Source organism: Bacteroides sp. (genome assembly GCF_028690125.1).
Lineage (GTDB): Bacteria > Bacteroidota > Bacteroidia > Bacteroidales > Bacteroidaceae > Bacteroides.
The window spans coordinates 57672-111181 of sequence record NZ_JAQVBV010000016.1; the positions used below are offsets into that span (position 1 = coordinate 57672).

63 protein-coding genes and 3 tRNA genes (1 of these 66 only partly in view) are annotated in these 53510 nt (G+C 38.4%); 17 read left to right on the forward strand and 49 right to left on the reverse strand.

Features of this window, described 5'->3' with window-relative positions; all coding sequences use genetic code 11:
* The 3 genes in view from PHO71_RS11975 to PHO71_RS11985 are tightly spaced (at most 36 nt apart) and all read right to left on the reverse strand, a layout consistent with a single transcriptional unit that may run on beyond the window.
* A protein-coding gene (locus PHO71_RS11975; RefSeq protein WP_300203505.1) for an ABC transporter permease crosses the window boundary here: on the reverse strand, positions 1–480 show its 5' end (the start). The gene continues 1911 nt to the left of window position 1, outside the view; only the first 480 of its 2391 coding nucleotides appear in the window; the start codon lies at positions 478–480; the stop codon falls past the left edge of the window.
* A gap of 21 nt (positions 481–501) precedes the next feature.
* Positions 502–1752, reverse strand: a complete 1251-nt coding sequence (locus PHO71_RS11980) for an efflux RND transporter periplasmic adaptor subunit (protein WP_300203507.1) — start codon at positions 1750–1752, stop codon at positions 502–504.
* Positions 1753–1788: 36 nt separating this feature from the next.
* On the reverse strand, positions 1789–3264 hold the full coding sequence (locus PHO71_RS11985) for a TolC family protein (RefSeq protein ID WP_300203509.1): 1476 nt from the start codon (positions 3262–3264) through the stop codon (positions 1789–1791).
* 195 nt (positions 3265–3459) lie between these two features.
* Between PHO71_RS11985 and PHO71_RS11990 the strand changes: the two genes are divergently transcribed.
* Both PHO71_RS11990 and PHO71_RS11995 read left to right on the forward strand, forming a co-directional pair.
* Entirely contained in the window at positions 3460–4821 is a 1362-nt protein-coding gene (locus PHO71_RS11990) for a sigma-54 dependent transcriptional regulator (protein ID WP_300203511.1), read from the forward strand.
* On the forward strand, positions 4818–6098 hold the full coding sequence (locus tag PHO71_RS11995; protein ID WP_300203513.1) for an ATP-binding protein: 1281 nt from the start codon (positions 4818–4820) through the stop codon (positions 6096–6098). Before PHO71_RS11990 ends, PHO71_RS11995 begins: the two co-directional genes overlap by 4 nt.
* Before the next feature lie 338 nt (positions 6099–6436).
* Here the strand turns inward: PHO71_RS11995 and PHO71_RS12000 are convergent, their stop codons facing one another.
* Positions 6437–6631 (reverse strand): hypothetical protein, encoded by a 195-nt coding sequence (locus PHO71_RS12000; protein ID WP_300203515.1) that lies wholly within the window; start codon positions 6629–6631, stop codon positions 6437–6439.
* 145 nt (positions 6632–6776) lie between these two features.
* On the opposite strand from PHO71_RS12000, the gene PHO71_RS12005 reads away from it, so the two are divergent.
* From PHO71_RS12005 to PHO71_RS12015, 3 genes are all read left to right on the forward strand, one after another.
* The gene (locus PHO71_RS12005; RefSeq protein WP_300203517.1) at positions 6777–7514 is read left to right on the forward strand and encodes a bifunctional 2-polyprenyl-6-hydroxyphenol methylase/3-demethylubiquinol 3-O-methyltransferase UbiG; all 738 of its coding nucleotides are present in this window, start codon (positions 6777–6779) and stop codon (positions 7512–7514) included.
* A 127-nt stretch (positions 7515–7641) separates the two neighbouring features.
* Positions 7642–7716 (forward strand) — tRNA-Pro (locus PHO71_RS12010).
* Positions 7717–7751: 35 nt separating this feature from the next.
* Positions 7752–7826: transfer RNA gene (locus PHO71_RS12015), tRNA-Pro, on the forward strand.
* A gap of 156 nt (positions 7827–7982) precedes the next feature.
* Here the strand turns inward: PHO71_RS12015 and PHO71_RS12020 are convergent.
* Complete coding sequence (locus PHO71_RS12020) at positions 7983–8696, reverse strand: methyltransferase (RefSeq protein ID WP_300203519.1); 714 nt, start codon at positions 8694–8696, stop codon at positions 7983–7985.
* 202 nt (positions 8697–8898) lie between these two features.
* Between PHO71_RS12020 and lon the strand changes: the two genes are divergently transcribed.
* From lon to PHO71_RS12035, 3 genes are read left to right on the forward strand one after another with little or no spacing between them, the layout of a single operon-like run.
* Positions 8899–11358 carry an endopeptidase La gene (lon, locus tag PHO71_RS12025; RefSeq protein ID WP_300203521.1) on the forward strand — a complete coding sequence of 820 codons (2460 nt, stop codon included), beginning with the start codon at positions 8899–8901 and terminating at the stop codon, positions 11356–11358.
* Between the two features lie 2 nt (positions 11359–11360).
* Complete coding sequence (gene tgt, locus PHO71_RS12030; protein ID WP_300203523.1) at positions 11361–12491, forward strand: tRNA guanosine(34) transglycosylase Tgt; 1131 nt, start codon at positions 11361–11363, stop codon at positions 12489–12491.
* A gap of 3 nt (positions 12492–12494) precedes the next feature.
* A complete protein-coding gene (locus PHO71_RS12035) occupies positions 12495–13592 on the forward strand; it encodes an LptF/LptG family permease (protein ID WP_300203525.1) in 1098 nt (365 codons plus the stop codon).
* A 162-nt stretch (positions 13593–13754) separates the two neighbouring features.
* On the opposite strand, the gene PHO71_RS12040 is transcribed toward PHO71_RS12035, so the two are convergent.
* Positions 13755–14258, reverse strand: coding sequence for a thioredoxin-like domain-containing protein (locus PHO71_RS12040; RefSeq protein ID WP_300203527.1), 504 nt, complete (start codon positions 14256–14258; stop codon positions 13755–13757).
* 446 nt (positions 14259–14704) lie between these two features.
* Between PHO71_RS12040 and PHO71_RS12045 the strand changes: the two genes are divergently transcribed.
* Genes PHO71_RS12045 through PHO71_RS12055 form a run of 3 tightly spaced genes read left to right on the forward strand, consistent with a single transcriptional unit; the run spans position 14705 to position 17161 of the window.
* Positions 14705–15151, forward strand: a complete 447-nt coding sequence (locus PHO71_RS12045; RefSeq protein ID WP_300203529.1) for a LexA family transcriptional regulator — start codon at positions 14705–14707, stop codon at positions 15149–15151.
* Between the two features lie 59 nt (positions 15152–15210).
* Positions 15211–16461, forward strand: a complete 1251-nt coding sequence (locus PHO71_RS12050) for a Y-family DNA polymerase (RefSeq protein ID WP_300203531.1) — start codon at positions 15211–15213, stop codon at positions 16459–16461.
* Between the two features lies 1 nt (position 16462).
* Entirely contained in the window at positions 16463–17161 is a 699-nt protein-coding gene (locus tag PHO71_RS12055) for an SOS response-associated peptidase (protein ID WP_300203533.1), read from the forward strand.
* Between the two features lie 48 nt (positions 17162–17209).
* Here PHO71_RS12055 and PHO71_RS12060 read toward each other — a convergent pair whose 3' ends face one another.
* The 9 genes from PHO71_RS12060 to PHO71_RS12100 all read right to left on the reverse strand — a co-directional run bounded on the left by PHO71_RS12060 (position 17210) and on the right by PHO71_RS12100 (position 32497).
* A complete protein-coding gene (locus PHO71_RS12060) occupies positions 17210–17521 on the reverse strand; it encodes a hypothetical protein (protein WP_300203535.1) in 312 nt (103 codons plus the stop codon).
* Between the two features lie 239 nt (positions 17522–17760).
* A complete protein-coding gene (locus tag PHO71_RS12065) occupies positions 17761–18162 on the reverse strand; it encodes a hypothetical protein (RefSeq protein WP_300203537.1) in 402 nt (133 codons plus the stop codon).
* Positions 18159–18560 (reverse strand): D-Ala-D-Ala carboxypeptidase family metallohydrolase, encoded by a 402-nt coding sequence (locus tag PHO71_RS12070; RefSeq protein WP_300203539.1) that lies wholly within the window; start codon positions 18558–18560, stop codon positions 18159–18161. The genes PHO71_RS12065 and PHO71_RS12070 overlap by 4 nt, the downstream gene beginning before the upstream one ends.
* Complete coding sequence (locus PHO71_RS12075; protein WP_300199614.1) at positions 18557–19039, reverse strand: hypothetical protein; 483 nt, start codon at positions 19037–19039, stop codon at positions 18557–18559. Before PHO71_RS12075 ends, PHO71_RS12070 begins: the two co-directional genes overlap by 4 nt.
* Before the next feature lie 179 nt (positions 19040–19218).
* Complete coding sequence (locus PHO71_RS12080) at positions 19219–19512, reverse strand: hypothetical protein (protein WP_300203541.1); 294 nt, start codon at positions 19510–19512, stop codon at positions 19219–19221.
* 4 nt (positions 19513–19516) lie between these two features.
* On the reverse strand, positions 19517–19792 hold the full coding sequence (locus PHO71_RS12085) for a hypothetical protein (protein WP_300203543.1): 276 nt from the start codon (positions 19790–19792) through the stop codon (positions 19517–19519).
* A gap of 23 nt (positions 19793–19815) precedes the next feature.
* Entirely contained in the window at positions 19816–27333 is a 7518-nt protein-coding gene (locus PHO71_RS12090; protein WP_300203545.1) for a hypothetical protein, read from the reverse strand.
* Between the two features lie 82 nt (positions 27334–27415).
* Positions 27416–27835 carry a hypothetical protein gene (locus PHO71_RS12095; protein ID WP_300203547.1) on the reverse strand — a complete coding sequence of 140 codons (420 nt, stop codon included), beginning with the start codon at positions 27833–27835 and terminating at the stop codon, positions 27416–27418.
* Between the two features lie 3 nt (positions 27836–27838).
* Complete coding sequence (locus tag PHO71_RS12100; RefSeq protein ID WP_300203549.1) at positions 27839–32497, reverse strand: phage tail tape measure protein; 4659 nt, start codon at positions 32495–32497, stop codon at positions 27839–27841.
* A gap of 239 nt (positions 32498–32736) precedes the next feature.
* Between PHO71_RS12100 and PHO71_RS12105 the strand changes: the two genes are divergently transcribed.
* Positions 32737–33144: a hypothetical protein gene (locus PHO71_RS12105; RefSeq protein ID WP_300203551.1), complete on the forward strand. Its 408-nt coding sequence runs from the start codon at positions 32737–32739 to the stop codon at positions 33142–33144.
* 4 nt (positions 33145–33148) lie between these two features.
* On the opposite strand, the gene PHO71_RS12110 is transcribed toward PHO71_RS12105, so the two are convergent.
* The 4 genes from PHO71_RS12110 to PHO71_RS12125 form a co-directional block, all read right to left on the reverse strand.
* Entirely contained in the window at positions 33149–33781 is a 633-nt protein-coding gene (locus PHO71_RS12110; protein WP_300203553.1) for a hypothetical protein, read from the reverse strand.
* Between the two features lie 198 nt (positions 33782–33979).
* Positions 33980–34549, reverse strand: coding sequence for a hypothetical protein (locus PHO71_RS12115; RefSeq protein WP_300203555.1), 570 nt, complete (start codon positions 34547–34549; stop codon positions 33980–33982).
* Positions 34550–34901: 352 nt separating this feature from the next.
* Positions 34902–35300 (reverse strand): hypothetical protein, encoded by a 399-nt coding sequence (locus PHO71_RS12120; protein ID WP_300203557.1) that lies wholly within the window; start codon positions 35298–35300, stop codon positions 34902–34904.
* A gap of 31 nt (positions 35301–35331) precedes the next feature.
* On the reverse strand, positions 35332–35628 hold the full coding sequence (locus PHO71_RS12125) for a hypothetical protein (RefSeq protein WP_300203559.1): 297 nt from the start codon (positions 35626–35628) through the stop codon (positions 35332–35334).
* A 206-nt stretch (positions 35629–35834) separates the two neighbouring features.
* Here PHO71_RS12125 and PHO71_RS12130 point away from each other — a divergent pair, with 206 nt between their 5' ends.
* From PHO71_RS12130 to PHO71_RS12140, 3 genes are all read left to right on the forward strand, one after another.
* A complete protein-coding gene (locus PHO71_RS12130; RefSeq protein ID WP_300203561.1) occupies positions 35835–36095 on the forward strand; it encodes a helix-turn-helix transcriptional regulator in 261 nt (86 codons plus the stop codon).
* Positions 36096–36099: 4 nt separating this feature from the next.
* Positions 36100–36939, forward strand: coding sequence for an AbiJ-NTD4 domain-containing protein (locus tag PHO71_RS12135; protein ID WP_300203563.1), 840 nt, complete (start codon positions 36100–36102; stop codon positions 36937–36939).
* 69 nt (positions 36940–37008) lie between these two features.
* The gene (locus PHO71_RS12140; protein WP_300203565.1) at positions 37009–37620 is read left to right on the forward strand and encodes a hypothetical protein; all 612 of its coding nucleotides are present in this window, start codon (positions 37009–37011) and stop codon (positions 37618–37620) included.
* 16 nt (positions 37621–37636) lie between these two features.
* Here the strand turns inward: PHO71_RS12140 and PHO71_RS12145 are convergent, their stop codons facing one another.
* From PHO71_RS12145 to PHO71_RS12280, 28 genes are all read right to left on the reverse strand, one after another.
* The gene (locus PHO71_RS12145; protein WP_300203567.1) at positions 37637–37909 is read right to left on the reverse strand and encodes a hypothetical protein; all 273 of its coding nucleotides are present in this window, start codon (positions 37907–37909) and stop codon (positions 37637–37639) included.
* Entirely contained in the window at positions 37822–38208 is a 387-nt protein-coding gene (locus PHO71_RS12150) for a hypothetical protein (protein ID WP_300203570.1), read from the reverse strand. The genes PHO71_RS12145 and PHO71_RS12150 overlap by 88 nt, the downstream gene beginning before the upstream one ends.
* A gap of 72 nt (positions 38209–38280) precedes the next feature.
* Positions 38281–38820: a hypothetical protein gene (locus tag PHO71_RS12155; RefSeq protein WP_300203572.1), complete on the reverse strand. Its 540-nt coding sequence runs from the start codon at positions 38818–38820 to the stop codon at positions 38281–38283.
* A gap of 3 nt (positions 38821–38823) precedes the next feature.
* Positions 38824–39219 (reverse strand): hypothetical protein, encoded by a 396-nt coding sequence (locus PHO71_RS12160; RefSeq protein WP_300203574.1) that lies wholly within the window; start codon positions 39217–39219, stop codon positions 38824–38826.
* On the reverse strand, positions 39216–39512 hold the full coding sequence (locus PHO71_RS12165; protein ID WP_300203576.1) for a hypothetical protein: 297 nt from the start codon (positions 39510–39512) through the stop codon (positions 39216–39218). Before PHO71_RS12165 ends, PHO71_RS12160 begins: the two co-directional genes overlap by 4 nt.
* The gene (locus PHO71_RS12170) at positions 39509–39811 is read right to left on the reverse strand and encodes a hypothetical protein (protein WP_300203578.1); all 303 of its coding nucleotides are present in this window, start codon (positions 39809–39811) and stop codon (positions 39509–39511) included. The genes PHO71_RS12165 and PHO71_RS12170 overlap by 4 nt, the downstream gene beginning before the upstream one ends.
* A complete protein-coding gene (locus tag PHO71_RS12175) occupies positions 39811–40062 on the reverse strand; it encodes a hypothetical protein (protein ID WP_300203580.1) in 252 nt (83 codons plus the stop codon). The genes PHO71_RS12170 and PHO71_RS12175 overlap by 1 nt, the downstream gene beginning before the upstream one ends.
* On the reverse strand, positions 40053–40376 hold the full coding sequence (locus PHO71_RS12180) for a hypothetical protein (RefSeq protein WP_300203582.1): 324 nt from the start codon (positions 40374–40376) through the stop codon (positions 40053–40055). The genes PHO71_RS12175 and PHO71_RS12180 overlap by 10 nt, the downstream gene beginning before the upstream one ends.
* Positions 40373–40687, reverse strand: a complete 315-nt coding sequence (locus tag PHO71_RS12185) for a DUF6706 family protein (protein WP_300203584.1) — start codon at positions 40685–40687, stop codon at positions 40373–40375. The genes PHO71_RS12180 and PHO71_RS12185 overlap by 4 nt, the downstream gene beginning before the upstream one ends.
* Positions 40684–41763, reverse strand: a complete 1080-nt coding sequence (locus tag PHO71_RS12190) for a hypothetical protein (RefSeq protein WP_300203586.1) — start codon at positions 41761–41763, stop codon at positions 40684–40686. Before PHO71_RS12190 ends, PHO71_RS12185 begins: the two co-directional genes overlap by 4 nt.
* Before the next feature lie 17 nt (positions 41764–41780).
* Entirely contained in the window at positions 41781–42380 is a 600-nt protein-coding gene (locus PHO71_RS12195; protein ID WP_300203588.1) for a head fiber protein, read from the reverse strand.
* Positions 42381–42385: 5 nt separating this feature from the next.
* The gene (locus tag PHO71_RS12200) at positions 42386–43003 is read right to left on the reverse strand and encodes a hypothetical protein (RefSeq protein ID WP_300203590.1); all 618 of its coding nucleotides are present in this window, start codon (positions 43001–43003) and stop codon (positions 42386–42388) included.
* A gap of 280 nt (positions 43004–43283) precedes the next feature.
* The gene (locus tag PHO71_RS12205) at positions 43284–43973 is read right to left on the reverse strand and encodes a hypothetical protein (protein ID WP_300203592.1); all 690 of its coding nucleotides are present in this window, start codon (positions 43971–43973) and stop codon (positions 43284–43286) included.
* A 1-nt stretch (position 43974) separates the two neighbouring features.
* On the reverse strand, positions 43975–44340 hold the full coding sequence (locus PHO71_RS12210; protein WP_300203594.1) for a helix-turn-helix domain-containing protein: 366 nt from the start codon (positions 44338–44340) through the stop codon (positions 43975–43977).
* A 5-nt stretch (positions 44341–44345) separates the two neighbouring features.
* A complete protein-coding gene (locus tag PHO71_RS12215) occupies positions 44346–44639 on the reverse strand; it encodes a type II toxin-antitoxin system HigB family toxin (protein WP_300203596.1) in 294 nt (97 codons plus the stop codon).
* A 229-nt stretch (positions 44640–44868) separates the two neighbouring features.
* A complete protein-coding gene (locus PHO71_RS12220; protein ID WP_300203598.1) occupies positions 44869–46440 on the reverse strand; it encodes a phage portal protein in 1572 nt (523 codons plus the stop codon).
* Complete coding sequence (locus PHO71_RS12225) at positions 46383–47651, reverse strand: PBSX family phage terminase large subunit (protein WP_300203600.1); 1269 nt, start codon at positions 47649–47651, stop codon at positions 46383–46385. The genes PHO71_RS12220 and PHO71_RS12225 overlap by 58 nt, the downstream gene beginning before the upstream one ends.
* The gene (locus tag PHO71_RS12230; RefSeq protein WP_300203602.1) at positions 47648–48163 is read right to left on the reverse strand and encodes a hypothetical protein; all 516 of its coding nucleotides are present in this window, start codon (positions 48161–48163) and stop codon (positions 47648–47650) included. Before PHO71_RS12230 ends, PHO71_RS12225 begins: the two co-directional genes overlap by 4 nt.
* A complete protein-coding gene (locus PHO71_RS12235; protein ID WP_300203604.1) occupies positions 48163–48903 on the reverse strand; it encodes a ParB/RepB/Spo0J family partition protein in 741 nt (246 codons plus the stop codon). The genes PHO71_RS12230 and PHO71_RS12235 overlap by 1 nt, the downstream gene beginning before the upstream one ends.
* Positions 48890–49558 (reverse strand): phosphoadenosine phosphosulfate reductase family protein, encoded by a 669-nt coding sequence (locus PHO71_RS12240; RefSeq protein ID WP_300203606.1) that lies wholly within the window; start codon positions 49556–49558, stop codon positions 48890–48892. The genes PHO71_RS12235 and PHO71_RS12240 overlap by 14 nt, the downstream gene beginning before the upstream one ends.
* A gap of 2 nt (positions 49559–49560) precedes the next feature.
* Positions 49561–49689, reverse strand: coding sequence for a hypothetical protein (locus PHO71_RS12245; protein WP_300203608.1), 129 nt, complete (start codon positions 49687–49689; stop codon positions 49561–49563).
* 69 nt (positions 49690–49758) lie between these two features.
* Positions 49759–50148, reverse strand: a complete 390-nt coding sequence (locus PHO71_RS12250) for an ASCH domain-containing protein (RefSeq protein ID WP_300203610.1) — start codon at positions 50146–50148, stop codon at positions 49759–49761.
* Positions 50149–50179: 31 nt separating this feature from the next.
* Positions 50180–50253 (reverse strand) — tRNA-Val (locus tag PHO71_RS12255).
* Positions 50254–50324: 71 nt separating this feature from the next.
* Positions 50325–50531 carry a DUF3873 family protein gene (locus tag PHO71_RS12260; RefSeq protein ID WP_300203612.1) on the reverse strand — a complete coding sequence of 69 codons (207 nt, stop codon included), beginning with the start codon at positions 50529–50531 and terminating at the stop codon, positions 50325–50327.
* Positions 50528–50878, reverse strand: a complete 351-nt coding sequence (locus PHO71_RS12265; protein WP_300203614.1) for a hypothetical protein — start codon at positions 50876–50878, stop codon at positions 50528–50530. The genes PHO71_RS12260 and PHO71_RS12265 overlap by 4 nt, the downstream gene beginning before the upstream one ends.
* A gap of 36 nt (positions 50879–50914) precedes the next feature.
* Complete coding sequence (locus PHO71_RS12270; protein WP_300203616.1) at positions 50915–51115, reverse strand: hypothetical protein; 201 nt, start codon at positions 51113–51115, stop codon at positions 50915–50917.
* Positions 51116–51157: 42 nt separating this feature from the next.
* A complete protein-coding gene (locus PHO71_RS12275; RefSeq protein ID WP_300203618.1) occupies positions 51158–51382 on the reverse strand; it encodes a hypothetical protein in 225 nt (74 codons plus the stop codon).
* 42 nt (positions 51383–51424) lie between these two features.
* The gene (locus PHO71_RS12280) at positions 51425–51622 is read right to left on the reverse strand and encodes a hypothetical protein (RefSeq protein ID WP_300203620.1); all 198 of its coding nucleotides are present in this window, start codon (positions 51620–51622) and stop codon (positions 51425–51427) included.
* A gap of 147 nt (positions 51623–51769) precedes the next feature.
* Here PHO71_RS12280 and PHO71_RS12285 point away from each other — a divergent pair, with 147 nt between their 5' ends.
* Positions 51770–52000, forward strand: coding sequence for a hypothetical protein (locus tag PHO71_RS12285; protein WP_300203621.1), 231 nt, complete (start codon positions 51770–51772; stop codon positions 51998–52000).
* The gene (locus PHO71_RS12290) at positions 51997–52563 is read left to right on the forward strand and encodes a hypothetical protein (RefSeq protein WP_300203623.1); all 567 of its coding nucleotides are present in this window, start codon (positions 51997–51999) and stop codon (positions 52561–52563) included. Before PHO71_RS12285 ends, PHO71_RS12290 begins: the two co-directional genes overlap by 4 nt.
* A gap of 60 nt (positions 52564–52623) precedes the next feature.
* Here PHO71_RS12290 and PHO71_RS12295 read toward each other — a convergent pair whose 3' ends face one another.
* Together PHO71_RS12295 and PHO71_RS12300 are read right to left on the reverse strand one after the other, a co-directional pair.
* Positions 52624–53061 carry a hypothetical protein gene (locus tag PHO71_RS12295; protein WP_300203625.1) on the reverse strand — a complete coding sequence of 146 codons (438 nt, stop codon included), beginning with the start codon at positions 53059–53061 and terminating at the stop codon, positions 52624–52626.
* Between the two features lie 97 nt (positions 53062–53158).
* On the reverse strand, positions 53159–53338 hold the full coding sequence (locus PHO71_RS12300; protein WP_300203627.1) for a hypothetical protein: 180 nt from the start codon (positions 53336–53338) through the stop codon (positions 53159–53161).
* Positions 53339–53510 lie beyond the last annotated feature (172 nt).

Below are 53510 nucleotides of genomic sequence, written 5' to 3' on the forward strand. Positions count from 1 at the left end.
TGTAAAAGCTTTACGAGCGGCACTTTCTGTCAATATAACAGCGTTAGGAGTGTGAGACGCAATATTCCATGTACCTGCTATTATGGACGGAGTAAACAACCGATTGAAAGCTGAGTCTACTTCCATACATGCTAATTTATATGGTAAATACTTCTCATCATTAATATATATGTTGTAAGGACGTTCTCTGGAATAGGTGACTTGCGAATAAGCTTCCGCTTCATGTCCATGTTCCTTTATTAACTTTTCAGTCAATAAAGCGGAAGTCCCGGACAATACAGTTTCATTATTAACTAAAGTGATATCTACCAAACGCTCATAGTTGTCGAAACATTGGTCAGTACTCATCATATACCGACTACAATAGAAACAAATACTAAAGCATAGCAAACCTACCGCTAACCCTATGATAGATATAAGATTCTGCGTTTTATATTTCAGCAAATTGCGAAAAGCTACTATTAGATAGTGTTGTATCATAATATTGTACTGAAATCGTTGTTATTTAAGTATTAATTCTTCAGCATCGCCAAAGGTATCATATCCTGTTGTAATTACCCAATCTCCCGGCTGCAAACCTTCTGTAATTTCGTATTGCTGCGGATTCTGACGCCCGATAGATAAAGGAATACGAGTGGCTTTTGTCTTTGAAGCATTAACTTTATAAATCCATTGTCCACCTGTAGTCTGATAAAAATTACCTCTTGGAACGACAAGAGCTTGTTCAGGTTGTCCTAATTCTATCTGAACGCGGAAACTCTTGCCAACTCTTACATTATCCGGCATATCACCCATAAAAACCAGATCAACGTCAAACATACGCTCTTTCACTTCGGGAACTACTTTGGTTATCTTCAAGGGATATTTCTTTCCTTGATAATTGATGGTAGCCGGAAGCCCGGTAATAATTCTGTCGATATAATATTCACTTAAAGAAGTGTGTATCTTATATTGATCCAAAACTTTGATTTCTGCAATACTTTCACTCGAAGAAACTTGTTGCCCGGGAGTTACTTTCACAAAACTAAGCTGACCTTTAAGAGGAGCAGTCACTGCCAATTTATTAAGCCGTTCACGGGTACGCTCATATTTCTTCTGTTCCCGTTCCCGATCGTTTCGGATCAACTCTTTGCGAATCATTGTAACAGCAGAATCATGACGCAAGTTCTCTTGTTGCAATACCGCACTCTTCTGCTTGTAATTGTATTCATCCTCTGCTACCTGCAATTGTGCTTTACTCTTTACTCCCATTTGATACTCTTCCCGATCAAGAGCTATACTTTTTTTCAAACGTTCTAACTCGTAATTGTTCGTCAAAGCTTGCTGTTTCAGATTAAGGCTTTTTTGTTCCATTTCAATCTCTTGTTCCTGATAAGTAATCATTTGTTTCGCCCACTCATCATGCTGATCTTCAATGCTACGCAATAAATCCGGATTAGAAAGAACTAAAATTGTATCCCCCATCTGAAGTAAACTTCCCTCTTCACCAACAATACGCTCTACACTACCAGCTTCACGAGTATTGACTTTGATAGTTAGAATGGGTTGAACCAGGCCTTCTACATCTACATATTCCATAAACTTATCTTCTCTTACTTCCGATATCTGTATATTTTCTGTCTCAATACGGAGCTTTTTAGGACCTAAAGAGAGTATAACTACATAAATCAGAAATATGACAAATAAGACACTTGCTATCAAATAATACTTATAGCGAATGTACCACGGTTTCTTTTCCAATTTTATATCCATAATATGTTAATATTTTTACTATTTCTATTTTTAGTTTTATTTAATCAGAAGATTATAATCTTCAGTTAATTTGGTATTATGCTCAAAATCAAATAACGTCATACTACGAAGTGTATAATACAGACTCCAATAATTGTATAAAGTAGAGACATAATTACGGCGTGCATTATCTTTTTCTGAAATAGAAGCATTTAAATCTAGAATTGTAGATTTTCCCAACAAATAAAGTTTACGAGCTACTTCATTCCTTCGCTGTGCTGTCTCATCCGTTCTAGCTGCAATACGTACTCGTTGTATCTGTAAATTAAATTGTTTCACTAATTTCCGCACATTTAATTCAAAATCCGTCAAATTCTGTTCTACTTGGGTATAAACCAAATCACGATTAGAGCGTGCTACTCGTACTTGTCCCTTTCCTCTTCCCCAATCTAAAATAGGAAGTGAAATGTTGATACTTACGTGCTGCTGATCCAATAAGTTGCGGTAAGCTTCCGGTAATTGTTCAGCAGTCTGTGTCAGACCGAAACGAAGATAAATATCTGCTTTCAGACCTGCATTGGCACGAGCTTGTGCTACAGCACTTTCACTTTCCAACTTCCGACGGTTCATGGCATCAATATCAGGACTATTTTCGTAAGCTAATGCAAGTGCTTCATCAAGATTCACATTAAAATCAGGAACTTTGGCACTGATATTCACACTGATCTCTGTTTCTTCTTTAATTCCTAAATAAGAGCAAAGTTCTTGCATACAATTATCCATTTCTATACGAGCATTCATACGATTGGTTTCTTCAGTCAGCAGGTTCAGTTCCAATTGAAGCATTTCGTTTTCAGTTATAGTACCGATATTATAACGTCCTTGTGCATAGCGGTAAAGTGTATCGGCATTCGCATAATTAAAGTTTGCTATCTCAAGATTACTTTGTGCTGTAGCCAGAGAAAAGAATTTTGATGTAGCACGTGCAGCAACCAATTCCAATGTCTCCACATATGTTTTTTTCGCTTCTTGATAACGTATAGGTTCTATACGACGATTCCACTTCAAACTATTATATCCGAAAAGTGACTGTCTATATCCCAGCATAATCGGTGAAGTTTGCCAAGAATGTAAATGGTCGCTCATTATATCCATCCGCTGAGCAGACGTTTCCAAAAACAAAGACCCTCCTGTCCAGTATATATTTTGAGAAAGATTGAAAGTTAAATCTGTATTTAATAAATTTTGTTCTACAAATTTAACGGAACCATCAGATAAGGTTACCTTGTTGATGGCTCTATCCAGATTTGGACTTGAGTTCAAACTTAATGTCGGCAAATAATTGGCACGGTAATAACGATAGTTCCAATATGCAGAACGAAAGCTATGTTGGGCATTCTGTGCATCGGGTGATTGATTTCTTGCCAATTCCACTGTCTGTTCAAGTGAAATTTCCATTATACGATTCTGAGATGACATTTGTCCAACCAGTATTAACTGGATGACTATTATAAGTAATATCCGTCGGTTCATTTTAAGCATACATTCTTTTAATAATACTATTCAAAAGCTATGCCAATGTTATAAATATCTATATTTCAATTATATATCATTATGGCTAATATCTACATACTGTGCACTTTCGCACAAAAATAGTGCATATACGCACATACAACACATTTAGATTATAACTACTTTTGTGACGAAGAAGTTAGAAATGATATTAAAATGGATAAAATAGGAAAAATATTAATCGTAGATGATAATGAAGATGTTCTTTTCGCCCTCAATTTATTGTTGGAACCTTATACAGAAAAGATAAAAGTAACTACTACTCCCGATCGGATTGAATATTTCATGAATACTTTCCAACCGGATATTATTTTACTTGATATGAATTTCAGTCGTGATGCTATTAGTGGACAAGAAGGATTTGAAAGTCTTAAGCATATCATTCAACTAGATCCTCAGGCTGTTGTTATCTTCATGACTGCTTATGCTGATACAGACAAAGCAGTGCGTGCTATCAAAGCTGGAGCTACAGACTTTATACCCAAACCTTGGGAAAAAGAAAAACTTCTGGCTACCCTTACATCTGGAATACGCTTACGCCAATCAAGAAAAGAAGTAAATAGATTAAAAGAACAAGTAGAAATCTTAAGTGGGCAGAATGCTTTTAATAACGAAATAATTGGTGAATCTTCTGCAATGAAAGAAGTCTTTTCTACTATACAAAAGCTAAGTGAAACAGATGCCAATATTCTTATTTTAGGTGAAAATGGTACTGGAAAAGATGTTATTGCCCGTTTATTATATTGCTGTTCTCCACGTTCTAATAAACCATTTGTGACGATCGATTTAGGAAGTATACCTGAACAATTATTCGAGAGCGAATTATTCGGATTTGAAAAAGGTGCTTTTACTGACGCCAAAAAGTCGAAAACAGGACGAATGGAAGTAGCAACAAACGGAACACTTTTCCTGGATGAAATCGGAAATCTTTCTCTTCCGATGCAATCGAAGTTGCTCACAGCTATTGAAAAGCGACAAATCAGTCGTTTAGGAAGTACCCAAGCTATACCTATTGACGTACGTTTAATATGTGCAACCAATGCAGATATTCGCTATATGGTAGAGGAAGGGAATTTTCGTCAAGATTTACTTTATCGTATCAATACCATTGAAATTCATATTCCTCCACTTCGTGACAGAGGAAACGATATCATTCTTCTTGCTGAGCACTTTTTAGATCGTTATGCTAGAAAATATAAAAAGGAAATGCATGGTTTGACAAGAGAAGCAAAGAATAAACTTCTGAAATATACATGGCCCGGGAATGTAAGAGAATTGCAACATACTATGGAACGTGCAGTTATATTGGGAGATGGTTCTCTCTTAAAACCTGAAAGTTTTCTTTTTCATACATCTAAACAGAAAAAAGAAGAAGATGTCTTAAATTTAAATATTTTGGAGCGCCAAGCCATTGAAAAAGCAATGCGGATTAGTGAAGGAAACATTTCCCGAGCTGCAGAATACTTAGGTATTACACGGTTTGCTCTATATCGTAAACTTGAAAAATTAGGTTCATGAAGCAGTTTGCAGTCAAAGTTACTCTACATATAATATTGATTGTATTGTTGTCTATAGGCAGCTACTTGTTATTTAAAGAACATTTATGGTTTAGTATGACTATTGGCATTTTATTACTAATAGTTACTAGTATAAGTCTTTACCGTATGCAATTTAAACAGATTACTTTATTACGGCGGCTAACTGATAGTATACGTTACAATGATTTGATGCAAACTTTTCATCCCCCATTCAAAAATAAAATAATGAACGAATGGGCTAAAGAACTTTCTGAAACTTTAAAAGATTTTCGAGGAAGGCTTTTGGCTGAAGAGATTAAACACCAATATTATGAGAATTTACTTAATAAAGTAGATACTGCTGTACTTGTCACTGATAAAAAAGGTCATATAGAATGGATGAACCAGACTGCTATTGCTCATTTAGGACAGATAGTACAGTTACCAGAGTCCTTGCAGAAGGCTGCCATTACTCCAGATACTTCTGTTGTTCATCTTGAGGAAAATGGAACTGTTCTGGAAATGGCTATTTCATGTACTATATTTACTACGACAGGAAAAGTACAACAGCTTATCAACCTCAAAAATATCCATTCAGTACTGGAACGCAATGAGATGGAAGCTTGGCAAAAACTGATACGGGTATTGACACATGAAATCATGAACTCAATCACTCCGATCATTTCTCTCTCAGAAACACTGAGTGAAAGAGGCATTCCTGAACAACTCAGTGAGAAAGAGTATTCCATTATTTTGCAAGCCATGCAAACTATTCACAGAAGAAGTAAGGGACTGCTGGAATTCGTAGAAAATTATCGCCGTTTAACCCGAATTCCGACTCCTGTATGCAGTAGGATTTCTATTACAGAATTATTAATTGACTTAAAAAAATTGTTTATAGAAAAGCAGTTTTATATCGAAATTCCTCCATTAGACTTATTTCTTTATGCAGACCGGGCGCAAATTGAACAGGTACTTATCAACCTACTAAAAAATGCCAATGAAGCGTGTAGCAAGAAAACAGATAAAAGTATTAGAATCCAAGCAAGTTCTCACACTACAGGTATCATAACTTTGACTGTATCAGACAATGGAGAAGGAATTTTACCAGAGGTACTGGATAAAATATTTGTCCCTTTCTTTACTACAAAAACGTCAGGATCAGGCATTGGATTAAGTCTATGCAAGCAAATAATTACGCAACATAAAGGAAGTATCTCTGTAAAATCAGAGGTAGGAAAAGGGAGTAGTTTCACACTGACTTTTCCTAAGATTTGATGGTCTTTATTGAAAAAAACAAATAGAAAATAATTTCAGTATACTTTGAGGACCATATCATGACATCATAATTATATTTGCAGAAGGCAGACTGCAATAAAATCTCTAGAATCTGAAAATGTAAACAGATTCAGCCTTTCATTATATTATTCTGACCATTCTCTAAAACATTATTTAACGGCTACTCTTGATAGGTGTTTTTTCTTTAAAAGAAAAGTCAGGTTTTCCAGTGTGAGACTAAGTGTTTCTGAGTGTAGAACGCCTTGTTCCTCTAAAAGGAACAAGACATACATTAAAGAACTAATGTGATTTGGTGTTATTTCAGACTATACAACTATTCATCCTCTGCTACCTAAACTATTAAGATCAGGATTCAACTCTTTCACTGCTTCTTTCACTACTTTCTTAGTCGGCTTACGATAAGTTTCCGTTTGTTGTACTGGTACTATCTCGTTTACCATTCTTTCATATCCTTTTTGTTCCAACAGTGGCGTTTCTCTTGTTTTAGTCTCTTTTAATTTTTTTGTTTTCATATCGAACTTCAATTTTAAGTTTTCTTATTGTGCTAACAGAAAATAAATAAAAATAGTTCATTAAGTCTCAATATATTTCAAACCATTTGGCATAATCATCACACAAAATTTATATATTTGCCTACTCAAAATTATCACTTTATATATGAAAGAAAATAAGTACGATGATAATCTTTTTTTTAATCAATACTCTCAAATGTCTCGCTCTGTGGAAGGACTAAAAGGTGCTGGAGAATGGTATATTTTACAAAAAATGTTACCGGACTTCACTAACAAAAGAGTATTGGACTTGGGTTGTGGATTCGGTTGGCATTGCATATATGCTATCGAACATGGAGCGAAATTTGTGACAGGAGTAGATATTTCTAAAAAGATGTTGGAAGAAGCCAAGAAAAGAAATTCGTCTCCACAAATTGAATACAAACGTATGGCTATTGAAGATTTTGATTTCCAGCCGGATACTTATGATGTCGTAATCAGTTCATTGACTTTCCATTATCTGGAATCTTTTATCGATATATGTCGAAAAATAAGCACTTGTTTGACATCAGGAGGTTCCTTCGTCTTTTCTGTTGAACATCCTATTTTTACAGCTTACGGCAGTCAAGATTGGTTTTATGATCAAGAAGGGAAACTTGCTCATTGGCCAGTTGATCGTTATTTTTCAGAAGAAAAACGTACTGCATTTTTTTTAGGTGAAGAAGTGATTAAATATCATAAAACTCTTACGACCTATATCAATAGTCTCTTGCAAACGGGATTTGAAATCTGTGAACTGATAGAACCGCAACCAGACAAAGTAATGCTAGATTCTATTCCAGAAATGAAAGAGGAATTACGGCGTCCCATGATGCTTCTTATCTCTGCCAAGAAAAAAAATTAATATACAAAGTGCTGATTATTAGATTTTTGGAAATTAATAAAGAAAAAATATTCAATCTGCTATTGTTAATTAAAAAATACTCTCTATCTTTGCACCGCTTTTAGAAAGAACAACCTTATCAAAGTAGCGGGGTGTAGCGCAGTCCGGTTAGCGCACCTGCTTTGGGAGCAGGGGGTCGTGGGTTCGAATCCCGCTACCCCGACTACAAAGAAAGAGGAAGTTTGATTAAAAGTTTTTCGGGGTGTAGCGCAGTCCGGTTAGCGCACCTGCTTTGGGAGCAGGGGGTCGTGGGTTCGAATCCCGCTACCCCGACGAAAATTTAAAAATAAAAATGAATGTTATTAAGCTGATATAATTTATATCAGCTTTTTCTTTTTAGACAGGCTGAATAGCTGAAACTATGGTACATCATAGTGAATATCATTATTGAAATCAACATCCAATAATATTCGTTCAATAATTCAAAAATTATTTCAAATTTAAATAATACTCTCTTGTTAAATTAATATATTCTTCACTATATTGATGCCTTGATAATTCAATTATGAGAACTTCCGTCAGACACTCTTGTTTTTTTAATGAAAAACAAATCAATGTTCGTTTGGAAATACCACCAGGCTTCGTCACCACATTTAATTGTCGTACTGCATACATTCCATAATTCATAGCGAGCAATTTAACTCTGTCTGCCACATCTGTTGGAATAACAATCGTAAATCTTCCTTCTTTTGCAAGTAAACCTACTACCCCTTTCAATAATTCTTCATAAGTCAGTGAGTCATTGTGCCGTGCCACATTCCGCTGTTGATCGGGACATATTAGAGAATCGATGAAATAGGGAGGATTAGAAACAATAACATCGAATTTATCCGAAGAATGAAAAAAAATAAAATCTTTTTGCAAAACCTCTATCCGATCTTTCCAAGGAGAATGAAATATATTTTCCTTTGCTTGTGCGACAGCAGCTTCATCAATTTCAAGTGCAACAATTTGTGACTCCCGCAAACTGCGCTGAGCTAACATTAATGCAACCAACCCTGTACCAGTTCCAACATCTAAAATTCTAGATGCACCTTGAACAGAGGTCCATGCGCCTAACAATACGCCATCAGTGCCAACTTTCATGGCGCATTTGTCATGCCACACTGTAAACTGTTTAAATTGAAAATAAGGATTCGACATACTAAACCTATTTTTTGTTCATCTTTTACAGATAATCGCCAAAAATAAATAATAATTATGGAATATATCCTTTATATCCCTATATTTTGGCATTGTTTTTGTGTTTTTATTCCACGTGTGCTTTATTATTAGAGAGAATCAATTAACTTTGCAAACGATTTATGCATATTAGTTATGACATAAACTAAATTAAAACGAAAAGATGAAAGATAAATATTTTTTGGAAGATGTAAGTGATAACAACTTCTCACTTATCACAGACTATGATGGAAACGACGAACATGCGTTTGATGTGAATGTAAAATCAGGTGAAATTCTTCCGGTCCTACCCCTTCGTAATATGGTATTGTTTCCTGGAGTCTTTTTACCAATAACTGTTGGGCGAAAAGCATCCTTGAAACTTGTGCGTGATGCTGAAAAGAAGAATAAAGATATTGCAGTTGTATGTCAGAAATCCGCTCAAATAGAAGACCCAAAATTAGAAGATTTACATACGATTGGTACAGTGGGTCGAATTGTACGTGTACTCGAGATGCCGGATCAAACCACTACTGTTATCCTACAAGGGATGAAACGTCTTCTGTTGAAGGATATTACAGAAACTCATCCTCACTTAAAGGGTGAAATAGAGCTTCTGGCTGAAGAAGTGCCAAATAAAGATGATAAAGAATTTCAGGCTTTAGTAGAAACTTGTAAAGATCTGACAATGCGTTATATCAAATCATCAGATATAATGCATCAAGATTCTACATTTGCTATTAAGAATATTAGTAATTCGATGTTTTTGGTTAATTTTATCTGCTCTAACCTTCCATTCAAGAAAGATGAGAAGATGGATTTATTGGCTATCAATTCTTTAAGAGAACGAACCTATCATCTTCTTGAGATTCTAAACCGTGAAGTACAGTTGGCAGAGATCAAAGCATCTATTCAAATGCGTGCACGTGAGGATATCGACCAACAGCAGAGAGAATACTTCCTGCAGCAACAAATTAAAACGATTCAGGATGAATTAGGAGGTAGTGGCCAAGAGCAGGAAATTGAAGAGATGCGTCAGAAAGCAGTGAAGATGCGTTGGAATGCTGAAGTTAAAGAGATTTTTATAAAGGAGCTTGCGAAACTAGAACGCACACATCCTCAATCACCAGATTTCAGTGTACAACTGAATTATTTGCAAACGATGCTAAACCTTCCATGGGGAACTTATACTACTGATAATCTGAATTTAAAAAATGCAGAAAAAACTTTGAATAAGGACCATTATGGATTAGAGAAGGTAAAAGAGCGTATTTTAGAACACTTGGCAGTGCTAAAACTGAAAGGTGACATGAAATCACCGATTATCTGCTTATATGGTCCTCCGGGAGTTGGAAAAACATCCCTTGGAAAATCTATAGCTTCTGCATTGAAGCGAAAATATGTACGTATGTCTTTAGGAGGTGTACACGATGAAGCAGAAATCCGTGGTCACCGTAAAACATACATTGGTGCAATGCCTGGACGTATCATTAAAAGTTTGATCAAGGCAGGTGCATCTAATCCTGTATTCATTCTTGATGAAATTGATAAGGTCAGTGCTGATCGCCAAGGTGATCCGTCATCTGCACTATTAGAAGTACTTGATCCTGAGCAGAATACTTCTTTTCATGATAATTTCTTGGATGTAGACTATGACTTATCCAAAGTATTATTTATTGCTACTGCTAACAATCTGAATACAATTCCCAGTCCATTACTTGACCGTATGGAGTTGATTGAGGTTAGCGGATACATTACAGAAGAAAAAATAGAGATTGCCCGTAAACATTTAGTTCCAAAAGAGTTGGAAGCTAATGGTCTTAATAAAACAGATATCAAATTTTCTAAAGAAACACTGGAAGCTATTATTGAATCTTATACTCGTGAAAGCGGTGTGCGCGAATTAGAAAAAAAGATTGGTAAGATTCTACGAAAATCAGCACGTCAATATGCTACAGATGGCTATTTTGCCAAGAAAGAAATTAGGCCAATAGACCTTTACGATTTCTTAGGTGCACCCGAATACACACGTGATAAATATCAAGGAAATGATTATGCTGGTGTTGTTACAGGGTTGGCATGGACAGCTGTCGGGGGAGAGATTCTTTTTGTAGAAACCAGCTTAAGTCGAGGTAAAGGCGAACGTCTTACTTTAACTGGTAATTTAGGAGATGTCATGAAAGAGTCTGCCATGTTGGCACTTGAATATATTAAAGCTCATGCTTCTATTTTAAATTTAGAAGGAGATATTTTTGAAAATTGGAATATCCATGTTCATGTACCCGAAGGTGCAATCCCTAAGGATGGTCCTTCTGCTGGTATAACAATGGCTACATCTTTAGCTTCTGCACTAACACAACGAAAGGTAAAAGCTAATATTGCCATGACGGGGGAAATTACTCTTCGCGGTAAAGTGCTTCCTGTAGGGGGAATCAAAGAAAAAATATTGGCAGCTAAACGTGCTGGAATTAAGGAAATCATTATGAGTTCCGAAAATAAAAAAAACATAGACGAAATTCAGGATATTTATTTGAAAGGATTGACTTTCCATTATGTAAATGACATTAAGGAAGTTTTTGCAATTGCATTAACTGATGATAAAGTTTCTGATGCAATTGATTTATCTGTAAAGAAACCCAGCTAGGAATGACATTTGATTTACAATATACAGACATTAAAAGTAATGCCCGTGCTGGTCTGATAACAACAGACCACGGGCAAATACAGACGCCTATCTTTATGCCTGTAGGTACTTTAGGTACTGTAAAAGGAGTACATCTGACAGAACTGAAAGAAGATATCCAGGCACAAATTATTTTAGGAAATACTTATCATTTATATCTGCGCCCCGGATTAGATGTTATTGAAAGGGCCGGTGGATTACATTGTTTTAATGGCTTCGATCGCCCAATGCTAACTGATAGTGGCGGTTTTCAGGTGTTTTCTTTGGCTGGAATTCGGAAGCTTCGTGAAGAAGGTGCTGAGTTTCGTTCGCATATCGACGGTAGCAAACACATCTTTACCCCGGAAAAGGTAATGGATATAGAACGTACAATTGGTGCTGATATCATGATGGCTTTTGACGAATGTCCTCCTGGTGATTCAGATTATGCTTATGCTAAAAAGTCATTAGGATTAACCCATAGATGGCTCGACCGTTGTATTGAGCGTTTTAATGAGACTGAACCCAAATACGGTTATAAGCAATCGCTTTTCCCTATTGTACAAGGATGTGTTTATCCAGATTTACGTAAACAATCTGCAGAATTTGTAGCCTCTAAAGGTGCCGATGGTAATGCCATCGGAGGTCTAGCAGTTGGAGAGCCTGTAGATAAGATGTATGAAATGATCGAGATTGTCAATGAGATTCTTCCTAAAGACAAGCCTCGTTATTTGATGGGAGTTGGTACGCCTGTTAATATACTTGAGGGAATTGAACGTGGAGTGGATATGTTTGATTGTGTGATGCCAACACGGAATGGAAGAAATGGTATGCTATTTACCAAAGATGGTATCATCAATATGCGAAATAAGAAATGGGAAACAGACTTTACTCCTATTGAAGCGGGCGGAGCTTCTATTGTAGATACATTATATAGTAAAGCCTATTTGCGTCACCTTTTCCATGCACAGGAATTATTGGCAATGCAAATTGCCTCCATACATAATTTGGCATTCTATCTATGGCTGGTAGGTGAAGCCCGTAAACATATCATTGCAGGGGATTTTTCAACTTGGAAGCCAATGATGGTAAAGAAAGTGTCATCAAGATTATAAGAAATGAAAAGCATTCGATTCTTAAAACGACTGGACTTGTATATTATCAAGAAATTCTTGGGAACATACGTATTTGCCATTGCATTAATTATTTCTATTGCAGTTGTATTTGATTTTAATGAGAAAATGGATAAGTTGATGGAGCATGAAGCTCCTTGGAGTAAAATCATTTTTGAATACTACATGAACTTTATTCCTTATTTTTCAAATCTGTTCAGCCCACTATTTGTATTCATTGCTGTTATTTTCTTTACTTCTAAGTTAGCGGAGAACTCTGAAATTATTGCAATGTTCTCTACAGGTATGAGTTTCAAACGAATGATGCGCCCATACATGATTTCTGCCGCTATTATCGCAGTAATAACCTTTACGTTGAGCGCATATATTATTCCTAAAGGAAGTGTTACACGATTAAATTTTGAAGATAGATATATTAAACCTAAAAAGAAAAATACTGCACAGAATGTACAGTTGGAGGTTGCAGATGGGGTTATTGCTTACATCAATAGTTACAATGATGCATTGAAAACCGGTAATCGTTTTTCATTAGATAAATTTATAGATAAGAAACTAGTCTCACATTTGACAGCAAGACGCATCACTTATGATACAACTACTGTCAATAAATGGACTATTCATGATTATATGATTCGGGAACTTGACGGGGTGAAAGAAAATATTACCAAAGGGGATAGAATTGATTCCATTATCAATATGGACCCTTCTGATTTTTTAATTATGAAAAATCAGCAAGAAATGCTAACCAGTCCCGAATTAAGTGAATACATTGATAAGCAAAAACGAAGAGGATTTGCAAACATCAAAGAGTTTGAGATTGAATATTATAAACGAATCGCTATGTCATTTGCTTCTTTCATTCTGACAATCATTGGCGTTTCCCTTTCTTCCCGAAAAACGAAAGGAGGCATGGGACTTCATTTAGGTATCGGATTAGGACTAAGTTTTTCTTATATCTTATTCCAGACAGTAACCTCAACGTTTGCTGTTAATGGAAATGTTCCTCCTGCTATTGCAGTATGGATTCCCAATATTCTTTATGCAGGTATAGCATTCTATTTGTATAGGAAAGCACCTAAATAAAACAAAGCAATATATAAATAGAAGTTCCGCCTAATCCATTGCTATCAGCAAGATCTAGGCGGAACTTTTTTGTTGTATTCATTTCCTCTTTTGTCTATTCTCCCTTATTTCACCCGAAAGTGATCTGGAAAATCCACTTTCTCCTTACAGCCCAAAAGACTGTCAGCCAATCTTTTTTATATAAGCAGAAAGGTCTGCAGCAGAGATGTTTTTGGCTATAATTACACCATTTCCATCTAATAAATAGTTAGTGAACCCCCGATTCAAACGGTACTTCTTAAATAACCCGGAGTCCTCACCTTCTGTTTCCACGAAACAAGTGGGCGTAACTATTTGATCTTTACGAACAGTTTCTTTAAAAATTGACTTATATTCGTCAAACGAAACAGAAACCATTTCCACATTATGGGAAGAGCGAAGCACATTGTTTAAACTTACGTTTTGCATCCGGGACTGCGCATCATAACTCGCCCAAAAACTAAGCAATACATATCGACCTTTCATATCAGCCAATTTAAATGCAGATTGCTTTTCTGACATAGATTCGATTTTAAAATCCGGGGCTATGTCTCCCTCACTCAAACCTCCGGTAGGTTTGTCTTTCTCAACGAAAGCAGTCAAGGAACAAATCAGTAATACAACAAAAATCCATTTTACATATCTCATGTAAGTCGGTTTTGGTTAATACTTGTTGATTTTCAATCAATTAAATACATATAAAATTATCAATGTAAAACAATTGTAGAAAAACAACTTTACTTCGATTAAATGATCAATCATTTAAATCGGGTGCAAAGATAACTCAATATTACCATAAAACAATACAATGCTAGTTGTTTTTATGTTATATAACACAAAACTGTTAATGTAGCATAAACACAATGTGCTAGTAATCAGATATAAACCTAATATGAAACTTTATGAATAAAGCTTTTTATGAATAAGAATACTCTTGATAGTATGACATTATTCTGGTTAATGTATGTACAAGATATGTTGTTTATACTAAATATGGAATAAAAATGAAAATGATTAACTATTCACAAAATATCTAAGCTAGGCAATAAAACAATATCGAAATTTGTTATCATCTTCTATTAATAAGATGAAATATGAAAAAAACGATAGAAATACATAGAATAGATTTATCTTCCAGCTTGCCTATACCATATGCAGACGAAGGCATTCGTGCGGGCTTCCCTAGTCCGGCTCAAGATTATATGGAAATGGCAATTGACTTAAACAAAGAACTTATCAAACATCCGGCAAGTACCTTTTACGGTCGTGTCAAAGGTGACAGCATGAAAGATGCAGGTGTGTTGGATGGAGATGTGCTTATTATAGATAAATCTCTTGAACCGAAAAACGGAGATATGGCCGTTTGCTTCATTGATGGAGAGTTTACATTAAAATATATTGAAATAGAAGAAAAAGTTATTTGGTTAAAACCTGCTAACGAAGAATATCCTCCTACTAAAGTGACTGAATATAATGACTTCATCATTTGGGGAATTGTCACTTATGTAATTAAGAAAACGCGGAACAACAAGCATTTTTAACGAGTTATAAAGAGTGTTTCACACTATTTTAAGCCATTTTTCTTTTGTATTATTGCACCATGTTTGGATTAGTTGATTGCAATAATTTCTATGCTTCCTGTGAGAGAGCATTCCAACCGTCATATATAGGAAAACCTATCGTTGTACTATCTAACAACGATGGATGTGTTATTGCCAGGTCCAATGAAGCTAAAGCATTAGGCATAAAGATGGGAGTTCCAGTATATCAAATCAAGGATGAAGTACAGAAGTACGGCATAGCGGTCTTCTCTTCGAATTACACACTCTATGGTGATATGTCTGCCCGGGTAATGTCTATCCTTGCATCGTTGGCTCCCGAAATAGAAATATACTCCATAGACGAAGCATTTATTAACCTGGAAGGAGTTATTGACTTATCCACTCTTGGAAATAAGATCGTGACTCAGGTAACGCACGGTACCGGCATACCCGTAAGCCTGGGCATTGCCCCAACAAAGACATTAACCAAGGTAGCAAATAAGTTCGCAAAGAAATATCCAGCATATAACAGGCTTTGTATCATCAATACCGAAGAGAAACGTATCAAGGCCCTGCAATTGACTGACATTGGTGATGTTTGGGGAATTGGGCGTCGGCAAGCAACCAAGTTAGAGAAGGAAGGAGTTAAAACAGCATACGATTTCATACAGCTATCCGGTTCATGGGTTCGTAAGAATCTGACAGTAGTAGGTGAACGTACATGGAAAGAACTTCGTGGTATCTCATGTATTGATATGGAATCAGCTCCACCAGCCAAGAAACAGATTTGTACTTCGCGTTCATTCGGTAAGATGCTCACCGATATTGATACAATAGCCGAAGCAATAGCAACACACGCTTCCACTTGTGCAAAAAAGCTCCGGAAACAAAAATCTTATGCAATCTCCCTGATGGTATTCATTCATACGAATAACTTCCGAGAAGACCTACCTCAATATTGGAAGAATACCATTGTTCATCTTCCGGTACCAACCAATGACACACAAGAAATAGTACATTATGCCTTAACAGGATTGAAAAATATCTTCATAAAGGGTTATCAATACAAAAAGGCAGGGGTAATCATTACAGAGATAACAAATAGTGCACAACTTGGACTATTTGATTCAATTGACAGGGATAAACGAGATAGGCTCATACAAGCTATAGACAAGATTAACGGTGATTACTCGCAGCGCGTCAAGTTAGCCATACAAGGTACATCAAGAGAATGGAAACTAAAACAAGAACAACTCTCACAACGTTATACTACTGATATCAACGAGATAATAACAATTAACTGCAAATAGTATGTGTTTCCATAACTCGATGTCCAAGAAAGCGCAACAACTTGCTGCCAGGTATGGTCGCAAATCAGATATTATAGAGATTGTTCAGGATATTATCAATGAACAATACCATGTGAATGCATTTAATTTTCCTAAATACCCCGTAATTACAAACTCGGATGAAATTCAGGTATTTAATTGGGGGTTAGTACCTTTTTGGGTGAAAACTGAAAGTGATGCAGAGCAAATACGTAAAATGACTCTCAATGCACGGTCCGACACCATATTTGAAAAACCGTCTTTCCGAGAACCGATAATGAAAAAAAGGTGCATCATACCATCTACCGGATATTTTGAATGGAGGCATGAGGGTACTAAAAAGATACCCTATTACATTTATTTGAAAGATGAAGAAATATTCTCAATGGCAGGTATTTATGACCGTTGGCTAGATAAAGAGACTGGAGAGGAACATGATACTTTCTCTATTATTACTACTGACACTAATCCATTAACGGATTATATTCATAATACAAAACATCGGATGCCGGCAATACTCACTAAAGGGGATGAAGAAAAATGGCTGGATACACCTTTGACAAAAGTGGATATCCAATTATTATTAACCCCTTTCGATGCTGATAAGATGGATGCTTATCAGATAGATAACGATTTCATCAAGAAAGCTCCTAATGATCCAAATATTCTACTTAGAGCATAAGATAAAGGCAGCCCAATAAGCTGCCTTTATCTTTAATTCAATAACGGCTCATTCTTTCACCGCTTCTCCTTTTTCATTCAGAAGAACTTCGACTTCTTGACCTTCTTTAGTGAGAACAATCACCTTGTAAATCTTAGAGCCTTCTTCACCCTTCGCAAAGGCTTCTTTAATAGAAGCACCTTCGTAATCTTTAGACAGTGCTTTCATTACTGCTTCAGGTAACTGGTTAGCGTCAATCTTTACGAACTCATCTTGTGGAGTCTGAGCTTCAACGACTGTTGAATCCTTCACCTCTTGTGCAAATGCTACTGATGTTCCCATTCCCAAAACCATTGCTACTGCTACTAATAACTTTTTCATAATCGTAAAGTTTTAAATGTTTATAATTTGATTCTTATGTTAAGTATAGAACAAGGGGTGTGCCAAAAGGTCCCGATCAGAAGTACACTGTTGTATATTAAGTATTTAAGTCAAAGTAAAGTTTGTTGTGTATTGTAGAACAGGTGTAGAACACATACACAGAGTGGGGCATTAATCCGCAAAAAGCCCCGAATCTTTCGATCCGAGGCGCCGTTACCTGTCCGCTGACAAGTAAGCTTCTACTTCTTTCTGATCCGATAAACCATCCACCCAATAATAACCAAGCCAAATACTATGATAATCCCCAAAGCCCAACCACCTAGCTCCATCTTTATTGACTGCCACCGACTCAGTTTCTTCTCGACTGGATAAGGAACTTGAACCGAATCAGTCTTATGAATATACGTCGTATCCCGGATCAGCTTATCCCGATATTCAATACGGTATCTATCCCGGAATACCGTATCTCCTTTCACTAACATAAATACGCTATCAAGCACATGAATTGAATCACGTTGCAAACGATCTTTATATTGCACTTCTGTTTTGATAGTCTCTACCGGGACGTACTGAGTGCTTCGGCAGGAAGCAAACCACACTCCCGACATCAGGAATATGATTAAGTAGATTAACGCTTTCATAGCTTCAGCATTTCACCTCTATTATTCTTTCCATCAGCCCGATAACTCACATGAATCCAGCTAAAGTCATTCTCATTGATTAGCTGATCAAAAGGAAGATGCTTTCGGATGAGCTCGAAAAGTTCCCTGTTGCCTTCTTTGGTCCCGGCATAAATATCAGCAGCTTCACCTTTCATGTGTTGGCTATTATAAGCTCCTCCTACAGCTCCGTTCAAGTCCTTAGACCTAAATCCTGAGTTGATGATGATAGGTCTTTTGAATCTCTCTCTTAGAGGGTCTAATACGTTATCCACTAAAGCCGTTAGCGAATCAATTTGCTGTTGATTCGGCTTGTTATCTATTCTCCGTACCTCTGCTACATTAGAACGACACAATTCTTTTAATGTAAAATGTTTCATTTCTTTTCCTCCTCTTTAATCATATCTTTTTTCAAGTATTCACCCAAAGCCTCTATTATCTCAGCCGGATCAGTTTTATGTTTAGCTATTTCAGCCGCAAGGGCAGCTACCTCTTTATAATCCCCCTTTACTTTTTCATCTGCCTTCTCATAGATTGACTTCAATTCAACCAATGAGATACCTAAAGCTCCAAGCAATGTAACCACAGGGAAAATCGGTATAGACCAACCATAATACCCATCTAAATACCATACCCCGCTCATCTGCATTACGTCAATTACTGTCAGAGCAATTAGAGCGTTATAATACCTGGCTATCTTGTCAATAGTCTTTTTATACATGAAGCTGGAACGTACCTCACCACGCAATTTCGCTTTTCGTATTCCACTCCAAAGATCAGCCAGTATCATAATAAATACTTCTATGTAGATGCCAAAAAGCATCCAGCCGATGACAAACAATTCATTTAGTCCTTTCATTTTTATTCTGTTTCTTAATTTGTATTACTAATATCACAGGCATTTTGTAGCAATGAAGTGATGTTATTTTTATTTGTTTAACTATTCCAAGTGCTAATTATCTACTCTAATTGCTTTAGATACATATTATGTAAGTAAGCCGTCCAACTGTTAGAGCAGGACGGCTTTTTACACTTTCATTAAGCAGGTAATCCAGCTTTCACCTCTGTAAGAATAGCTTCGAACATTACAATGTGAGGTGCTATTTCTACATTAGCCGGAAAATTCATTGACTTATTACCGTTCTCAAAAGACATATATCCGGCATAGTTACGCTGTTCATTGACTTCAACCTTGTTGATATTGCACGTTAAGCGGTGCAATTCATTACCGTCATATGAGTAAGTCACTTGATACTCATACTCTCCGCTTCTTGCAATTGCTTCTACTTGTGTAGTTTTTGAATTCTCTGTTAAAACTTTACTTGTTGTCATAATCTTACTGTTTTTGATTGTTAATACTATCTAGTTTTTCATATACACTTTTCTTGATGAAAGCTAGGAACTGTCCCACATCCATGTACTTGCGAATGATTGCTGCTTTTTCCTCGTCTACTTCGACCTCACCTTCTTTGTATATCGTTTGAGCGAAATCGAGTTCGCCCAGATCAGGAGTGTTTTTGTAGATCGTGTTACCTAACTCTTTGCTCACATCGAACGTACTGTTGTTCCCTTCGATGTCTGTTGTTTCAATTTTTCTAAAGTCTATTTTCATTGTTGTACTATTTTGATTATTACTTATTGATAATATGAGCTATATAATATACCGTCTTTAAACTCGAGAACACAGGTTCGTGTGCTACCATTGACCCAGCAGTGAGCTACACTAAGAGTAAAATCTTTCCCAATCACACCATTAACTTTGATACGACCTGTCAAGTCTATAGCGTAATCAGATGCCCTATTCCCAGTACGTATAGATAGCCCGGTCTGGGTAAGACCGCCCGATGTATTAATCATTACAGTACCTAATCCATTCATCGGTCCAGTTCCTGTTGGTACTTTTGTGGAGAAATAAGCTGTTACCAAATCATCAGCTCCGGTTGAACCGGGAATAGCCTTTCCAATACTGACGTATTGTGATGTGGATTCTAAGATAAGTCCATCGGGTGCTAGCGTGAGCTTATCTCCGTTACTAGACGCTCCGATTGAGTTAGCTGTTATCTTAAAACCTCCGATAGTACCCTTTATAGCCGCTAAATTCTTTGCTACCAAAGTATCGACATCGATCAGGCTTGTTTTAATAAATCCGCCCTCTATGATCGTAGAATCTAGCTTCGCCTTGGTTACCATATCCTGATAAGCCATGCTTTTGAGCGAAGCTTGTAAAGCGGTCAATGTTTCATTTGCGCTGTTGGCGGCAGTCTGAGCGGAAGCGGCTTTTCCGTCAGCGGTATTAGCAGACCTTTGAGCCGTCTCCGCTGCACTTTGTGCGGTCGCTGCGTTGATTCTCGCTTTATCCGATATAGCATTAAGCAAATCAGTACGGGCATCGTAGTATGCTTTGAACTTGGCACGGAAGTCTGTGCCGGTTATATTCGATGTTGTAGTCAGTGAAGACAACAAAGGACTGATATACGTGCTTAATGCTGTATAAGTGGTTCCATAAGTTGTTTTTGACACTCCGAATTTATCAGCCGAAGCATCATTTTTTACCTTTTCGGATATGATTACGTCCCATTCTTTTTTTGTCTGCTGTTTTTCTAACGGAGTAAGTTTGTTGTCATTAGCGATATCGGATAATAAACTATTTGCAGAAGTAGCACTATTTTTAGCTTCATTGGCTGTAGTTTGAGCAATATTCGCGATATCTTTTGCGGCATCTGCTTTCGTTGTTGCATCTGTAGCCGCTGCGGAAATAGCTGCGTTTTTGGCTGCATCAACATACCCAGTTGTGGCTTTCGAGTTGATAGTAGTTTGTGTCGCCGAGTCCATCGACGAGAAAGTGACCTTTCCTGTAAAATCAATCTTTTTGCCGAATACAGAAATTCCGAAACCGTCAAGTGTGATTTGCGATTTGATACTATCCTCAGTCGGTCGCTGTTTTAAATCCACAATGGGAGGTGCTACTTCGGTTTTAAGATAAATTGTTTGACTGCTAATTGTAAAAGCTGCCGTGCACAGATTAATATACGCTCCGGTGTCACCTTCTACCGTTACTTTATACTTAGAACCGCCGCGGACATAGATATATTCATAGCTGCTATTACTCATTTGACCAATGCTACCAATCGGGAAAACGCTAGCATACCTGTAAGCATAATCAAGAATTGTTCTTTGTACTTCAATTGTGTCCCAGCCACTAGCGTTTGTACTCCATTTACATAAAACTGAAAGGCCGTCAGGATGTGTACCCCAAGTTGGGATACCATAGGAAGATGTTAAAGTTCTACTTACAGTTATCACATATAAAGGTATATAAATACTCAAAGAAATAGTTATCGGATAATATTTAGTTTGGTCCAATCCGGTTGCATCGACTACTACCTCAGTACGTTTCGCGGCATTCGCCGCAATAGTCTCTGTTTGACTGCTTACAGTAGCACGTATAGCGTCAGGAGTAATTTTAAGTTCAGCATCCTTCTTCCAATTGCTCAATGCAGTAACTTCCGTTTGTGAAGCCTTTAAAGATATGCTATCTTTTAAAAGATTAATCCCGGTTTCGTAAGTGGTTTTGGTAGTGTATTTGCTCTCTGCATCTGCGATATAATCGACCTCCGCATCGGTAACGTCATAGACGGTTGCATAAGATACATACCAAGTGACAGGAGCGCCAGTTGTAGGGGCGGAACCGTAAGCTAATGCAAAATAATTAATCGCGCCAAATGTACCAGATGCGCCACAATTGACCTTACAAGCGTATTCCGTCCATTTTCCAGTACCCGCTTGTGATGTTAGCCACTTGTAGGTTCCACCTGTGCCATAAGGATTATAATGATACCGGATGTAGCGCCCGATGGGAATATTTGCAATAATGCGAACAACGAATATGGCATTAGCCCGAGACTGAGTTGCAAACGAAAAGCCGGCTATACGAAAGTCGGAAGAGGAACTCCACGAAGTGGCGACAATTTTCAACGCTCTTCCGTGAGAGTTAGGGCATCCAGCTACGGTTTCAAAGATCTGGGTGCTTCCGCTTAAATATGGTCCTATACTGTTATGACTATTAGCAAACGTCGGGTCACGATATAACATCTTCCCCTGACTCATAGCAGTTGCTAATTCCGCCGCATTGCTTGCTACTGCGGTTTTCTCTGTTACTTCCGTGACTTTAAGAGTGATTTGATCCGCTTTGGCATTGATCTCACTTTGTTTTGTCGTAACGGATTGTAAAACCACTGCGGATGCATCGGCGCTATTTTTAGCGTTCGTCGCAGAGCTAGCGGCTTCATTCGCTTTAGTCGATGCGGTACTAGCAGAACCGGATGCAGACGTAGCAGATGTTCCGGCGGCTGTAGCCTTTTGCCCGGCTGTTGTAGCCGATCCGGCGGCGTTGTTGGCAGAGGTAGCGGCTTCCGTAGCCTTTTTAGTAACTTCAGTCACCTGTAATGTGATACCACTTGCCGTCTGGTTGATTGAACTTTCCTTTTCAGTGATAGTGACAAGTTTAGCGGCTGCATCATCGGCGGACTTCTTCGCATTCGTCGCAGATGTAGCCGCCTCACCTGCTTTAGCTGAAGCGGTAGAAGCGGATGAACTGGCAGACGTAGCAGAACCAGAAGCAGAGGACGCGCTATTAGAAGCGTCAGTGGCTTTCTGTCCGGCGGTAGTTGCGGAAGTGCCCGCATTAGTCTCGCTCTTCTTTGCATTTGTAGCGAATATAGTCGCTTCGCTTACTTTAGATGATATCTGCCCTTCGCGGATTTCGAAGTTAGTTTCAACAGTAGTAATTCTGTTTTCAACATCTTCAGGTGCGGGGGTCCAATCGGTTGCTTTGTTGCCGGACTCCAACTTTATCCATTCAAATGACCAACTGTCAGTAGCATCGGTATTGCCCTTTAGAAAAATTCCTATTGTCCGTGAACTAGTTCCTAACGGTACTTTAATAGTTGCTGAATAAATTTCACTATCCTCTTTTAACAAAGTGTAACCAGCCAGACTAGACCAATTAAACCATATACCAAAAAGCCTAGTACCTGGTATATTTCCTTTTATCGTTACGGTCAATTCTTCGCCTACGGTGAAATCTCTTGTAGCGGTCCAAAATCCGATATTATATGCTGTACCGGATTTAGATATCTTACTGTCCAAGAGCAAGTTTCTTCCGCCGATCTGTAAATTATCAAGGTTATTCTGAGCAGTATCAGCAAGTTCTTTCGCTTTTGCTGATATAGCGTTGAGCAAGTTTGTCCTAGCGTCATAGTAGGACTTGAACTTGGCACGGAAGTCTGTGCCGGTTATATTCGATGTTGTAGTCAGTGAAGACAACAAAGGACTGATATACGTGCTTAATGTAGTATAAGCGGTCCCGTATGTAGCCTTTGACACTCCGAATTTATCCGCGGAAGCATCGTTTAAGGGCTTTTCGGATACGATTATATCCCATTCTTTTTGGGTCGATTGTTTTTCAGAAGGGGTGAATTTGTTGTCACTGGAGATATCGGACAATAGCGCATTAGCACCGTTGGCACTCGTCACAGCTTCATTAGCCCTTGCTTGGGCGGCACTGGCGGAGGAAGCGGCGGCATTAGCCGTAGTCTGAGCTGTACTTGCAGCACCGGCAGCGTCAGTCGCTTTCTTCTGTGCGTTGTCAGCAAGTGTCTTGGCGGCTGAAGATATAGCGTTGAGCAAATTGGTACGGGCGTCATAATACGCCTTAAATGTAGAGCGGAAGGTAGCTCCTACGATGTCCGAAGTAGTTGTTAAAGATGAAATTAGGGGTATAAGATATGTATTGAGCGCGTTGTATGCGGTATCATAAGCGATTGTAGCCACCCCAAACTTAACTGCAGAAGCATTATTTAGGGGTTTCTCGGAAACAATAGTATCCCACTCTTTTTTGGTTTGTTGCTTCTCAATAGCTGTTAGTTTACTGTCGCTAGCAATGTCTGAAAGTAAGGAATTGGCAGCGTTAGCACTACCGGCAGCGGCAGTTGCGGCGCGTTGGGCGTTGCTTGCGGCAGTACCTGCGGCGGTTGCGTCACGTTGGGCATCAGCGGCAGCGGTGGAGGCACTGTTTGCTTTGGATTGCGCAGCATCGGCCAGATCTTTGGACTTTGCTGATATGGAGTTTAAAAGGTCTGTACGGGCATCGTAATACGCTTTGAATTTTGCTCTAAAGTCAGTTCCGACTATATCAGAGGTTACTGTTAGATTTACCAACAGCGGGGTGATATACGTGCTTAAAGCTGTATATGCTGTGGCATAAGCAGCTTTAGAAACAGCATACTTATCGGCTGAAGCATCATTCTTGACCTTCTCTGAAATGATTATTTCCCATTCTTTTTTAGTCTGTTGTTTTTCGGAAGGGGTCAGCTTGCTGTCGGAAGCGATGTCGATGAGTAAGCCGTTTGCGCCATCGGCACTTTTCTTTGCATCAGTTGCGGTGGTCTGAGCTGCGTTAGCTGTATTCTGGGCTGTTGCAGCTGCGGCATTTATGGTATTAAGTTCGGATTCAACAGACTTGCCGGATCGAAGGATGAATACGCCTTTCAGGTAGACATTCGTTCCGTAAAATCCGGAACCGGACAATACACCAAACATCGCATCGGTTATGCCGGAAAGTTCTCCGGTACGAGTGATTAACTTACCAACAAGTGAATAAGAATTGATACCTGCATAATCATCCCGATAAGGTGCGGTGTCACCGACCGCACAGTCTATTTGTGCTTTCTGACGGGCTACGTTAGTACGGTTACCCAATACCGCTACATCGTCACCAACTTCGGGTGTTGCGCTTCCGGCTTCACAATCGGTTTTGGATAGGTTGAAATAACCAACTTCGGCAGATGTTACCAGTCGCCAGTAACGTTTGATTTTCGTTCCGGTAAATGACTGACAAATGACTTGATCGTTTTGTACGAAGTCGTCAGTACTATCGTGTTCGCATTTCCAATATGAGCCGCCATCGACAACCTTTGTTAGCTTGCCACCCGCCGCAGAACGGATAACTATACCGCCTTGATGCGTGATTTTCTGAACAACTAACTCAAATACGGAGAATATCTTTCGCACCGTGAGGTTGTCAATCTCCATATTCCAGTCGCCGTTCAAGGCTTTGTATATCTTCATCCCTTCACCTGCAAAACCAGAAACGAAGGATTCGGAGGATACGTAGTCTTTCACGACCGTACCCATAAGGGTAGCGACATGAGAAACATTCAAGTCGTATGTTTCCGCTAAAGCCTGAACAAGCAAATTAAGAGTAGTAGTCTTACCTGATACTACTGCATTCTTGCCTTTAATGGTTTCTTGTGCTTCGATATCCTGCCCTGCAATCTTACCGGAGGCTGTCAATGTATCAGTTGCGATGCCATTCTTAGCAGTAATACCATTATTGGCTTTAAATACTTCTTCGGAGGTGGCTCCTTGCTCGAAAGTGATATGACCGGCGGCTTTGTCGTCGTTGTTTTTGCTAATAAATCGAGAATCTGAATTTAGAGCAGAATAAACATTACGGTTTGTCGGAATAGTTTTGTCATTAATTCCAATAACATATACTCCGCTTCCATTTCCTGTATAGGATTGTCCTTTATAAGTAAGAGATTCTACTTTATCCTCAATCTCACCAAGTCGTGAATAAGAGGCTGTTTCCCCCACTGTATAAATAGGCGAATCGTAAGGGATATCAAGGTTATACTCAAATCCGATGATACGGGATTGGCGGCTACCAGTCTCAAAGAAGGCTTCATTGATAAGATTTACTTTGTCTCCAGCTTCAAAGAGTTTTAGAGCACCATCTTTGTTAATCATGCGATCAGACATCATCTTGCAACTGTAAGTAGACGGGTCTATCTTTGATTTCTCAACGTACTTTCCGGCTTTTTCCTTTAACTCCTTTTCGGCATCGGGAACCATGGCATCAGATACGAACTTGGTATCAAAGCCTGACAAGACGTAAGTATCGCCAGCCTTTGGAATGAGCACGTCACCGGGCAATGGACGCCCATAGTCTTCATTGCGTACAATCTCCCATACTTGCGCGAGTGGGTTCCAAGAGCCGTCCTCATTCTTTTCCGGTTGGGCTTTCTCGCCACCTTCTTTGTCGTATGGGTTGAAGGTAACAGCAAACTCCATTCCGTTTAATGCTCCGGATTGGAAGATGATTTTCAGTTCTTGACCTTCGAGAACATAATCCTTTGAGAAAGTAATACCACTATCTTTGAATCGGTAAGCATTCCATTTCTTGATAACGTCAGGTTTACCTTCTTCTTTGATGATATCGGTGTACTCATGGGTGACAACATTCGATACCGTACCTATACGCTTGGGGTAGACATCTTCGAACACTACTATATCCTCGATGGCTTCTTCGGTGCTCATGTCAGGATAAGCATCAATGTATGGAGTATCGACAGGAAGCATCAACCTTCTTTGAACTACACCATTCACAACTACACTTTCATCAATAGGTCTGTAATTAGTAGGTATGTTTCTTGTCGAGCCAAAAGCGTAGACACGGGTAGCGTAGCTGGTTTGGCTATCGCTTCTTTCCATTGTATCTACGTTGTCACCAAGATTGAAATCAACAGCAGAACCGTATTCGCAGCGTCCGAAATGAATTACACTATCTGTCACCCACCATTCACACTCCCAAGCTTGGGCTAAAGAAGAAAGGGCATCCAGTAAATTAACACTATCGTAAGACATCAACTTGGCTGAATTATCTACCGTACTGTCTATGTCAAACTCGAATTCACTTTCTCCATATTTGTAACCAAGAGCTTTGAGATTGCGGAGAAAGACATCCATCTGGACATCCAGCGAAGCGGTGCGATTCCAAGACGCTTCCTGCCCACCTGTTTCAGGGGCGAATTTGAAGATTTTGTTTTTCCACTTCCAGTAGTAGGCATCAAGTCTCAGTTCGTAGTCATAACCGGCTGTCGAAGTGTTAAATGTGGGCTTCTGTAGATCACACAGTTCAAATCTTCCGAAGTTACAGTCCACATAATCCCCTAACTTGAAATGAATAGGTTCTTCAAGAGAGAACTTCAAGGTGATATAGTCCTCTTTCATTAAGAGGAACTTACGTTTACTGCCTTCATTTATCGGAGTGGAGAAACGAATATTGCCGGATGTGTCTTTGATGTCTATCATAACACACCAAAGGTCGGAAGTAAAAAAAAGAGTGCCCAATTTTGAGCACTCTCATACACAACAATACAACAACTGTTGTAAATTAATCCCGTTTAGTAGGGTTCGGCTCTTCAAATTTCGAAGAAATCTTTCCAAAAGTTCTATCTATACTCTGGGCGTAAGTGATACTTTTGCCGAGATAATTCAAATAAAACACCTCGTTATTTACTTTTGGTATTTTAATAACTACACTTCCCTTGTATAACTCATTATAGAAAGCCTTTTTCTTTAATTGAAAATCAGGTTGCGAATCACCCGTTATTGTAAAAGATAGAGTTAGTTCGCGATAATCAATTTTTGCATTACTTGTTATCACACGCTTTCCATGCTCAAGGCGACTTTCATTTTGAATATACTCTTTCATGGGAGACGAAGCACCCAAAGCATCCAGAAAGTTGTCGCCCATATCGACACCCCATATATTATAGGCATCTTTTCCATTTATCAATAAATCTCCTGTCATAATCTATAATTTTGATGTATTCTTTTTCACTTCTGCCATATCCTTCTGCATCTGTTGAATAGGCTTGATTATCGCTCCTGTATTCTCTGAAATCTGAACCAGCTCAAGATAAGAATTGGCTATCAGGTCTCTTGTGTCGTCAGCGATGTTTTTTGTTTCAGTATTTATAGAAAGGATGGCATCCGCTTTCATCGTGAGAAGATTTAAAGACTGAGTTTGAGCAATGGACTGATTCTTGATTTCTTCACCTGCTATTTGCAGAGCGGTAAACCGTCCGTTCAGTTCCTCACCCGTATCTTGTGACATGGTTTCAAATCCTTTATATGTGGAAGATTGGGAAGTGGATTCTTGAGAAACCTTGTCATACCCTGTTGCAGCAGCAAGCTCATCACGAAGTTTCATAGCTTCTTCCACATATTGCATATACTCGGAATTGAGCGCATTTCTTTCATCTTCTGACAAAGAACCATCCTTCATATTTTCCGAAAATTTTTCGTACCATTTCTTTAGTTTATCTTGGTAGAGTCCGCCTATCTGATTAGACAGCATAGCACGCATAAACATTTCAGATATATCTTCCGCAGCATCTTTAGATGATGCTTTCATATCCATGAGTGTATCAATAAAATTGTTAAACAAACTGTCGAATGTTGTCTGTGTCAATTGCTCACTAACTTGCTCCTGAATATCCTCAATCCTTTCCTCACCTTCAATGATCTTGTTCAGATACTCTTGTACATCACCATCCAATTTAGCCCAGAATGTGGGAGCGTCTTGCTTTAGCTTCTCTAATTGTTTGGCTGTTAAATCAAACAAACCTGTCATTCTACCACCGACATCATTCGGATTCATACCTATTGAATCCGCAAATGAATTCCATTGGCTCCATCCCTCATTGCTCATACCTTTTCGTATGCGGACACCTATTGAATGAGAACCGGCACTTGCACCAGAGTTCAAGCGTTCACGTCCAAGAGTACGGTAGCTCTCAATACTTTTATTCAATAAATCTTCAGCTTCCTTTCCTACTTTTTCAGCTTCAGGACCATATGACATATCAATATATTCTTTCTTTTTGTCAATCAGTTCATCCCAGACAGAGTTAAGAACATCGTATTGATTTTTCATCTCGTTGTAATGGGAATAGTCCGCTCCAAACAAACCATCGAGAGCATCAACAACGGAAGAAATGCCTGATACTGCACTCATAGCGCCTCCTACAATATCACCAGACATGATTTGACCAACCCCGGTAGCGGTTTTCCCTAATCCACCGACAGCATCAGATATTCCGGCTATTTTATTCCCCAGGTCGTCAGAACCAAAAACATTTCCCAAGTCTTTACCAAATTGAGAGACGAAAGGGGAAAATTCTGCTATTGCTCTCCCTATTTCTGCAATACCCTGAACTATATTATCCTTGCCGCCAAGTTTTAACTTATCAACAGCAGCTTTAATCTGAGTTTCAAAAAGTTTAAAAGGACTTTTACTACCTAAATCTCCTTTCAGTCTATTAATGGCATTTCTAAGAGCTTCAACCTGTTCGGTAGATAGTTTTAAGTTTTGAAGGGTATTATCACTTATTCCAAGGTCAATAATATCTTTCTTTGAGACTGTCTTACCGCCAATTTGAGCATTACCTTGTTTGTCTTTCACGGAGCCAAGATATTGCATGAGTAATTCGGCTTTTTCAATAACCTTCTGAATCTCATTTGTACTCTTTTGGGAAGCATCAGCAAAGAGTTGCCCCATGAGAGTGGCACTATTCTTAATTGAGTTGTCTAGTTCATCAATGGCATTCTGTTTATTTTTCTCTAACGTAGCAGCATCTCCAGCAGTCTGAGCCTCTCTAATCTCTTTGTCATACTTCTCAATGATAGCTTTCCGCTTCTGTTGATAACTACCGAACTTGATAAGGTATTCATTCCAAGCATCTTCCTGCTCACGAATCTTGTCATTCAATTGCCTCTTTGAAGTATTACCAATAATCCCATCAAAGATCGATGTATCGACTTTAACAGTGGATGAATCAAAGGTATTTTTGTTGTACCCTTTGATGTTCTTGGCATTCAGTTCTTCTTGAGCGTCAAACTTCTCTTTTTCTCCTTGAATAAACGCACGGATGTAGTCTTCCTTCTGGCGTTCTAAGGCTTGAATTTCCTTATTATTGTCAAGATTGCGTTGCCTCTGCTTTTTATCGAAGCCGTCAGCCCTCGCGTCTATTCCAGCCTGAGTAGCTTGATTTTCCAAGTCTTCCTGTTGGCGTTGGCGATCAATTGCCTGTTTACGATCCATCTCTGCAATCTTTTCGTTTTGTTCGCGGATGGATTCTTTCTGCTTGCGGAGCTTTTCGGCAGCGGAGTCTTGCTTGGTAAGCGAACTACCAGTGATACCACCTAAATCCTTATACACCTTTTCGGATGTTTCCGAGCGTTTCTTGGCGTCTTCGTATTGCTTAGAAGTGAATTTGGATTTATCCTTTTCTATTTCAGACAAAGTCTTTTTCGCCTTTTCCCAATCTTTTTTGGCTTGTTCGTAATCCTGCTTATAGGTCGTTTTTTCGCTTGCAGTCTTAATTCGATTTGCCTTTGATGATTTGGCGGTATCTATCAATGTCTTAATGTCTTTTGCGTCATAAATGGCTTCACCAGACAAAGTGCCTTTCACATCAATTGGGAGTTTCATTTTCACTTTCCCATTTGCCCCCATTCCTTTGATTCGCCTTTCTAACTCGATGATATAACGATCAAGCTCACTAATATCAATATTTTTCAGATTGGCGATGAATTGTTCAGAGATACCCTTCCCATTCTCCTGAAGTATCACATCACGGTCGGCACGAAGTTCTTTCAATTTCTTTACATATCCATCAACACCTTGTTGTCCAGATAATGATTTAAGTAGATTCTCATAATATTTAATTTCAGATTCTATGTCAGAAAATTCTTTCGCTCGTTTCTCTCCTGCTCGCTTCTCATCTTCTTCGGCTATTTGCTGTTTCAGTTTGAGAATATCGGCTAACTTAATGGTTTCGATATCATACTGAGCAAATATTTTAGAGTATTCCTTACGAAGTTCAGCGAGGCTCTGCCCACGCTGTAAATCAGCCAAAGCAATATCACGGGAACTATTTATAAGATCATCAATCTTTTGCTTATGTTCTTGTTCTCGTTTAACTGCTTCTTCTTGCCTTTCATTAAATCTTTTTTGGGCTTTTTCCGCCTCCGATGTATTATCTGCCAGCGTCCACATAGCAATACCAAGAGATACGACAGCCATACCAACAGCCACATAAGGATTCATTGCAAGAACCTTGTTATATGCAGCTTGGGCAATGGTAGCAGCTTTAGTTGCAGTAATCTTTGCCCATATAGATTTCACAGAACCATGCTCAACAATCGTATTTATCAGTAACCCAGCTCGATAAACACCGTAAATTTCGATAAGAGTCAATACACTCTTACCTATAATGCCATAGTTCTTGACGATAGTATCAGCAGTAGATATACTTCCAGAAATCAAATCCTGATTAGCAAGTCCAATCTCAGCCAAAGCAGTGGTTATAGTATCCTCAAAGTTAGACATTTGCCCCTCAATTGTTTTTGCAATTGCTTCCGTTGAACCTTCAACGCCTTTCATTGAGCCAAACTGTTCAACTGCCTTCATAACCGATTCAACCGTTCGGTCACATTCTACGGTCATATCACGGAACGAAAGTTTTATTTTGTTTCCTTCTGTTTGAACACGGACACCAAATTCTTTCCAGCGTTCTGAATTATTTACATCAAGTATTGCTTCTGTCAGTTGGTCGAATGGCTTTGCTACGGTATTGGTAAAGTCTCCCAATTTCTTCATGGCATCCATTGAAGGAGTTACCCCACGATTGACGAACTTTATAAAATCATCAGTGAGTTCATTGAGCTGAAAATTTGTTTTTGCAGCAAAGCTATTTATATCAGAGAGGTATGCCTTTGCCTTATCAGAACTACCGTTCAGAGCATTCGTTAAGACTGATTCATATTTCTGAAACATTCCGGCAGTAGATACAACATTTGAAGCTACTTGCTTCAACAGAGCAACGCCTCCCATAGTAGCAAGAACTTTCTTAAAAGAAGTTCCAATACCTTCATTTACGGTTACTATTCCCTTTGATTCATCTTTATACAATGCGTATTCATCTTTCAAAGCCTTAGTTGATAATTTTGCGAGAGACTGCTCAGACCGCAATTCGCCCAGAGCGTATTTTTGTTCTTTTAAAGCCGATTTTGCACGATTCAATTCATCAGACAAAGATTGTCTTTTAGGATCATATTTTCCTAACTTCTTATATTGTTCTGCCAGCACCGAAACGTCATTTTGCGTTTCACGTATTATCTTATTTTGTTTGATAATTTCTTCGGATAAGGAATTTACGGCTTTCTCGCCATCATAAATACCTTTTTTAAGATCGTTTTCAAATACGACTGCGGCTTTTGCTGCCTCAGTAACCAAACCACTCAGTTTTTGTTTTGCTGCTGCTAATTGTTTTTCTAACTCTGCCACTGCCTCAGGGTGGAGATTTTTATTCATTGATAAAAGTTGTTTCTCAAACCGAGCAACTTCTTCTCTGGTTTTTACAACAATCTGCCAATCGCTTTCTATTCTGAAGTAAAGTCTCGCCATTTTTTCTATATATTAAGTTATTTACTATCCAAATTTACGACACTGCCAAGTTTTTACCTGACTTTTTTCAGCCAAATATGACATAACAGGCTGGTTGTCACGAAATAATTGTGAAGGTAGATATTGACTACTGATTTTGCTATTTCTGAGGTTACAGATACACGACAACAGAAGAATTGTCGTAAGAAAGTTTGAAGGGTTAGGATTTCTTGGTAGTTTTGCAAAAAAGAAACAAAATTATGAAGAAATTTATATTACTATGTTTAACAGTACTACTATTTTGTCAATGCTCTAAAGAGAAGAATATCCAATCTACTATAAGTGAAGTATATGGTAGCGAAGTACTTCCTAAGACAGAGGACGGGGCTTCCATATATGTGTTAAACTACACAAAAAAAGAAGATAAACAGGATAAAGATATTATTAGATTGAAAGATAAAATAGATAATATAACCAACTCATTATCTCAAAATATTGGGAATGACGTATCTTCTAAGTCTGACGCAAATACGTCAGCAACGAGCAAAGACGACTGTCTAAGTGACTTTTACAAATGGGAAACTCCAACTATTCGGGTTGTACTAATATCCCGTAAATGCTTAGAAAATGTAAGAGATATTACAGTTATAGTAACAAATAAAGGGTGAGAAATCACCCTTTTACGCTTAACAACATCTGCTTCAACATTGAGCATCGTGCACGCAAATCATTATCTTTCGACTGTTGTTCAACTGGCACAGAAAGAACGTTATTCATTATCAAATCAGCTTGTTTAATAGCTACTTTGACTGTCTTTAGGAATTCATCATACCCATACTTAACTTGTTCTTTAGATGGCAAGATAGTATAACCATCACCTCGAATATTCTTCAAATAAATACTTCTTTCTTCAAGTAGTTGCCAACGAAGAGTATCTATAAGCGTCATATATGAGAATTGTTGCATCTGAATAGCCTTAACAAAGTCCTCTGTGCTTTCAAAGTCTTCATAGTGAAGTTTTTCAAGTGTAAACTTATGTTTTAACCAATCATGTGGTATCAAATAACCAGCTTCAAACCCGCTTTGAATTTCGTCTAACAATGAGCACCATGCTTCTGAATTAATTTCAATTTGTTTCATAATCAATATATTAAAAATAATTGTAGCGGTGGCGGACTCGAACCGCCATTCTGCCAAACCGCTTTTAAAACCACTCTTACAGAGCCATACCTGACCTGACCAAACATCACCCCGCCCGACAACACCCGTCCACGCCACACCTCTGACCGAACCAGACCTTACCATACCTTACCCCACATCACCGCAGCTCTCCGCATAATACCTTACCTCTGACCATACCTTAACTTACCAAATCATACTACACCTCACACAACCGCAACTCAAACCACCAGACTTTACCTCTGAGCCTACCTTACCCCATCACACTTTAGCCGACCGGAACTGACCTTACTCCATCATACCGTACCGCACCTCTGACCTCAATCAAATTTCTGTAGCAATGAACCGCCCGAACTTCGGACGATAATCACAAACACCAACGAAACGACCTGCATACGCTACAATTTCCTGCAATTCTGCTTCATCAAGCCTTGTTTCATCATACCATATTTCAACTTCACAATACCATTCGTTGAAAATAGGACGGCAACGCAAAATTTTAGCAGACTGGACTTTGACCGTTCTAAAGTCCTTGTAACTATCCATTTCAAACAGTTCATCGGGTGAGAGTTTCTCATGTTTAAAATGAAATATCGGATTATCGGGGATTCTCACTGCCTGTTTGAAAGCCGTACCCAACTTTTTACTTTTGGCAGCCGCCAAGAAAGTAGCCTCAAAACATTCGGCTTTAATAAAATAACCACTTTGTTCTGTATGGTAAAGACTGGCAGTCCATTCTAATTTAGCCATTTCGAGCAAATCATCTTCTGTTTTCTTTCGTTTCGCAGAAATGACCTTAATTTTTTTAGTGAACTCATTAAACGGATTTGCCGTTTTATCATCGTGCATCAATAACGGGCAATTACCCTCAATTTTAAATCTTAATGTTTTCATAATCAATTATTTTTTTATAATTTATAAAATAGTTCTTTGTAAAAGGCAGTCTTTTAGAGTCGTGCAAGACTGCCTTTCTAATCGTGCACTACTTCTTCAATGCTTCATCAATCAACCCCCGAAGTTCTTTCAGTTCTTCTTCGGTTAATCCGTAGACGTTGCCCAGTGCAGAGGGCTTTTCAATCTTTAAACCATACTTTACCCCCCCTGCTGTTTTTCTTTGGGTAAGATGGCGATAGCAAATCGTTTACTCATTTCTTGTTACTTTTAGTTTTAATACTATGTTTCTAATCACTAATTTGGTAGCGCAGATTTGGTGGTGGTCGTATATTGAGGTTCATAGTCGCTTTGATTAAGCGTGTTTCGCTATTATCTCGTCGAAAATGCCATCTTTCACATCACCCTTATAATCATTCATGAATGATTGAAACTCATTTATGAGTCCATGCTTTAGAATGAATAAGAAAGCGGCATGCTTTAGCTTCTTTTCTTCTTCTAATTTCTTCTCTAAACTAAGTGACTTATATTCGCTGTAAAGTCCGGCAACCATATTATTATTAGCTATGGCAAGCAAATTCAATAGGTTGCCTTCTAATGAATCATCTTCATGATGGATATATCCCATAATATCACTTGAAAATGGTTCGTCAATACCACATTCTTTCAAGCATTTTGCTTTTACACTTGAATATCTTTCACTTTGTTGTTTTGCCTTTATGCTTAATAAGGCGTTAATTGCTTCTGTTTCCATATCGTTATATTTTATGTATTTATACTCTATCTTAATCGCCACAATATTGTGAACCCATATACCCCTTGCTGTTTGAATTATAGCAGTCAGACCAAGTTAAGTTATCCGGTTGTGCAGGTTGGTTCTTTCTCTCATTGTGAGCTTGCCAGCTTGCTTCAATCATAGCTTGTAACTTAGCTTCTTTTTCAGCACGCACTTTCACTGCGTCTTTTTCCCAACGCCAAGCGGCTTGCAAACATTCGCCCCATGAGCGACCTTTTCTTTGATACTCATTCTTATAAAGTCTATGAGCGTCTTTCATAATTTGGGATAAGTTGTAGCGGTTCATAATTGTTATTGCTTTATGATTATGATGCAAATATATTAGTTATATCTAATACAACAATGGTATTTATTAGATTTAACTTATATTTAACACAAAAGTAATATTAGACAAATCTACTATATCATTTAATATAATTGATTATAACTAATATTATTGGCGATTAGAAAAGAAACACTATCTTTGCGATATAATTTAAAACTTATACCTATATGAATATAAAAGAACAGATTCAAAACAAAGGCTTTACTATTAGTCAAGTGGCTGCATTAATGACAAACAAGAACGGAGAAAAGGGGATAACGCAATCTTCTCTTTCTCAAATTATTAACGGAAATCCGACTTTGGATAAACTACAAGAAATTGCATCTATAATTGGGATATCAGTTTCGGAGCTTGTCAGTGAAGGTGAGGACGAAAAGAATACAATTACCTGCCCCAAGTGTGGTACTAAATTTAAGATGGAGGAGTAAGGGTATGGCACTATTTTCAGAGAGATATCGTTACACTAATCCATCAGACGTAATTATTCGGGAAAAGATAACACCTGAAATACAGAATGCAATTTGTAGTTGTTATGATCTACTTTATGAAAAAATAGAGCAATCGTATAAATATGACAAACTATACTGGAAAATGGAGGAGTATTTGTGGACTCACTTTCTTAATGAAAGGAAGATAAATTTTAATTATAAGTTTGTTGCGACCAAATATATTGATGATGTAATCAATAAATGGTTTAGCAAACTTGACTTAATAGAACTGTCAATCAAATACCTGTATGCTTATTCGGAAAGCAACTGCCTTTCGGACGCTATTGATGATACGCATACATTTGTGCAGAATTTGAATCGTGAATTTAAACGACTAAATTTCGCATATCGCATAATTGATAAAAAAGTTGTAGAAATAACAACAGAAGAAGAAATTGTTGCAATTGAAAAAGCGTTAAGTAGTAGTGCAGATAACATTAGAGCACACCTCAATAATGCATTAAAATTATATGCACAAAAGCCAATTGGAGATTATCGCAATTCAATCAAAGAGTCAATAACAGCAGTAGAGGCTATGTCTCGAAGAATCACTGGAGATAAGGTTCTTAATTTTGCTAAAATGGAAAAGAAAGGCGTCACTATTCCTTCTGTTTTAAGGCAAGCTTTTGAGAAACTTTACGGATACACTAATGATGAAAAAACAGGTATAAGACATGCACTTATGGATGATGAGGGTTCCTATGTACCCAAAGCCGAAGAAGCTTTATTTATGCTTGTATCATGTAGCGCATTTATCAATTATCTGAATAAGAAAGTTAAATAATCCACCAAACGCCCCATGTGTCGCCAAACAGTCATGGAGCATTTTAAATAACATCAAAACATAAATACTATGGAAGAATACATAAAAGATACCCTAATAGCTTCACCATACCCATTCTGGCTGACAGTGCTTATATTTGCTTTGGTAACCGGATTAGTGCAATATTTAGTTTTCTACTTTAAAGAAAAGGGAAAGAATCTTGCCACTAAAGAGGATATAGCTGTGATTACCAAAGAAATAGAATCTGTAAAAGCAAGCTATAATGAATCACTTGAAAGGCACAAAATGAAGCTTCAAAAAGAGTTTGAATCAGACCGATACATAATTGAATTATGCCAAAATATCGACAAAGACCTAATTATTTTATTAGCAAAGTGTAAAAGCGAAATCGAAAAGGAGAACAACTTCTTATTCCCAGGAAAAAAGTTTTCCACATTACCTCATATCTTAGATTTAGACAACTATTTAAAACAATATGAATCAAGATATAGCAACATTCTATATGCAAAAAATATCATGGGAAAATGCATCGAATTTAGTATTAATGATTATAACCGAAAAATAAACGACCCAGTTGATTATAGTAAGTACTTAACAAACTTGGAAGAATTGAGAAATCAAATTATTTACTTTCTCAATCTATTACTTCCAAAACTAAACTCGCTAATAAAGGCAGACTAACCATCCGCCTCCCTTTTTACCCTTTCCTTTTCAGCATATCCTTCCCCGAAGACTCATTAACCTTTTGACCGCCTACGGCATGCAGTTTGTCCCGTTGCATCATTAATAGATTTCTATAAGGGATAACCTCAAACACTTCCGTATAGCTTAGATGAAGTGTATCAACCAAATGGGCTATCTGCCCAAAGAACGTTGTGTTTCCTACTGTTTCGGTTTTGCTGCCAGCATCGACACGTTCTTCATCGAGCTGACACACTGAAAAGCCGATACGTCCATCATAGAAAAACAAACCTCCAAAGCCTCTTTGATTTCTTCAAAAGTTCCATTCTCCAAAGTTTTAGCCATCTTCTCATTTCCACAGATAAAGCAGGAAAGACCTTTTAAAAGTCCGTCTGATACTTCGGGAAGAGAGTTGATAGCTTCTACGATGTTATCACCGGACATCTCAACGGTGGAAAAATTACGGATAGCACGACATATAACTTTTATGGTAGGAGGCTTTATGGTGTACATAATATCACCTATCATCACATTCTTAAAATCTAATCCCAATAGGGCGTCAGATACTATTTTTGCTGCTTGATTCATACGATTAAATTAAAAAAGGGCGAAGGTGGCAAATACCACTCTCCACCCTTTTAGTTACACAATCATTTGACCTTAGGCTACCGGAACAACCTCTGATTCATCAAACCATTTTTCAGAAGCCAAACCTTCTACACCCGTGGAAAGTGGAACGGCTGAAACAGCCAATCCGACAGCCTTATCGGTATTTGAGCCACGGGCATTAATAGCTGCTTTCGGGAAAACTACATAAACACCATCTTTAGTTTTACCGATGATACATTTATGGATAGGTTTATGCTTACCTCTTTCCCAGTTCTTTTCAGTGGCTTTACCACCCTGCAAATCAGCCTTTGTAGCATAATCATACTCACCGATGGTAAAGTTGATTTTCACCTCACCTGGTTCGGACGTTTCCCGGTAATATTCACCTGTCAAAGCGTTTTTGTAACGGGTAACATTCGCTTCCGTTTCCTCATACTGATAGGTATCACCATGTACGTTCTGTACCTTTTTTGTAGATGCATTTTTTAAAATCGCCGCAACTTCTGCGCCAGTCAATCCGGTTGCTGCCGCTGCAACGGTGGCGATAGGTTCTGCATAATACAGTTCGTCAATTTCTACTGCTGTAATCATAATCTATAATTTTACATTTAATACTTCAAACAAAATTCTCACATTCACAAAATGACACTTCAAAGCTGTGTCCGCTTCCATACCGATTGATTCGATAGAGTAATGATAACGAGTGCCGTCATAGGAACTTACCACATCATCCAAAACAGATTGAGCCTTTCTTTCAAGTTCATTCAAGCGGATGGAATTAGCGGAGTTCTCCCCTAAATCGGGCACACAAATGTTTATCTCAGCGAAAGACTTTTTCCAATAAGTCCCCGGCTGCTGTTTCTTTGTGTGAATGGCAATTCTTTCAGACTTCAATTCACCCGTTAGCTTCTCACCATTGGGTACTATGTCTATTCCGAAAGCCTTGCAGTCTCGATAGAGAATGTTTCCTATGTCGGTGGTGGTTATCATACTATCAGATATTGAATATTTTCATCGTATTCAAGAAATACGTGATAAACCAAATCTCCAAGCTGAACAGTTCTGGCAAACCTTTTACCAGCCAAGTCTGTATCTGATACGTTTTGCCCCGTTCCGTACATATAAATATCCACAAAGCACAATTTTTTCTGATATTCATCTACAATAGCCCACAAACAAACTATTCCTCGTTGTACTTGAACAGACAATATCCTCGACCCGATAGGCAGACATAATTTTGAATGGTCTGCGATAATCAATTCGTACTTGAATATTCGTTTCATTTTTCAAATCGTTTTTTACATCTGGTTTCCGTTCTTAATGCTGGACTTCCAGCAACCTCAAATCCTTTTGCTTCAACAAATGAGGCATAAGGAGCGTCATTTTTAAGAGTTAATCCGGACTCATCTACTTCATACTTATTCGATGTTCTTAGTAATTTGGTATGGTCTTGATAATTCCCAGTTTCTTGGGCATCTCTAACAAATTCTTCACCTTCTTCTTTCATACCGTCAATTACTTCGGATTTTCCTTGCTGAAAGAAAGCATCCACATCTGAAAAGTCCGCATCTACTCCAACCATTACAGTTTCAGACCATCAGCCGTTTGCTCAATTTTGTCACCACTTGATGGGTCTTTGCTTGACGGGTAAGGATTTTCCTCATTAAGGCGTTTTAAATCCATGCCGAGCCACATAACGCCCTCCTGTAACTTTGTGATAGCAAGGCTTCTTTCTCTACTTGAGGGAAGATTTTTTATTTCTTGAATCTTCTCATTAATATCCTTTCTCAGTTGCTTGTTAGCAACCACTTCTTCTGTTCTTGTTATATCCATATCTCTGAATAATTAAAATAGTTAGTATTTTTCACCATGTAAACCAAACCCTCACCTCTTACTTCATCACCATTCATACAGCGGATAGAATCACCTGCTTTCACAGATACCTTCCCACTACACACCACATGATAAGCCGGACGATATACAGAGCCATTGTCAGAGGTAAACTCTTTAGTTGAGTTATCATCACAACGACATTTACATACATCTTCCCAACTATCACCACCTGTTCCGGGAATAGGTCTGCCAAACTCATCTTTATCCAATGGATTGACTACCTTAACTTGTAATGTGTGAGGTGAATAAATCATAGGAACGTAACTTTAGGTTTAACATTGAGTTCATCCTTTAAACCGTACTGTTTACAGGCAAAAGAATAGTACTGCTTAATCCCTTCGATGTTCCAAGACATAGAGAAACCGCTTTCACCAATTGAGGTAGCCCGAAGCAAAAGAGAGGGGATGAACTTCGCAATAGCCACCGACACACGACCATAGCAATCCTCGTTCATCTCATCCTCTCCGCTTATCTTAGAGTTCAGACACATTTCCAAAAGGTCAGCCTCCGACAACTGAATGCCGAAGGTCTGGAACTTCCGTGTTATGTAGTCGTTTACTGTCACGCGTTTATCGTTGAAAGATCGAAGTTTACAATCTTATTCGGGGCGATAAACTCAGGAATCCACTCTGCGGTGTACTCCATGTATCTACCTTCCCCGTCACGATAGTTACAAACAGACATCTGACCTTCAGAAGAATTGTAAGTACGTCCCGGAACTGGATCGGTCATTACATACGGCTTATGATGGCGCATTTTCATTACGTTGTCCGTCTGCAACAATGTAATACGGTTATCTGCGTAAATCTGAACGTTCTCTTCGTTCTGATTCTCTACATAATCTTCCTTGATTTCAATTGCCGGTAGACCGATGCCCGTAAAGATGGTAGAAGCAAGCTGCGATGTTATCAACCCAGTAGAAAGGTACATTTCATTAGCGGTAAGATTCATCTTAAACTTGTCACCGAACTCACTGGAACCGATAATGTTCTTAGCAAATGTTCCACGAGACATAATCATCTTGGAGAACACTCCGTATTTAGCTTTCAGCTTCTGAATTTCCTGCTGTAAGTAAGTGATAAACTTATCTTTTACCGCAGCTTCCGGAGTAAGGAAATGGAACGGTAACTTAATATCGAGCAATTCGATATTCTCTTTGTTGTCTGCCAAATGGACCTGCGCCTTTCCAGTCATAAGCAATTCAGGAACGATAATATCCATACGCTTGTGCGGAGCAAGCAGGATTTGGCGATAATCATCAACGATAAAGTCGATGATTTCCTGTAAGATTGTGCGCTGGTCCGCTGTATTGGCTGCATTGAACTTATCAATGATGTCCTGTAATTGCGACAAACGTTCAATATCCATTTGGTAACGGTCGCCCAAATAAGCGATTTCTGTGTAACCGCTTCCGAGTGAACGTCTTTCACGAATAGCCTTTTGGTCATTCTTCCCAATGATAGAACCAGCAACGACACCTGTCACTGTACCCAAATATGTTTTGAATACACGAGTTTTGGTTTCCAAAAAATCCCCATATTGTTTCCAATATATTGTGTCCAATTTCAATTGAAGAACACGGTCTATAATCGCTTTTACAATTCCGGGGTCTGTAAATAAAGTTTGTATGGTCAAATTCATATCTAAACTTTTTAAGATTAATACTCGAACTGGAAGCGGCTTGTAAGACCGACCTTATCCAATTCATGAATAGGAAGAACCAGCTTACCTTCCTTCACCTCGTAAGCCTGCATTAATAGGGTGCAAAGAACTGCTCCATTGCTTTCCACTTTCTTTTCATCGTACATAACGAAGTTGGCGGTGTTCTTCTTGGCTGTACCGTCTACTTTAGCCGCTTCAAACAAAACCGCATCTTTTGCAATATTCTCGCCAAAAGCTGCCTTGATGGTCAAAACATCGTAGGCTTTGTTCGTTTTGTCGATAGCTGTGACCTCTGCGCCCTTCTTTCCGTTACCAATAAACATACCTACATAAGCCAGAGAGTCCTTCTTTATCTTGATTGACAAAGCCGTTTCTCCTGTTGTATATGCTTCAATCACTTTTACATTGCGGACGGGAACGAGAGTTCGTTTCTTCAAATCCGCCTGTACCGGTGTGAATACAGGAAGAGTAGATCCTATTACAAGGTTGGTAATATCCAACTTCCAAGGACCGCTCTTTCTCACACCTGTTTCTACACGGTAAAACTCTTCCGGTTTATAGTCCGGTTTCAATTCATAATGTGTACCTGCTGCCATAAATTTTACTTTTTAGATTCAACAATTGTTTTTGTTCCTTCCGAAATCATACCGGCGATAGATTCAGATTCTTTCTCAATCTTCGTTTCTGCTGATTCAGGAGGAGTTACTCCTTGGAACCCATTATTGGCAAACGTCTGCTTTGCGTCCTTGAAGAAGGTATCCAAGTCCGCATCATCAGCGATTTTCAACATGGGTAAAAGGGTTTCGGGAATACCGTATTCCTTCGCCTTAGCCAGAATTTGGGAATTACGAGTTTCTGCAGCTTTCTCTCCTTTCAGAGTAGCGATTTCGTCAGAAAGAGGTTTGATTACCGTTTGCATAGCATCAGCGATCATCTTTGCCATGTCTGGTTGTTCCGGCTTAACTTCGGGATTGGGAATCTCGACTTTTCCTTTCAAAGCGTCCAGTTCCTTTTGAAGACCCGATTTCTCGTTTCTCACAAAGTCAACGTCACCTTGAAATGCCTTTAGAAGTCCTTCGACCCCACCGATGGCGGTTTCTATTTGAGCTTCCTCAGTTACGGTTTTAGATAAGTAGTCAGCCACCCCGTCAAACGCTTTGTCACTAAACCCAAAGGTTTTATACTTCGTTTTTAATGCTACTAAGATTTTTCCTTTCATACTGTATGAATTTTAAATTTATCAATTTGTGAGAGTAAAAATACCACCAATACAGATGATTAGTAAATATTTGGCTCTCCCATTCACAACAATAGCGTAGTTGTTGTAAAACAGTATAAAAGTAGCGAGTAAATATCTAGATGGGAAAGAATTAGAGAGGTGATACACGACAATATGGCGATTGTCGTAAATTGGCACAAAAAATACTCTGAATACGAAGAAACAGAGCATAAAAAGCCGTGGACCAATAAAGGAACACGGCTAAACAAATAGAATATTTTTATAAATTATTTTTCTTTCTAGATTCTTTTATTGAGCCAATAGTTAAAGCTATAATAGGAATTAAATTCAGCATAAATTGCAAAATATAATTAATATATGCCCTATCGAATATAACAGGGATAAATCCAAACAGCCATTGAGTAACCCATATCAAAAGAGACATTATTCCAATTCCTAAACTTGCTCCTATAATCATCCCAATTCTGTTTTCGCTTCCTATAAAAGGAGAAAAAACTATAAGACCAAATAGAAATATCAAAATAAGGATCCAAAATAAGGAAGATGAAATTGTATGCCATAATTGATTTCTTTCATGTTTTGGGAAAATTTTATTTATGTCCCAAGGCGAATCACTTTTATTCTGCCTTACAACAATCTTTCTTGGTGAAACTTTTTCATTATCAAACAACGAAGTAAACCATTTAAACACACTTTTCCTATTAATTGCGTCATTCATCATGCCATCTAAATGAGAAACCATCAAAGAATCAGATGCACATTTCACTCTTGTCTCTTGAATCTTTGAAATATACTCTACCTTTTCCCCGTTTGAATAATAATAAAAAAAGCCGTAATAATCAACAAAGAAAAACACCAAAACAAACACAAGCAATGGAAAAGCAATCTTGGGAGTTAATGAGATTTTATCGCTTGAGAAAAAATCCAATATTTTACTAAGGATATCCATTTTATACTCCAAGTACTATATTAGCATCAATATTCAACTTCCGGCTAATCTCACGAGCAACTTTTAAGGTAGGTTCGCACTTACCAGAAATATAATCACTAAGACGGGAAGGGCTAACCCCAATCAATTTTGAAAGAGTTTTTTGATTAAGCCCCATTTCAAACATACGAAGTTTAAGTACATCAACTAAAGCCGGTTCTCCCAGCGCGAAATGTTCTTCTGAGTAATCAGCAACCAAGTTAGAAAGAAGCTCCAACTCGATGCTATTCGGGTCATTCAAAGAGGTTTCATCTGTCACAAATGGAAGAATCTCCTCTACTCTTTTAAGCGCCCATTCATACTGAGCTTGGTTTTCAATCTTTGTCATAGTCTCTAAATATTAGAACAATCTATTTTATCATATTCTTTGTGAGTACCTATAAAACGAATATAAACGAACTTTACCGTGAACTTAATAACCACTACCAAACGATAATTATTGCCTTTGATATTGAAAACATAGTGCTGATTGCCTACGTTATCCACGCTATTAAATGTTTTCTTCACGTCCGCAAAACAAGTCCATTTACTTTGTTTGACTATTGTAGCCCACTCTTGCAAAGCCACCTTTGCGTCTGGGTGGCTTTCTGTATATTCTTGCAATGCTTGTTCAGTAAATATTCTCATAGGTTACTCAATTATGAAGTACAAAGATAAAAATTAAATTCTATTTTTCAAAATTAAATTCTAATATTTATAATCACAACAAAAAAAATAGCAGCAACCCTATCGAATCACCGCTATCCCAAAGGAAGCTTAACAGCCTTTACCTTTTTTCTTTGAACCTTTCTTCTTTCCCATGATAAATTGTTCTATTTTTCACATACTAAAATTATAAACCCCGTAATTTTTCTGACTACTCTTCTGATTCCTGTTCTTTTTTACTTATTTGCGTACTCTTTGCAGCCTGCTCTTCCTGTATCTCTTTCAGCTCTTCATCCAGCCTTTCCGCATTTCCGGCAAACATAATACCCTCACGAGTAGACCAAATACCACCAGCCACAGCGGAGACGGCAGTAGTGACCTTGTCTGAAAGGTCGTCAATCATGTAAGGTACAAGTTCCACATCAATATCAATCGTCTTGGATGCCTTGTCAAACTCGTAAGGATTGATAGCACCCAAAGCGGATACAAGGAAGTTCGTCCTGCGTTGCATGAAGTCCCCTATTACCTCGGCATGATTCTCTACCGCCATGTGAGCACCCATGAACACGAACCGGAACGCAACACCCGATAGAGCATTACCAGAACCTTTCAAGTTCTCAAAGGAGATTCGAGGTGTATTTGTCATGTCGTAGGCATTATTGATAAGCGTTTTCGCTTCAAACTCTACCGTTGTGGGTACTTGATTCCAGGTCAGATATGAAGCCCCCGCACCTTCTCCGGTGAGTTTTACAATCCGATCTTTAACTTTACCAGCGAACCCTTCCACATCGCCAACCAACTGAAGGATTGGGAAAAAGTGGTAGTCGATACAGTCAGCATAGTTTGAAAGAAGTTTCTCCAACCGGACACGGAAGGTCTTAACTTTCTTGCAATATGCCTCTGGACGATAGGCGTAGATTACAGGAAGCTTATGGAATCCATGATTAAATGTCTTCCCTTCCGGCTGTCCCCATTCCTTGCCTACTTCCCACTGATAAACCATATCTTGAGTAATAGTCATAAAACAGGTGATTTCGTTGTCGTCCAAGTCTTTCTTCTTATACTCACGAGAGAAAGCGACCATGTTACCGTTGTCATCAAAGAATGGGTAGAGCTTATCCCCACGGAAAGGAGACCAAAGTACACTTTTCAGCTTCTTGGAAGGTTTAGTCTTTCCTCCGAACGTCTTCTTTATGCCAGCCCAGAACTTATCCCAGAATGAATCAGCATCGACTACATACCAATACTCGGCTACTTCTTGTTCAGATAACCAGGAACGAACCACTTTCTTGTTTTGGTACTTGATTTTGTTCTTCTGAAGAGTGGATTTCAAGGCAGCTAACAAGCTCTTTTCGTCCTCATCCTCTGTGCTACAGTCCATCTTCGGTTCTGTACCGACCGTGAAAGCTGTTTGGATGTTTACGATGTCCTGCTCTAAGGGAATGGTGATACGGTTCACTTCTTCGGTTTCGTACTCAGCAGGAACTTCGATCGTTTTACCTGTTTTTTCATCGAAGATTGATTTCGCTTCGCTTTTTAGCACCTTTCTATCCGGATACTTTTTCTTGTTTGTTATTATCTCGTGCCTCTCCGGATTCCAATCGTTCCAAAGCTCCGCGCAATCCGGGAGATTGGTTCTTCTTCCTTTCTTGAGGTATTGAATCTTTATGCCAATGTCCTCTAATGCTAATATTCCTTCTAAACTTTTGACTCTGCAATATTTTTTTAATGGTTGAATATTCCTGTTAGGTCTTTCGGCTTTAATATCTTTCCAAGTAGACATCCCAGAACATAATAACGAATAGCATCCATCAGGTGATTATATTCATCTACTGGTATATTGATATAGTTTCCGTCTTTATCTTTGTCCCAAACATATTTCCGAAGCTCCATGATGATATTATAAGAGCGCTCTGTTACAAAGAATTCCATGTCTTTAATCTTATCAATACCTGCTTTGATTGAGCCGGGGAATTTATCTACCGGATAGATATTCACGCCTCTGTTCTTTATCTCTTGAATCAATCGAGGGTCTTGCGAGTCGGCAAACACTTTCATAGAGAAAGGCTTTAATCTGTTGGCTATAGCAGACGAAAGCATATCCGTTTCGTAGAAAAGTTCATCCACATACAACCGGTTGTCAATGATACCACACCTAACAGCAGCGGAAGGATCATTCGTAAAACCAAAGTCCTGCCCTATTCCTACTTTCTTGCATTCCCGTGGGAACTCTTTCACAATCCCCCACTTCTTGAATACCGCCCCCTCTGCAACGTCAGCCCAGCGACCGATAACAACATGAGCGTACTTCTCAGGATTCTTTCCTTTCATCTCCTGTACTTCCCGAAGGAACTCAGGGGAAAGGTTTTCTAAATTATCGAAGTAGGTAGTATGAATGTGAAGTACATTCGGGTGAGTACTTATCTGCACCTGTACACCGTCAATCTCTACCAGCTTGTGGGTTTTCTCAATGTACTTTTTATAGATGAAGTGATTGGAATCAGAGGGGTTCATTATGATAATGATCCGGTTCTGTATTCCCTTCTTACGAATGGAGAGCATTATCTTATCGAACTCCTCCTCGCTGGTCCACTCCTCCGCTTCATCACAGACGAAAGTAGTTATACCTTGGATGGATTTCAGCTTTGCCGTCTGATTGCCGGATGAAGTCTTGATACCACGGAACATGATACGACTCTTTGTCATTTTATTGACTATATCCGTCTTGGTGGTCTTGAAATACTTGGTGGTTTCATCCAATTCTATTTTTTCCATCATTTCGGGGATGATAGACATCCCGGCAGAAACCATCGTGTAACGGGTATATAGAATCTGATGAACAATCTTCTCGGATGGAGTAAGTTCAAAGGTCAGACGTTCTACGAAGGTCGAAGCATTGAAAGACTTACCTGAGCCACGCCCACCGGTGATAAGGATGATAAACTTATCGTTATCGGTGTATAGAGGGTGATATATCGTTTGGGGTGTTATCATTTCACTTGCTTTTTAATCCATGAATCAATATCAATCCCCTGTTCTATATCTTTGGGAATATCAGCATCTTCATCCTGTTTACGTTCTACATTACGCCATTCTTCATCATAATGGTAAAGCCAAACGGATTGAGCCTGTAAACTTGGAGCGAGCTCGCCTTCAATAACCTGAACCTCTTCTTCACCTGTTAAATTACCCTCTTTGTCTCTTAGCTTTCTAACCGTAGTGTTCTTCGTCTTGATACCGCCAAGCGCCATAGCAAGGAACTTAGCACGCACAGCAGCCGTGATTGTCGCACGCCCGCGCGTTAATACTTCACTTAATTCGGGGTATTCACTTTTCTTCTCACAGAACGTTTGAGGAGCGAGATTCATAGCAAAAGCGATTTCTTTATCCGTGAACCCCTTTTTGGCATACGTTTCAATGGCAGAAAGAAAGTCCTCGCTTGTATAATCAAACTTGGGCTTTCTTCCTGCACGTTTACCTGTCTCTTTGGATTCACTCTTTCTCATCAATCTACCCTTTCAATTTGTTCATCAAACACTTCTCCCTTGATAAACTTCATATCAGCGTCATACCCGAACCTTTCACAGAAGGCGGCTTTAGCTTCGTAGGTATCAAAGGAAAGCATTACATAAGCGTCCATATCCTCGGCTGTCTTCTGTGCGTTCTCTTTTACCTGTTGCTTGACCTCTTTCATGTGAGCGGTCTTTTCGGCACGTTCTAACTGCTTGGCGGCTTTATCGGCTTCTTTCTGTTCGGTCACAGGAGACATCATATCAGACAAAGCATCTGCGATAGAGTTTTCCTCTTCGGTCTGTAACAGGTAATCAACACCAATCATGTTTAGGTCGGCATCGGTTAAGCCTGCATCTTTCCAATCAATATCGGGAACAATACGAGCAAGGGCATCGAAATCCCATGTACCTTGTGCGTTCGGGTTGTTCATCAGAATATTGAGTTCCTTTTCCTGCTGTTCGTCCACATCAATCACATCGACACGGATCTTATAGTCATTATCGGGGAACTTCTGCAATTCATCCATGACGGATAAACGCTGGTGTCCACTGACTACTGTAAACCCTGTATGCTTGTTTACAACAATTCCTCCGACCAGACCAAACTTCTTGATACCACGCTTCAATGTCTTGCGTGATTCATCGGAAAGTTTTCGGGGATTGTAATCTGCGAAGTGAATGGCAGAACGATTAAGTCCTACCGATTCGGATTTTATGTACTTACTTAGTTCCATTGTCATATTCAAATAAAATGCGCTCACTCATAGGAAACGCTGTTATTATTTTCTTCAAGTCACCCGGATAGTTCTCGCGAAGCCACAGGAAACAATCCAAGTTAAAGCCTACACCACCGGAAGCGTTTTTAGAATATCTAACCGGTTCGGGCAGTCTCTTTTGCTTCATGTAGGCGAGAATGTCCCTTTGCGACCAATCGGCAAGCGGATAACACAATCCGTTGTTCTCATAGTTAGCATATCCTTTCAGCATCAACCGCCTGTTCATACCATCGGCTTTCTTCATGCCTAAAAAGACATAGTGAACGCCATACTTTAATCGCATGGATTCAACCACATCGGCAAGCTTCAACAGTTTTACTTTGGGATTTGCAACGCAATACATACCGCCACGGAGAATATAAGTGAGATTCCAGTGCGGCACTTGAATAAACTCAATCTTCGGATATTTAGCCTTTACCCACTTAATCCAACGTTCAATGTGTTCTAAGTCCTTAACGAAGTACATAAACACACAAACGATCCGGTCGAACTTCGGGTAGATTAAATCAAGCAGAACCAACGAATCTTTGCCAAGCGAACAAAACAATATAGCCTCACTCGATTTTACCCGAATGAGGTCTACATATTGGTTCGTTTGCTCTACCTTGTTCATGGTTATCCACCTGATAAACCGTATGCAACACGAACGTCACTATAACGCTGCCTACGTGAACCTAACTGGGAAGTGCCAGATGCACCACCTCTTCTTGCTACTAATCTACCGCCCGCACCCGCACCGTTCATATTTCTGCGAGGTCCGGCTACTCTGTTTACTCTTCTTGCGACTCAGCTTTAAATTTTTAAATTAAACAATCAATCTATATGTTTCTCTAACACTTTGCCTAACGTGTAATCCATTTGAGCAGCGAGGTATTCTTCGCCTTGGTACTCATAAACAATATCATTACCGTCTTCATCGGTCATAATCATTGCTTCTGCATTCTTCACTTCAACAATGATATACGGACGCTTGCCCTTGTATTCACCTGTAAGAAGCTTGATAGCATCGTACTTGATAGGCTTTAATTCAACATCACCTTCTTCAGGTAGTTCTTCATCAACCTTGTATTCTTTACCACCACACAGGTAGGTGATATACTTCTTTGCGTTGGTGGGTCTAATCTCACGGTATTCGTGCGTTTTCTTACCGGATAAGATTTCATCAAAATACTTTTGCTTAATACTAAGCGTCAAAATGTTCATAATCGTGTCATTTTTAAATTAATAATCGTAGTTGCGGGGGGCTGAATCGAACAACCGACCTCTACCAAGTCAAAGTAGCGAGCTGACCAACTGCTCTACCCCGCGATAGTACCTCAAAGATACTACCACAACCAAAGATAACGAAATATCTTCAATCGTTATACACAACAACTGTCTTATTGTTGTGAACTAAGCCATTTATCACGTTTTTCTCTGCACGCTTCTAAGGTTGGCGCACAACAAGAAAACAGTTCGCCACTCTCAGTACGATAATCATACTGGTACATTCTCACGTTCTTACCTTTCAACCTTGTGTTGTAGGTACAATAATTTTCTTTACCGGGTTGGCATACGCTGCAACCGTTTTTGTTTATTGAGTTCATAAGTTATCATTATTTTGTATCATATCGTTTAAGAACCTCTTAAAATCATTCTTGTATTGGCTATGAATGATTTTATACTGATGTGATAGATTAGGTAACTGCTTGTAACCTTTGCTGTGTAAAAATTTGGCAACCAATTCAACCTTTTTACGATTATCAAAACCTCTATCTTTACACATATTAGAAATACACACATTCGCTTTACTTGTTGGTTTCTTTTCGACAGGCGACGTGTATTCACGTCTACCATAAGCACGGGTTCTTGGATAACCAACTTGTTCACCTAAATATTCACCTGTGATGTAATCAAACTCACCACTAATTAAACTATCTGCTATTTCGCCCATATTAATCTATATTGTGGTACCCCGAAGGCTACCGGATTAATAACCGATCTGTTTTAAATAACCATCAGACAAATTCAGTTCTAATATACCATGATGGTTGCTTCTAAGAAATCCTTTTTCTTTAAGACTGTCTTTTGCATCATCAAAACGCTTACTTTGCATTTTATCATAATCACGATTAACACGACCTGTGATAATTGCAAGTAGAAGTTCTGTTTCTGTTTTATTCAACTTCATAACTGTATGTATTATGGCAACTCGAAAGTCACCGGATTAAACTTAACCATATAAATTAGCAAGCGTATACCCTTTATACCATGCCAGCAATAAGGGTTCACTAGGTAATTTGCCATCCACAAACTGCCTAAAGCTACGACCTTCTAGCAAAGTCTTAAACTCTTGATTTTGCATAGGTATCTTTAGCCCTGCTTTAAACGATTGATACCCTAAGAGGTTAGCTAGTATTAATTCGTCTATCTGCTCTTTGGTAAGCTTTGTTTTCATATTCTTCTTTATTACGCAGGGCTTTCGCCCTGCTGGTTAAACTTACTTATCAAGTATCTCATTTACCTTACATTCGTTTATCTCGGTCTCGGCTGAAATCTTACATAGAGTAGCGTATAAGCGAGAACCGTATTCTTTGATAAATTGCTCTTTATCATCAAGAGCTAATTTTAAACAAAGGCTTAAATTGCCTAATGCTTGTTGAACATCGTTCATCTGGGTTTCTAATTGCTTTGCCATAATCGTATATCTTTTAATTGTTATTACTTCGTTTCTGATGATGCAAATATAGTATCATTTATAATACAAAATACTATTTATGCGTTAATAAATTACAAAATAGAGTATTATTTATAATACATACTAATAAATAAGTAATTTTGCATCATGGAAGCAAAAGGAGTAATACACTTAGAAATTAAGGCTACCGGACTACACAGGTACTTCGGTTCGCCATCGGCTATGTATGAGAACTATACAAGCCAAGAATTAGGAATTGCCCGGCAGTCACTTTTGAACTATTGGCAGAAAACGGAAGAACCTTATGAGAATGCCATTTGCATAATCAGAAAGGGAGAGTTAGAACGGAAAATCAAAATAAAAAAAGAAGAATTATGAACTCAATGAAAAATATAAAAATAGAAGATATAATAGGAGTATGGGAATGTAATGATTACTCATTAGTTATAACAAAAAAATGCGTATTATTAACAGACAAAAAAATGAATGTTATAACACTCGAAGAGCCTGTTTCAATAGAATATATTGCTAACGAAAACAATAAAAGCACATTTAATACAGTACGCTTGTCTCAGAACATATATATTTATCAACTGATAACAGATGATAATTTATATTTTACAATTAAAAATGAAAACATCGAATTTAACAGGTTAGGATTTATAAATGAATTTAAATTTTACCGAAACACAGAAATTCCCTCAAAACGTATAGCTATACGTTGGTATAGCCCATGGGAATATATTGCAATGATAGAATTCCAAGACCTTAGTATCACAAAAATATTAACAGGCAAAATAGAAAAGCAACGCACTGAAATAATAAATACATACGAAGAGGCGATTTTCCCTAAGAAATGGACTGAAATCTCATTCAAAGATTCATTTCCTTATCATAAGCAAAATGAAATTATTGAATATATAAAACATCAATTGTTATAGCAATAAATAAAGCCGGAGCACTAAACCCCGGCTTTTATTTTTCGTGCTATGGTAGCACCTTCAATTGATTAGCCCTTTGAATTTCAAACGATTTATAATTTCGTTGTAAAGATACTCTATATCCTCGCTAAAATCATCGTAATTCTGATACAGAAACACAACATCTTCGCAGTTGTTGGAAATTGTACTTTCGGATTGAATACCGACAACCTTTGCTATTTCCCCTCTTATCCCGTAAACAGTCTTTCCACCAGCAAGCGTACTGGGTGAAAATAGGTACAGGATGATAAAGATAAACTTCTTCCGTTGGGTGACGTTTTCGATACATGGGGGACAATCTCTTTCGCTCAATATTTCAGCGAATACCTTGTAGATTTCATAGATAAGGCTCTTATCGGATAGTGTAGGCGTAGATATTTCATTCTCTTCTTCGGAGAGTTCCGACTTTTCGATTCTAATCTTTTTCAGGCGAATAATTTTGTTAAAATTCAGTTCCATAACACGATTGTTTAAAAAGTAAATAGTATATTTGTATCATAATCGTGTAAGAGGGAAAATCTATTGCTTGGTCGTGCGGGCGTAGATTCTCCCTTTTCTATTTTACCGACTGATCCCTTTCTCGGATAGCCCGGTTCTTTTCATCAATCCCCCTACCCCACATCATAGCAGAGTAAAGAGCATTAGCATATAGTTTGAGTTCCTGGCTGTTTGAAATAAAGTCTACCTTCAAGGCTTCTTTCATTGCTTGAGCGTATAAATCGTAGTCTATTTCCATTGCTATTTAAAAATTAAGTCCCCACCTTGCTAATTACTAACCAATGGGTTAATTAGGTGGGGACTGGGTGAATAAAAAAGGCATCGAACCGTGAGATTCAATGCCTTGGGATAATTGTGAGAAGGAAAATGTTATAGAGAGTGCTTTCCTAAGATTGGTTTCAATTCTTCGG

Coding starts and splice junctions, on each gene's coding strand:
- PHO71_RS12020 (WP_300203519.1), bottom strand. CDS start 8,696: ATGTCGAATCCTTATTTTCAATTTAAACAGTTTACAGTGTGGCATGAC.
- PHO71_RS12120 (WP_300203557.1), bottom strand. CDS start 35,300: ATGGAAACAGAAGCAATTAACGCCTTATTAAGCATAAAGGCAAAACAA.
- PHO71_RS12070 (WP_300203539.1), bottom strand. CDS start 18,560: ATGAAACATTTTACATTAAAAGAATTGTGTCGTTCTAATGTAGCAGAG.
- PHO71_RS12100 (WP_300203549.1), bottom strand. CDS start 32,497: ATGGCGAGACTTTACTTCAGAATAGAAAGCGATTGGCAGATTGTTGTA.
- PHO71_RS12035 (WP_300203525.1), top strand. CDS start 12,495: ATGAAAAGCATTCGATTCTTAAAACGACTGGACTTGTATATTATCAAG.
- PHO71_RS12270 (WP_300203616.1), bottom strand. CDS start 51,115: ATGAAGTTGAATAAAACAGAAACAGAACTTCTACTTGCAATTATCACA.
- PHO71_RS12175 (WP_300203580.1), bottom strand. CDS start 40,062: ATGGATATAACAAGAACAGAAGAAGTGGTTGCTAACAAGCAACTGAGA.
- PHO71_RS12135 (WP_300203563.1), top strand. CDS start 36,100: ATGGCACTATTTTCAGAGAGATATCGTTACACTAATCCATCAGACGTA.
- PHO71_RS12155 (WP_300203572.1), bottom strand. CDS start 38,820: ATGATTACAGCAGTAGAAATTGACGAACTGTATTATGCAGAACCTATC.
- PHO71_RS12220 (WP_300203598.1), bottom strand. CDS start 46,440: ATGTCTACTTGGAAAGATATTAAAGCCGAAAGACCTAACAGGAATATT.
- PHO71_RS12240 (WP_300203606.1), bottom strand. CDS start 49,558: ATGAACAAGGTAGAGCAAACGAACCAATATGTAGACCTCATTCGGGTA.
- PHO71_RS12095 (WP_300203547.1), bottom strand. CDS start 27,835: ATGACAGGAGATTTATTGATAAATGGAAAAGATGCCTATAATATATGG.
- PHO71_RS12260 (WP_300203612.1), bottom strand. CDS start 50,531: ATGAACTCAATAAACAAAAACGGTTGCAGCGTATGCCAACCCGGTAAA.
- PHO71_RS11980 (WP_300203507.1), bottom strand. CDS start 1,752: ATGGATATAAAATTGGAAAAGAAACCGTGGTACATTCGCTATAAGTAT.
- PHO71_RS12085 (WP_300203543.1), bottom strand. CDS start 19,792: ATGAAAATAGACTTTAGAAAAATTGAAACAACAGACATCGAAGGGAAC.
- PHO71_RS11990 (WP_300203511.1), top strand. CDS start 3,460: ATGGATAAAATAGGAAAAATATTAATCGTAGATGATAATGAAGATGTT.
- PHO71_RS12275 (WP_300203618.1), bottom strand. CDS start 51,382: ATGAAAACAAAGCTTACCAAAGAGCAGATAGACGAATTAATACTAGCT.
- PHO71_RS12285 (WP_300203621.1), top strand. CDS start 51,770: ATGGAAGCAAAAGGAGTAATACACTTAGAAATTAAGGCTACCGGACTA.
- PHO71_RS12075 (WP_300199614.1), bottom strand. CDS start 19,039: ATGAAAGGACTAAATGAATTGTTTGTCATCGGCTGGATGCTTTTTGGC.
- PHO71_RS12150 (WP_300203570.1), bottom strand. CDS start 38,208: ATGAATCAAGCAGCAAAAATAGTATCTGACGCCCTATTGGGATTAGAT.
- PHO71_RS12000 (WP_300203515.1), bottom strand. CDS start 6,631: ATGAAAACAAAAAAATTAAAAGAGACTAAAACAAGAGAAACGCCACTG.
- PHO71_RS12130 (WP_300203561.1), top strand. CDS start 35,835: ATGAATATAAAAGAACAGATTCAAAACAAAGGCTTTACTATTAGTCAA.
- PHO71_RS12290 (WP_300203623.1), top strand. CDS start 51,997: ATGAACTCAATGAAAAATATAAAAATAGAAGATATAATAGGAGTATGG.
- PHO71_RS12005 (WP_300203517.1), top strand. CDS start 6,777: ATGAAAGAAAATAAGTACGATGATAATCTTTTTTTTAATCAATACTCT.
- PHO71_RS12140 (WP_300203565.1), top strand. CDS start 37,009: ATGGAAGAATACATAAAAGATACCCTAATAGCTTCACCATACCCATTC.
- PHO71_RS12065 (WP_300203537.1), bottom strand. CDS start 18,162: ATGAAAGCGTTAATCTACTTAATCATATTCCTGATGTCGGGAGTGTGG.
- PHO71_RS11995 (WP_300203513.1), top strand. CDS start 4,818: ATGAAGCAGTTTGCAGTCAAAGTTACTCTACATATAATATTGATTGTA.
- lon (WP_300203521.1), top strand. CDS start 8,899: ATGAAAGATAAATATTTTTTGGAAGATGTAAGTGATAACAACTTCTCA.
- PHO71_RS12080 (WP_300203541.1), bottom strand. CDS start 19,512: ATGACAACAAGTAAAGTTTTAACAGAGAATTCAAAAACTACACAAGTA.
- PHO71_RS12045 (WP_300203529.1), top strand. CDS start 14,705: ATGAAAAAAACGATAGAAATACATAGAATAGATTTATCTTCCAGCTTG.
- PHO71_RS12250 (WP_300203610.1), bottom strand. CDS start 50,148: ATGAACATTTTGACGCTTAGTATTAAGCAAAAGTATTTTGATGAAATC.
- PHO71_RS12190 (WP_300203586.1), bottom strand. CDS start 41,763: ATGAATTTGACCATACAAACTTTATTTACAGACCCCGGAATTGTAAAA.
- PHO71_RS12210 (WP_300203594.1), bottom strand. CDS start 44,340: ATGACAAAGATTGAAAACCAAGCTCAGTATGAATGGGCGCTTAAAAGA.
- PHO71_RS12055 (WP_300203533.1), top strand. CDS start 16,463: ATGTGTTTCCATAACTCGATGTCCAAGAAAGCGCAACAACTTGCTGCC.
- PHO71_RS12205 (WP_300203592.1), bottom strand. CDS start 43,973: ATGGATATCCTTAGTAAAATATTGGATTTTTTCTCAAGCGATAAAATC.
- PHO71_RS12225 (WP_300203600.1), bottom strand. CDS start 47,651: ATGATAACACCCCAAACGATATATCACCCTCTATACACCGATAACGAT.
- PHO71_RS12195 (WP_300203588.1), bottom strand. CDS start 42,380: ATGGCAGCAGGTACACATTATGAATTGAAACCGGACTATAAACCGGAA.
- PHO71_RS12115 (WP_300203555.1), bottom strand. CDS start 34,549: ATGAAAACATTAAGATTTAAAATTGAGGGTAATTGCCCGTTATTGATG.
- PHO71_RS12090 (WP_300203545.1), bottom strand. CDS start 27,333: ATGATAGACATCAAAGACACATCCGGCAATATTCGTTTCTCCACTCCG.
- PHO71_RS12295 (WP_300203625.1), bottom strand. CDS start 53,061: ATGGAACTGAATTTTAACAAAATTATTCGCCTGAAAAAGATTAGAATC.
- PHO71_RS12125 (WP_300203559.1), bottom strand. CDS start 35,628: ATGAACCGCTACAACTTATCCCAAATTATGAAAGACGCTCATAGACTT.
- PHO71_RS12110 (WP_300203553.1), bottom strand. CDS start 33,781: ATGGTAAGGTCTGGTTCGGTCAGAGGTGTGGCGTGGACGGGTGTTGTC.
- PHO71_RS11985 (WP_300203509.1), bottom strand. CDS start 3,264: ATGAACCGACGGATATTACTTATAATAGTCATCCAGTTAATACTGGTT.
- PHO71_RS12160 (WP_300203574.1), bottom strand. CDS start 39,219: ATGATAACCACCACCGACATAGGAAACATTCTCTATCGAGACTGCAAG.
- PHO71_RS12245 (WP_300203608.1), bottom strand. CDS start 49,689: ATGAACGGTGCGGGTGCGGGCGGTAGATTAGTAGCAAGAAGAGGTGGT.
- PHO71_RS12170 (WP_300203578.1), bottom strand. CDS start 39,811: ATGGTTGGAGTAGATGCGGACTTTTCAGATGTGGATGCTTTCTTTCAG.
- PHO71_RS12265 (WP_300203614.1), bottom strand. CDS start 50,878: ATGGGCGAAATAGCAGATAGTTTAATTAGTGGTGAGTTTGATTACATC.
- PHO71_RS12300 (WP_300203627.1), bottom strand. CDS start 53,338: ATGGAAATAGACTACGATTTATACGCTCAAGCAATGAAAGAAGCCTTG.
- PHO71_RS12050 (WP_300203531.1), top strand. CDS start 15,211: ATGTTTGGATTAGTTGATTGCAATAATTTCTATGCTTCCTGTGAGAGA.
- PHO71_RS12105 (WP_300203551.1), top strand. CDS start 32,737: ATGAAGAAATTTATATTACTATGTTTAACAGTACTACTATTTTGTCAA.
- PHO71_RS12165 (WP_300203576.1), bottom strand. CDS start 39,512: ATGAAACGAATATTCAAGTACGAATTGATTATCGCAGACCATTCAAAA.
- PHO71_RS12280 (WP_300203620.1), bottom strand. CDS start 51,622: ATGGCAAAGCAATTAGAAACCCAGATGAACGATGTTCAACAAGCATTA.
- PHO71_RS12235 (WP_300203604.1), bottom strand. CDS start 48,903: ATGGAACTAAGTAAGTACATAAAATCCGAATCGGTAGGACTTAATCGT.
- PHO71_RS12180 (WP_300203582.1), bottom strand. CDS start 40,376: ATGATTTATTCACCTCACACATTACAAGTTAAGGTAGTCAATCCATTG.
- PHO71_RS12230 (WP_300203602.1), bottom strand. CDS start 48,163: ATGAGAAAGAGTGAATCCAAAGAGACAGGTAAACGTGCAGGAAGAAAG.
- PHO71_RS12060 (WP_300203535.1), bottom strand. CDS start 17,521: ATGAAAAAGTTATTAGTAGCAGTAGCAATGGTTTTGGGAATGGGAACA.
- tgt (WP_300203523.1), top strand. CDS start 11,361: ATGACATTTGATTTACAATATACAGACATTAAAAGTAATGCCCGTGCT.
- PHO71_RS12200 (WP_300203590.1), bottom strand. CDS start 43,003: ATGAAAGGAAAAATCTTAGTAGCATTAAAAACGAAGTATAAAACCTTT.
- PHO71_RS12215 (WP_300203596.1), bottom strand. CDS start 44,639: ATGAGAATATTTACTGAACAAGCATTGCAAGAATATACAGAAAGCCAC.
- PHO71_RS12040 (WP_300203527.1), bottom strand. CDS start 14,258: ATGAGATATGTAAAATGGATTTTTGTTGTATTACTGATTTGTTCCTTG.